The organism is Pseudomonas sp. PVC-5-1 (assembly GCF_057444345.1).
On the sequence record NZ_CM172024.1, the window covers coordinates 2,984,674 to 3,042,344 of the forward strand.

The following is a 57,671-nucleotide window of genomic DNA, read 5'->3' on the forward strand; positions in this document are numbered from 1 at the left end:
TACTTGACCCCGACCGCGGGGCTGTAGCTGTTGGACGCCGTCGCCGTCTGGTCCTCCTCGGGCTCATAACGCCGGGCACCAAAGCGGCTGTACAGATCAGCCCGCTCGCTCCAGGCGTAGGTCCAGGTGAACACGTTGCCCAGTTCTTCGTAACCCGTCAGCGTACTGATGTCATAACGGGCACGGTTGTACGTGGTTTCGTTGCTCAAGGTGCTACGCTCGGTAACCGCCTGGCTCCAGTTGCCGGTCAGCGTATACAGCTTTTGCGTGCCATCGGTGGTGACCACGCCGGTATCCAGCACCGTTCCCGACAGCGTCGAACTTTCGTTGTAACGCGCCAGCAGGCCAAACCGCCCGCGCTCGGTCTGACGCTGCCAGCCCAGGCTCACATCAGGGTCCTCACGGTTGTCGACCACCGCCGTGTCGGACGAGCGCAATACATTCATGCCCAGCCCCAACCTCAGTTCGTCACGGTCGAAGGTACCGATCAGGGTGTAATCCGGCGCGATGATCGTGCGCGTTATGCCCTTTTCACCCGACGACAGCAGCAAGGGGTTGCTGTCATGTTCGACGGATGTCGGTACCACTACCGTAGACTGCCAATTTGCTGCCAAGACCGTGTTCGTAAACGGCAACACCAAGATTGCCGTTGCAATACTAGTTGTTCTGAGAAGAGGCATTAAGTGTTCTTATTAAAGGCAAGATCAAGGAACGACCAGCGTATCGCCAGCCTGAAGTTGGATGTTGGTGGACATATCCCGGCCAGACACCAGGTCTCTATATCGCACGGGCAGGATTTTTTGGGAAGCGCCAGTGCCGCGCACCACTTTGATTTCGCTTTCATCTGCAAACTTGTCCAGGCCGCCAGACATGCTCAGGGCCTGCAACACTGCGGTAGGGCCAGCCATCTGTACCGGCCCGGGCTTTATCACTTTGCCTTGTACATAGACCAGGTTGCCGGCGATGCTCTTGACGACAACGCTGACGTTCGGGTCGGGGAGGAATCTCTCGAGTTTGGCAGCCACTTGTTTTTCAACGGTCGTCACATCCAGCCCGGCAACATCGATGCGACCTGCCAGGGGGAACGTGATACTGCCATCGGGAAGTACGGTGGCTTCCTGGCGCAGGCTATCTTCCTGCCACACCGAAACCATCACCACATCGCCAGGGCTGAGCAGGTAGGTAGCACTGCTCGGGTCGGCCTTACCGGCACCAGACCACACCATCAGCATGCAGAACGCGGCAAACATTGAACGCACCATGAGGGTCCCTCCGGCCGAAAAGGCCCGACAAAGAGCACTGAATGAGAACAGCACACCAACTCTCGCTCCGCTTCGCGGCATACGCCAACCGCGATGACCTCGATCTTTACGAGGCCTTGCCTTGACGCTGTGCAGCCTGGGCTTTGCTGCCTGCAACCGTGGACCTGCACGGGCTACTGGCAATATAGCAACGGCTGGGGAATTGACAAGCGAGGCCCCGGGCCGCTGGCGTCAAGGGTAGAACCCAGGCTGGCGGATTCAGATCTTTCTCCTGTTGGCGACAGCTACAAAGCCAACGACAGCAAATGCAAAGAACCACCCTGCCGTTGAAACAGGGACGATACTGTTCTGATTGATATACATATCCGCCGCACGCGCTGCGCCACTTAACAGCGCCAGCAAAGACATCGATTTGATAATCAGAGCCGTGCGCATACGCCCCTCCTGAAGAGGAAAATCAACTGTTTGTTGGCGAGGTGTTCGGGAGTTGTTTCACCGTTGAGATGAGCTTATGAACACAATGACATTGCGTCAACGATTCGACACTATAATAAAATTCAATGGGCGCCGGACTATATAGTCAAAATATCGACGCGCAAATTGAGCATAGGGCGCTGCATGGGTGGCGCCATAGTTTCATCGCTGAGAAAGGCAAGGCCGTGGGGCGGTTTGGCGCCCCAGCATGTTATTCGTCTGCGTGATGCACCACGACCAGCAACTGCGCCGGCAGCGGCCCCACCGACCTTAGCCTGTGTGGTGTCTGGGCATTGAAATGCAAGGCATCGCCTTGCTCCAGCAGTACCCGCTCGCTCATGAAGTCCACTTCCACCTGGCCGGCGTGGACGAACAGGAATTCTTCGCCCAGGTGCTCCTTGAACGTAGGGTCGCTGAACTCGGTCGGCGGCTGGATCAGGAACGGCAGCAGGCTGCGCTGCCCGACCTGGCTGGTGAGGGCCGAGTACCCCGGCCCTGCCCCGTCACCCACCAATGCCTGGCGCTCGCCATGGCGTACCAGGCTGTAGCGGTTCTGGCCGGTCTGCTCTTCGGCGAACAGTTCTTCGACATTGACATTCAGTGCCCGCGCCAGCTTCAGCGCGGCGGCGATCGAGGGGGTGTTCAGGCCACGTTCGACCTTGGACAGGTAGCTCTTGGTCATGCCGGTCTTGTCGGCCAGCAGCTCCAGGGTCATCCCCAGTTTCTTTCGCAGCAGTTTCAATCGGATAGACATGTGACGCGGATTTCCCAGGCGAAGGCAGCCTGGCCATCATACGTGGACTGCCAGGGAAATGCTGGGGCTGCTGTGCTGAGTCTTGTAGGAGCGGCCTTGTGTCGCGATAGGGCTGCAGAGCAGCCCCGGCAATTTGTGCACTATTGCTGAAACCCTGGGGCCGCTTTGCGGCCCTATCGCGACACAAGGCCGCTCCTACAAAAAGCCAGCGCAGGCCCAGGGTTACGGCATCACCGGCGGCAGGTACTGCAACGTCGTACCCAATGCCCACAGCAACACCAGCACCAGCGGCACGTGCACCAGCAACTGCACGAACGAGAAGCCGATCAGGTCGCGTGCCTTGAGCCCCAGTACCCCCAGCAGCGGCAGCATGTAGAACGGGTTGATCAGGTTCGGCAAGGCTTCTGCGGCGTTGTAGATCTGCACTGCCCAGCCCAGGTGGTACTGCAGGTCATTGGCCACCAGCATCACGTACGGGGCCTCGATGATCCACTTGCCACCACCCGATGGGATGAAGAAGCCCAGCACCGCCGAATACACGCCCATCAGCACGGCATAGGTGTCATGCGTGGCGATCTGGGTGAAGAACAGTGAAATGTGGTGGGCCAAAGTCTGCTCGTCGACGCCCTTCACCTGGGTGAGAATGGCAGCGATCGAACCATACAGCGGGAACTGGATCAGCACCCCGGTGGTGGTCGGCACCGCGCGCGCCACCGCATCGAGGAAGCTGCGCGGGCGCCAGTGCAGCAAGGCACCGAGCATGATGAACAACAGGTTGTAGGTGTTCAGCCCGGAAATGGCGGTAATCGCCGGTTTGGTGGCGAACTCCTGGTACAGCCAGCCGGCGGCCAGGGCCACCAGCAACAGGATCAGGATGGGGCTGTGCTCAAGCCATTCGCCCGGGCGGGTGCGCTGGGGTGCCGGTGGCGCGGTGAAGCTGGGGTCGACCCCACAGTCCTGGGCGCTGCGCGCACTGTTCGGGCCCGGGGCTGTGGCGTAGGCGATCACCAGCGAGACCACCACCAATGCCGCCAGCATCACGCCGGACTGCCAGAGGAAGATGGTCTCGGTGAACGGGATCACCCCGGTAATCGACAGGATCGACGGTGGCAGGCTGGCCGGGTTGGCCTGCAATTGCGCCGCCGACGAAGACAGGCCCAGCGCCCACACGGCGCCCAGGCCCAGGTAGGCGGCGGCGCCGGCGGCGCGGTAGTCCATCTTCAGTTCGGTGCGTCGGGCCAGGGCGCGCACCAGCAGGCCGCCGAACACCAGCGACAGGCCCCAGTTGAGCAGCGATGCCAGCATCGAGATCAGCGCCACCCAGCACACTGCCGAACGGCCATTGCCGGGGATGCGCGCCAGGCGGTCGATCAGGCGCGCAGCGGGCGGCGAGCTGGCCACCACATAGCCGCCGATGACCACGAAGGCCATCTGCATGGTGAAGGGGATCAGGCTCCAGAAGCCATCGCCAAAGGCCTTGGCGGTGTCGGTCGGCTTGGCGCCCATGGCCAGGGCGCCGATGCACACCAGCAGCACTGCCAGGGCGGCAAACACCCAGGAATCGGGGAACCAGCGTTCGGCCCAGTTGGAGCAGCGCAAGGCAAAGCGCGCGGAACGGCTGTCTTGGATTTCAGCGGCCACAGTTCAATTCCTTTTATTGGTTTTATGAGGTAAAGCAGTATTGCCAGACAACGCAAAAACCCTGTGGGAGCGCGCGTGCCCGCGAATGCGTCGGTAAATTCACCGCAGCATTCGCGGGCACGCCCGCTCCCACAGGGTAGGATCACATGATGCGTTAGAAGGTCATTTCCTTCACATCATCCGGCACGATCAGCTTGCCGGCGGTTTTCTCGATGATTTCCTCGATGCTCACCCCAGGCGCGGTCTCGCGCAGGATGAAGGCGCCGTTTTCGATTTCCAGGTAGGCCAGGTCGGTCAGCACCTTGCGGATGCAGCCAGCACCGGTCAATGGCAGGCTGCACTGCGGCAGCAGCTTGGACTCGCCGTCCTTGGACGCGTGGGTCATGGTGACGATGATGTTCTCGGCACCGGCCACCAGGTCCATGGCGCCGCCCATGCCCTTCACCAGCTTGCCCGGGATCATCCACGAGGCGATGTTGCCTTGCACATCCACTTCGAAAGCGCCGAGCACCGTCAGGTCGACATGGCCGCCACGGATCATGGCGAACGACTGCGCCGAATCGAAGATCGAGGCACCGCGGCGGGCGGTGACGGTCTGCTTGCCGGCGTTGATCATGTCGGCATCGATGGTGCCTTCGGTGGGGAATTCGCCCATGCCGAGCAGGCCGTTTTCCGATTGCAGCATCACATCCATGTCGGCGGGTACGTAGTTGGCCACCAGGGTCGGAATGCCGATGCCCAGGTTTACGTAGTAGCCGTCCTTCAGTTCACGGGCGACGCGTTGCGCCATCTGTTCGCGGGTCAGTGCCATGGTCAGGATCTCTTTGTTGTTCTGGTGGATGGCGCTCAGGCCTTGACGGTGCGCTTTTCGATACGCTTTTCGAAGGTGCCGACGATGACGCGGTCCACGTAGATGCCCGGGGTGTGGATCTCGCTGGGCAGCAGCACGCCAGGTTCGACGATCTCTTCCACTTCGACCACGGTGATCTTGCCGGCGGTGGCCGCCAGCGGGTTGAAGTTTTGCGCGGTGTTGCGGTACACCACGTTGCCGTAGTGGTCGGCCTTCCAGCCCTTGACGATGGCGAAGTCGCCGGTGATGGATTCTTCGAGGATGTACTTGCGGCCGTTGAATTCGCGCACTTCCTTGCCGTCGGCAACCGGGGTGCCGTAGCCGGTGGCCGTGTAGAAGGCCGGGATGCCGGCGCCACCGGCGCGCATTTTCTCGGCGAGGGTGCCTTGCGGGGTCAGCTCCACTTCCAGCTCGCCGCTCAGCAGCTGGCGTTCGAACTCGGCGTTCTCGCCCACGTAGGAAGCGACCATCTTGCGGATCTGCCGGTCTTCCAGCAGCACGCCCAGGCCAAAGCCGTCGACACCGCAGTTGTTGGAGACCACGGTCAGGCCCTTGACGCCACGGCGCTTGATTTCGCTGATAAGGTTTTCCGGGATACCGCACAGGCCGAAACCACCAGCCAGTACCGTCATGTTGTCGGTCAGGCCTTCGAGGGCCTGTTCATAGGTTGCAACGCGCTTGTCCAGTCCGGCCATGCTGATCCGCCTTTTGTAGTTGTTGAACCGACGAGGCTGTCGGTGAGCGTGTTGGGACATCTTCACCGCAAGCGACTGATTTGTTAATTTTGTTTTCATCATCGATTGATAACTTTTGCAAAACAACCAACAGGCCTGTCATGAACGTCAAGCAACTGCGCGCCTTTGTCGCTGTGGCCAAATACCAGAGCTTCGCCCAGGCCGGTGAACACCTGCATGTCTCGCAACCGGCACTGAGCCTGACCATCAAGGCCCTGGAAGAAAACCTTGGCGGCGCCCTGCTCAGCCGCACCACGCGCAGCGTCAGCCTGACTGCCGAGGGCGAGGTGCTGCTGCCGCTGGCACGGCGCCTGCTGGCCGACTGGGACGACACCGAAGAAATGCTGCGCCAGCGTTTCACCCTGCAACTGGGCCGGGTTTCGGTGGCGGCCATGCCGGCCTTTGCCGGCAACCTGCTGCCCCACTCGCTGAAGGTATTTCGCCAGCGTTACCCGAAGGTCAACGTCACGGTGCACGATGTGATCAACGAACAGGTGCAGGAACTGGTGCGCCATCGCCGCGTCGAACTGGGCATCGGCTTCGAACCCGACAACAACGATGGCCTGGATTTCCACCCGTTGTACATGGACCGTTTCGTCGCCGTGGTGCCCGCCGATTCGCCCTTGGCGCAGCTGCCTCAGGTCAGCTGGGCACAGTTGCTTGCCGAAGACTTCGTGGCCCTGCAACGCCCTTCGGCGGTGCGCCTGCTGATGGAGCAGAACGTGGCCGCCCGCCACGGCAAACTGGCGGTGGCTTTCGAGAGCCATCAGTTGTCTACCGTCGGGCGCATGGTCGCCAGTGGGCTGGGGGTCAGTGCCGTGCCGGCACTTTGCATCAATCAGATGCAGGAGCTTGGCGCCCGCTGCGTGCCCTTGGTCGAGCCCACGGTCGAACGCCGCATCGGTGTGATTGCTCTTAGCGAACACAAGCTTTCCACGGCAGCGCAAGCGCTGCTCGAGGTACTGCTTTCCAATACCCGCATCCCGGAGGTGACATGCGTTACGTGAAACTGGCAGGTTCGAGCGTTCCGGCCATCGGCCAGGGCACCTGGTACATGGGTGAAGATCCGGCTCGCAAGGCGGCCGAGGTGGCGGCCCTGCAACAGGGTATCGAACTTGGGCTGAGCCTGATCGATACCGCCGAGATGTATGCCGAAGGTGGCGCGGAAGAAGTGGTTGGCCAGGCCATTGCCGGGCGCCGCGACCAGGTGTTCCTGGTCAGCAAGGTGTATCCGCACAATGCCAGCCTGCGCGCCATGGCCGCCGCCTGCGAGCGCAGCCTCACCCGCCTGGGCACCGACTGCATCGACCTGTACCTGCTGCACTGGCGCGGCCAGCACCCACTGGAAGAAACCGTCGAGGCGTTCGAGCGCTTGCGCGAGCAAGGCAAGATCAAGCGCTGGGGTGTTTCCAATTTCGATGTCGACGACCTGCGCGAACTGCACAACCCCGATTGCGCCACCAACCAGGTGCTGTACAACCCGGCCCAGCGTGGCATCGAGTTCGACCTGTTGCCTTGGTGCGAAAAGCGTGCGCTGCCGATCATGGCCTACTGCCCGCTGGCCCAGGCCGGGCGCCTGCTGCAGCACCCGGTGCTGGCGGAAATCGCCGAGCGCCATGGGGCCACGGTGGCCCAGGTCAGCCTGGCGTGGGTGACACGCAATGACGGGGTGATAGCCATCCCCAAGGCCGTGACGCCCGAGCATGTGCGGCTGAATGCCGCTGCGGGTGCGCTGACCCTGACCGGCGAAGACCTGCGGGCGATCGACCGGGCGTTCCCGGCACCGACGCGCAAGCAGCGGTTGGCGATGGTGTAGCGACTGACACGAAATCGTTTTTTGTGGGAGCGGGCGTGCCCGCGAACACCGGCAAAGCCGGTGCCATCCACCGCGGGGGCTGCTTCGCGGGCTTGCCCGCTCCCACAAGTACCCGCGCAAAGATGGGGCTTCAGTGAAAGTCCCGGCTGCGTACATCCAGCCCTTGCAACAGCGGGCTCACATCCTCCAACCGCCGTGCTATCAGGTGGCGCACGCCATTCTCCTGCTCCAGCCGCCCGCTGACCTTGAGCAACTGCGCCCCCACCAGTGCCCGCCGCTGCCGCTCGGCAAGATCCCGCCACACCACCACATTGACCATGCCGTGCTCGTCCTCCAGGGTGACGAAGGTCACGCCGCTGGCGGTCTGTGGCCGCTGGCGGCCCACCACCAGCCCTGCCACGGCAATGTTGTCACCATGCCCGACATCTTGCAGCTCGCGCGAACTGCGACAGCCCAGGGCCCGCAGGCGTGAGCGCAACAAGGTCAGGGGATGCGGCCCAAGCGTGGTACCCAGGGTCTGGTAATCGGCCATCAGGTCCTCTGCCACACTGGGGACGGGCAGTTCGACGGTACTTTCCGGCAAGGCTTCGATATCGGCGAACAAAGGCAGCTGCGGCTGCACCGCCGCCACCTGCCAGCGCGCCTGGTGCCGGTCCCTGGCCAAGGCGCGCAGCGCACCGGCATCGGCCAATTGGGCCCGGGCTCGCGAATCGAGCCCGGCACGCAGGCACAGGTCTTCGACATCGCGCCATGGCCGCTGCGCCCTCGCCTGCTCCAGGCGCCTGGCGTCGGCCTCGGCAAAGCCGCGTACCAGGCGCAAGCCCATGCGAATGGCCAGCACCTCGCCAGGCTCAGGCTCGAGCGTGCAGTCCCAGTCACTGTGGCACACATCGACCGGCCTGACCTCGATACCCTGGCGCCGGGCCTCTTGCAGCAACTGGTCGGGGCTGTAGAAACCCATGGGCCAGCTGTTGACCAGCGCGCAGGTGAAAATCGCCGGTTCATGGCACTTGAGCCAGCTGCTGGCATAGCACAACAAGGCAAAACTGGCCGCGTGCGATTCCGGAAAGCCATAGCTGCCAAAGCCCTTGATCTGCTCGAAGATGCGTTCGGCAAACGCCAGGTCATAACCATTGCGCAACATGCCCTGCACCAGCCGCTCGCGGTGCGGTTCCAGGCCGCCGTGACGCTTCCAGGCGGCCATGCTGCGGCGCAACTGGTCGGCCTCGCCCGGGGTGTAGTCGGCCGCGACCATCGCCAGCTCCATCACCTGCTCCTGGAACAGCGGCACACCCAGGGTGCGCTCGAACACTGCCTTCAGTTGCGGCGAGGGATAGGTCACCGGTTCCTGCTTCAGGCGCCGGCGCAGGTAAGGGTGGACCATGTCGCCCTGGATCGGCCCGGGGCGGACGATGGCCACCTCGATGACCAGGTCGTAGAACTTTTCCGGCCGAAGCCGCGGCAACATGGCCATTTGCGCGCGCGACTCGATCTGGAATACGCCCATGGTCTCGGCACGGCTGATCATCGCGTAGGTGGCCGGGTCTTCGGCGGGGATGGACGCCAGGGTCAGGTGCCGGCCACGGTGGCGTTGCAGCAGGTCGAAGCAACGGCGCAAGGCGCTGAGCATGCCCAGCGCCAGCACATCGACCTTGAGCAGGCCGACCATGTCCAGGTCGTCCTTGTCCCACTGGATCACCGTGCGCTCCGGCATCGCGGCATTCTCCACCGGCACCAGCTCGTCCAAGGGTTGCTGCGAGATGACGAAGCCGCCCGGGTGCTGTGACAGGTGCCGAGGGAAGCCGATCAGTTCGCCGGCCAGCACCAGTACCCGGCGCAGCGAAGGGCTGCCCGCCTCGAAGCCGGCCTCGGCCAGGCGCTGGTCGTCGGGTATGCGATCGCTCCAGCGGCCACAGCATTTGGCCAGGGCGTCCACCTGGTCGGCGGGCAGCCCCAGCACCCGCGCCACATCCCGCACCGCACCGGCGGCATGGTAGGTGTTGACCACCGCAGTGAGCGCCGCCCGGTGCCGGCCGTAGCGACGGAAAACATACTGGATCACCTCCTCGCGCCGGTCGTGCTCGAAGTCCACGTCGATGTCCGGCGGTTCGTTGCGCTCGCGCGACAGGAAGCGCTCGAACAACAGGTGGTGTTGCATGGGGTCGAGCTCGGTGATGCCCAGCACGAAGCACACCACCGAGTTGGCTGCCGAGCCCCGCCCCTGGCACAGAATGCGCTGGCTGCGGGCGAAGGCGACGATGTCGTGCACAGTCAGGAAGTAGCTTTCGTAGCCCAGCTCCTCGATCAGCGCCAGCTCCTTGGCCAGCACATCCCGCACCTTGCTGCTCGGCCCGTTTGGCCAGCGCGACGGCAACCCCTGCTGGCACAATTCGCGCAACCAGCTCGCCGGGCTATGCCCCTGGGGCACCAGTTCGCGTGGGTACTGGTATTTCAATTCGCTCAGTTCGAACTGGCAGCGCGCAGCGATCGCCAGGGTCTCGGCCAGCAGGTCGGCGGGATAGAGTTCGCCCAGTTGCGCCTGGCTGCGCAGGTGCCGCTCGCCATTGGCAAACAGGAAGCGCCCGGCCTCGGCCACCAGGCAATGTTGGCGAATGGCGGTCATGCAATCTTGCAGGGCGCGGCGACCGCGCACGTGCATGTGCACGTCGCCACAGGCCACGGCGCGGATGCCGACCCTGGCCGCCAGGCCGCGCAAGCGTTCAAGGCGCAAGGTATCGTCACTGCCGCGGTGCAGGTGCACGGCCAGCCACAGGCGCTCGCCGAACACGCCGTGCAGCCACTGCCCGGGGGTGGCATCGCCGCTGTCATCGGCTACCCACAATGCCAGCAGGCCCTGATGGTGCTGCTGCAGGTCATCGCGAAACAGTTGGTACTCGCCCTTCTGCGCCCGCCGCCGGGCCCGGGTGATCAGCGCGCACAGGTTCTGGTAGCCGGCCAGGTCCTGCACCAGCAGCACCAGCCTGGGGCCGTCCTGCAACTGCACTTCACTGCCCACGATTAGCCGCAGCTGGTGTTCCTTGGCCGCCTGCCAGGCACGGACGATGCCGGCCAGGGTGCATTCGTCGGTGATCGCCAGCGCCTGGTAGCCCTGTTCACGCGCGCGCCGGAACAGCTCGTCGGCGCTCGACGCGCCGCGCTGGAAGCTGAAGTTGGACAGGCAGTGCAGCTCGGCATAACCCGGGGTGTTCATGCGAACCAGCCCTGCAGCCACAACGGGCCGGCCTTGCCCAGGTCGCGGTAGGCCCAGCCGCGCAGGCCGTCGCGGGTTTCGATACGGTAATAGTCGCGGCGCACATCGCCGCCATCCCACCAGCCCGATTCGATGCGCTCGGCATGGCCTTGCAGGCGATAGCCGCCTTCGTCCAGCGCCATGGGGGCCGACAGCAGCCAGCCAGGGCGGCTGCCAGGAACGACCGGCATGTTGCCCTGGGCACCCTGCTCTACCGCTTGCCAGGCACACTCGGGGCGATGATCGGCTGCCGCGCTCAGGCCCTTGACCGCCTCATCCCCCAGGCGGGCGCGTAGCCGTTCGCGCAATTGTTCCCAAGGTTGCGCCTGCTGCGCACGCGGGTCGAACAATGCCTGGTGTTGCGGCACGAAGGGTGGCAGGTCCTCGGCAACCAGCCGCAGGTTGCGCACAGGTGCGGGAATGCGTAGCGGCTCCAGGCGCCCGCGCGCCAGTTCGAACAGCATCGCAGCATCGCGTTCGGCGGCCAGCAGGCCTACCTTCAGCAAGGTATCCGGTCCTTCGGCATGCTCCAGGTGCAGGCAGAAACGCTGCACGCCACAGTCACGCCCGGCGAGGAACGCGGCAAGGTCGTTGAGCATGCGCCGCAGCGGAAACAGCAGGGCCTGGTGCGATTCGACGTCGAAGTTCAGCTCCAGCCGGGTCTCGAAACGGTCCGGGGGCTGGTAGAAGCCCAGCCCCAGATTGCGCAGGCCGAGCAACTGGTCAAGGTGCAGCTGCACCTGGGCCGGAAAGCGCCTGGCCAGGCTGTCGCGGGGCAAGGCCAGCACCTGGCTCAACTGGCGCAGGCCCATGCGGGCAAAGGCCTCGGCAGCCTGCGCAGGCAGGCCGATACGCTCGATGGGCATGCCCAGCAGCGCCGCACGGGTGGCATCGGCATCCATCACGGCCAGGCCATCGTGAGCATTGGCGAGCATGCGCGCCGCCACCGGGTTGCTGGCCAGGACGATGCGTTGGCGCAAGCCCAGCTCCGCCAGCTCCTGGCGCAGGCGGGCCTCGAACAGCGGCCAGGGGCCGAACAGCTGCAGGCTGGAGCCCACCTCCAGCAACAGCGCCCGTGGGTAGTGCAGGCTGACCTGGGCACTGAAGCGGTAGGCCCAGGCTGCCAGCAACTGCTGCACCTGGTCGATGCGCTTGGGGTCGGCCTCGACGCAGCTGAAGCCATCGGCCAGCGCACGCGCCGCCGTCAGGGTTTGCCCGGCCCGCAGGCCGAGCGCCGCCGCCGCCGGGTTGACCGCCTGCAGCACACGTCGCTGGGTCGGCCCGCCAAGCAGCACCAGGGGGGTATCGGGGTCGTCACGCTCACGCAGGACCGTGTCCAGCGCCAGCTGCGGGAGCAGGATGCAGGCCCATAGCATGTTGCATCAGCCCCGCCCCGGGCAGGCGATGGGCAGCGCCGGTGGCATGCCGCCACGGCTTTTCAGCACGCGCCATTGTGCTGGACGGGTGTCGACGGCAATGCGCAGCGCCGCGGGTGAAGGGTTGTGCGCCGCCTGTTGCGGCCGGCAGGCGAAGGCCAGCGCCTGCCCGGTTTCGGCAGCCACCTGCAAGCGCCGCAGGGCGCGGTCATCGGCACGTTCCGGCCAGCACAGCACCGCCGCGCAACTGCCGGAGCGCAGGCACTGCTCGGCGGCCCACAGGGCATCGGCAGGTGCGGCGTCCACCTGTACCAGCCAGCGCAGGTCCACCCCCGCGGCCTGCCAGGCCGGGGCGTAAGGAATGAATGGCGGTGCCACCAGCACGATTCGGCTGGCTTCAGCGCTCAAGCGGGCCAGGGTTGGCCACAGCAGCTGCAATTCGCCACAGCCGGGGCTGGCCAGCAACAGTTCGCTGAGCGCAGCCGCCGGCCAGCCACCTTCCGGCAGGCATTGGTCAAGGGCGGCATGGCCCGTGGGCTGCAGGCCGAGCGGCCGCGCCTGGGCCTGCCGGCCGCGCCATACCCGGCGCTGGTCGAGCAACCTGTCGAGGTCGACCACCGCGCCCATCAGTCACGCCTCAGCAAGCCGCAGAACACGCCTTCGATGAAGAACTCCTGTTCAGGCCGCACATCGATGGGCGCATAGGCCGGGTTGCGTGGCAACAGCCGGTAATTGCCACCCTGGCGCTGCAGGCGCTTGATGGTCACCTCGCCGTCCAGGCGCGCGACCACGATCTGGCCATCGCGGGCGTCGGCCTGCTGGAGGATGCCGACCAGGTCGCCGTCGAAAATGCCGTCGTCGATCATCGAATCGCCACGCACCTTCAGCAGGTAGTCGGGGGTACGGCGGAACAGGCTGGGGTCGAGCAGCAGTTGCTCGTGAATGTCGAGGTCCGGGCCGATGGGGGCGCCTGCCGCCACCTGGCCCAGCACCGGCACTTCGAGGATTTCCGGGCGGCGCAGCCGTTCGGCCAGGCGTATGCCCCGCGCCTGGTTCGGCGTGACGTCGATGTAGCCGGCCTGGCACAGGGCGGTGATGTGCTTGCGCGCCACGCTGCGCGAGGCAAAACCGAAGCGCGTGGCGATATCGGCCAGGCTCGGCGGCTGGCCGTGGTCGGCGATGCGCTCACGGATGAACTCGAAGATGGCGCGGCGTTTTGGGGTAAGATTGTCCATGGAGCACATTTGTACTCTTTTCGGAGCACGCTGAACAGCCCCCTTCGTCGACGGCTTGGCGGCTGCGATCCGCGAAACTACCGCAATGATGCTGAAGGCTATATGGCTGGTCCCAAACCTGACTGCACATGGCGAATTGAATCAGCAGGGACACTGTGGGAGCCGCGCTTGCCGGCGATGGGGCGCGAAGCGGCCCCGGTTACAGATGCCCGCTGTGGGTCGGTAACAGCCAGTCGGAGCAGACCGTTCCCGCCCCATCGCTGCGTCGTTACATAGACCAACGACCAAAATGCTGCTCCAGGAACTCAGTCACCAGCGAGGCGATCTGCAACTGGATCGCCCCCCGCGACCGGGCGTTATCGCCGTCCCGGCAAATGACACCATCCCCTGGAGCATCGTCTTCGAGCAACGCCATCGCGCCTGGTTTGCACGTCGACAAGAAGCTGAAATGGCTGGCGTCCTCGATCTCGACATAACGACTCGTCGCCGAAGGCAGACGCTTGGCAAGGTCAGCAGATTCCAGCTGCGCGGGAAGGTCTTCAGAAGGCGCGCCGGCCGCAATCACCAACGTCGGCACTGGCAAAGCCGCAAGGCTTTCATCGGTCAGGCCACGTGACAGACCAAGATCCAGGGTAACGATGTTGGCCCTTCGCCACCCGCCCGAACTGATCCGCCTGGGCCATGACCGCATTGATGGCCCGCTGCAAGTCAATGGGACGCCGCCACAACTGTGCCGCGGCTTCAGGGTTGCGATCGCGGGTAGTAGTGCCGGGGTGGTTGACCGCCGCCACGATGTAGCCTTGGTGAGCCAGTGCACTGGCCAGCCACGACTGGTTTCCCCAATTGCCGCGAAAGCCGTGGGAAAACACCACCAATGGATACGTGCCTGCAGTTGGAGGTGCATCGCGCACAGCGAGGTCACCGCTGAAAACCGGGCTATCAGCGATCAACTGTGGTGGCGCAATGGTCGTACTCGGGTACCAGACGACCAGCTCCAGCGGACGGTCAGTTTGCCTGTCCGATAATGTCGAGGTCTTGAAGCCAATGGGCTTGTAGCCAGCGAATGCAGGTATGTCCAGCCAGATAAAAAGCAACAAGCCGAGCACTGTTTTCATTGTTTTTCTTCCTTGATAGGTCAGCGTCGATCAGATGCAAACCGGTACGCGGGAAACATATCTGCCCTCGCCGCGCCCCACACAATCTTTCCGGCGATGCAGCGCTCCAATAGACCAGATAGTGGAAATATATTTTGCGCACTAAATATTATCGCGCAATATTCAGCCCAGGCAGCAAGCAGTCGCTGATCCCACTACCCAAGCTAACGGAGCATGATCATGACCTTCATCAAAGCAATCGCCATCACCACCCTGACCTTCGGCAGCAGCGTCGGCGCCTTCGCCCAGACCGCCTCCCCGTACCAGTACGGCATGAACCTGGACATCGCCCAAGTGATCGCGGTGGAGGCCTCGGGCCACGCCACCGACCACGCCGACACCGCCACCCTCACCTACCGTGACAGCGACGGCAAGGTGCAGAAGATCAGCTACCTGCGCCCAGCCACCTCCGCCAACCAGAACTGATGACAAAGCTTCGAAAGCCGGAGCGTGCCAACGGCCGGTTTCTCGGTTGGCTTTCCAGCTTTGGCAGTTGCTGACTCGACGCGCAGGCGTCAACCTCGCGTTCGAGCACAGCTCTGCCAAGGCTGCCGTACTCCAGTACACTCAGGAAGTCGCGTAGTTGACGTGACTCCAAAGGCAAAGAATCTCCCTTCTGGCCCGCCCATGATTTTGGACCTGGATACCCAATGCTGACTGCCCTGCTGTTCGACCTCGACGGAACCCTCACCGACACTGACACCTTGCATCTGCAGGCCTTTCGCCAACTGCTGCGCGAGCATGACGGCCGCGAACTGAGCCAGGCGCAGTTCGATGCCCAGGTCAGCGGCCGCGCCAACGGCGAGCTGTTCGCCGAGCTGTTTGCCGGCGCCAGTGCCGAGCAGTGCCAGGTGCTGGCCGACCGCAAGGAGGCGCTGTTCCGCGACATGTCGCCGGCTCTTGAGCCGATGCCGGGCCTAGTGCGCCTGCTGGAACATGCCCAGGCTCGTGACATCGGCATGTGCGTGGTGACCAATGCACCGCGGCTGAACGCCGAACACATGTTGAACGCCATGGGCCTGGGCCAGCGTTTCGCGCACGTGCTGGTGGCCGAGGAACTGGCACGGCCCAAGCCGGACCCGCTGCCCTACCTGACCGGGTTGCAGCGGCTGGGTGCCGAGGCCGGGCAGGCACTGGCCTTCGAGGATTCGCTGCCGGGGGTGGCGGCAGCGAGTGGCGCGGGGATCTTTACCGTGGGCGTAGCCACTACACAGACGCCGGAGCGGTTGCTGGCGGCGGGGGCGAAGCTGGTTGTCCGTGACTTCAACGACCCGGCGTTGTGGTCCTTGATCGGATCCATGCAATGAGCATACGGGGCCGCTTCGCGCCCCATCGCCGGCAAGCCAGCTCCCACCTCGACCGCATCGGCCTCAAGCCATGCGCCATCCCTGTGGGAGCTGGCTTGCCGGCGATGGGCTGCGAAGCGGCCCCAGAATTTCAAGGCAATATGCATGCCCCAGCCATTGTGCACACCCAGGTCCACCCATGCTGATCGACGAAGAACTGACCCTCAAGAAGCTGGAAACCTTCCTCGCCTTCATGCGCACCGGCAACCTCGGCCGCGCCGCCGTCGAGCTGGCCACCAGCGCCGTCAGCGTGCACCGTGCCATCCACTCGCTGGAAAGCGCACTGCGCTGCCCGCTGTTCAAGCATGAAGGCCGCCAGCTGATCCCGCTGGAAAGCGCCTACGTGCTGGAAAAGAAAGCCCGCCAGCTGATCCAGGACGCCGAGCAGATGGTCCGCCAGACCCGCGAGGCCGCCGGCTTCTACGCCGAACGCTTCCGCTTGGGCGCGCTCTACTCGCTGACGGTGAAAACCGTGCCCAAGCTGGTCATGGGCCTCAAGCTGCGCCGCAGCGAACTCAACATCGACCTGACCCTGGGCTCCAACGTCGACCTGCTGCAGCGCCTGAAGAACCACGAGCTGGAGGCCATCCTCGTGTCGCTCGACGAAAGCGTCAGCGACCCGGCCTGCGAGCAGCTGCCGCTGTTTTCCGACGATATCTTCCTTGCCGTGCCCATCGATTCACCCTTCGCCGAGCAGGCCGAGGTGGACCTGGCCGACCTGGCCGACTCCACCTTCATCACCCTGACCCAGGGCTTTGCCACCCACCGCGATGGCGCCCGGGTGTTCCAGCAGGCCGGCTTCGAACCCAAGGTGGCCATGCAGGTGAACGATATCTTCACCCTGCTGAGCATGGTCAGCTCGGGCGTGGGCTTTGCCCTGCTGCCCGGGCGTATCGCGGCGGTGTACGAAAACCGGGTCAGGCTGATTGCCCTGAAGCCGCAATATCGCTTGCAGCAGCATATTGGCGTGGTGTTCCTCAAGGCGCGGGAGCGGGAGCCGAACCTGCTGGCGTTACTGGCGGAGTGCCGGATGTACAGCCTGGAACGTTGAAGGGCTGCGGACACAGCTTCTTTTGTTGTTTGCTGCACTGCCTCTTCGCGGGCTCGCCCGCTCCCACAGGGATGGTGCATTGCCTGAGACCTGCTCGGTACCTGTGGGAGCGGGCAAGCCCGCGAAGAGGCCAGTACAAGTCCCCGCTAAACCACCAAGGCCCGCTGCACCTCCCCCACCGTTGTAGCCAGGCTGTTCAGGTGCAGGTTCAACACCCGCTCCACCGGCGCCTGGTCCAGCGGCCAGTGCAAGGCAATGCTCCCGGCCAGGCGCCCTTCGGCATGCACCGGCAGGGCAATGGCGCGGATCAGGAACGGCAAGCGCACCGGGTACTCCCAGTGCCCTTCGGTGCGCTGGCCGAACCCCTTGTTCGCTTCCTCCTCGATGTCGCGCAGCACCGTCTCGTCGCCCACCCGCTCATGGGCCGCCAGGCGCTGCACTTCATCGACCGCCAACTCACCCAGGCATGCCCGCCCCATCGCCGAGTGAAACAGGCTGGCATGATGGCCGACGATCTGGCAGGTGTGCGGGTAACGCTTGCGCAATACCTGGGGCACAGCGCTTTCCATCACCTCCAGCCGCTCGCCGTCGAAACACGACAGGTCGGCCACCAGCCCGGTGCGCTCGCTCAATTCCAGCAGCATGGGCGCGGCGTGTTCCACCAGGCGCCGCTTGAAACGCAGCTGGCGGTCACCGAACAGGCGCCGCGCGCACAGCCGGTAACGCCTGTCGCTGAGGCCGCGGTAAACCCAGCCTTGCTCCTGCAAGGTGGCGAGCATGCGCGATACCGTGGCCTTGGGCAGCGCCGTCAGGTAATGCAGTTCTTCCAGGCCCAGCGCCTGGTGTTCGCCAAGCAGGTCGACGATGGCCAGCGCCCGCTCCACCGAACGCACGCCGCCACTGTCTGCCGTGATGCCCATGAGTGTGACCTCCCTGTAACTGGATGGTCAGGATAGCCAGCAAGATCCGCGCCTGCCCAGTGGTTTCATGGCGCTTGCAGGCTCCGGGGTGGGCGCCGCGCTACCCAACGGGTGAGCTGTTCATGGGCATGGGCCAGCTGCAACACCGCATGGTCGGCGTGGGCCGGGCCGATGATCTGCAGGCCCATGGGCAACCCGGCAGCGTTGAAACCGACCGGTACGCTGATGCTCGGCAAGCCGGCCAGGGTCGGCCCAATCACCACTTCCATCCAGCGGTGATAGGTGTCCATCGCCCGCCCTCCGACCACCGTTGGCCACGGTTGCCGTGCATCGAATGGGAACACCTGGGCCGATGGCAACAGCAGGTAATCGTAACGCTCGAACAGCTGGCCCAGCGCGCGGTACCAGTGGCTGCGGGCCACCGAAGCCTGGTACACCGCCGCCGCGCTCAGTTGCAGGCCACCCTCCACCTCCCACTGCGCCTCGGGCTTGAGCAGCGCGCGCTTGCCCGGGTCGGCATAGGCCGCAGCGAGGTTGCCGTGCACCAGGAAGTGGCGATGGGTCAGCCAGCATTGCCACAAACGCGCCAGGTCGAACGCCGGCTGGCAGGCCTCGACCCGGCAGCCCAGTTCGGCGAAGTCTGCCAGGGCCGCTTCGCACAGGCTCAGCACCCCGTCATCCATCGCCAGGTAGCCGTCGTAGTCGCCCAGCCAGCCGACCCGCACACCGCGGAAATCGCGCTGCAACCCGGCGGCAAAATCGCGCCGGCCATCACTCAGCGACAACGGCGCCCGCGCATCGAAGCCCGCCTGGGTCGACAACAGCCGCGCCACATCCACCACGCTGCGGCCCATCGGCCCCTCGGTGGCCAGCTGCTGCACGAACAGTTCCGGCGCCGGCCCGTGGGGTACGCGGCCCTGCGACGGGCGCAGGCCATACACGTTGTTGAACGCCGCCGGGTTGCGCAGCGAGCCCATCATGTCGCTGCCGTCGGCGACCGGCAGCAGGCGCATGGCCAGCGCCGCCGCCGCCCCACCGCTGCTGCCCCCGGCCACCTTGCCCGGGTCGTAGGCGTTGGTGGTGGTGCCGAACAGGGTGTTGTAGGTCTGCGAACCAAGGCCGAATTCCGGCACATTGCTCTTGCCCACGATCAGCGCACCACTGGCCCGCACCCGCGCCACGCTGATCGCGTCCTGCTCGGGCACCTGCTCGGCGAACAGCGGCGAGCCCAACGTGGTGCGCAGCCCGGCAGTGGCGGCCAGGTCCTTGATCGCCTGGGGCATGCCATGCATCCAGCCGCGCGAATGGCCACGGGCCAGCTCGCGGTCACGCTCATCGGCCTCGGCCAGCAGTGCCTCGGCCGGGCGCAGCGACACCAGCGCGTTGACCTGCGGGTTGAAGCGTTCGATGTGCGCCAGATAAGCCTGCATCACCTCCCGACACGATATCTGGCGGGCATGGATGGCCCGGGACAATGCCTCGGCATCGAGGGCAACGATGGGGTCGATGGCTAGCGGCATCACGGTTTCACTCCAAGGTTGAAAGCGGCAGGCTTGCCCGCGCGTGGGGCTTCTTTCAGGCAATAGGTGCCCAGCAGTGTCAGCAGGCAGGCGAACAGCACGTAGAACGACGGCGCCACCGGGGTACCGAGCACCTTGCTCAGCCAGGTGACGATCAACGGGGCGAAGCCGCCGAACACCATCACCGCCACGTTATAGGCCACCGACACACCGGTAGAACGCACCTCGACCGGGAACTGCTCGGCCAGGGCCGTGGGCGCCGGCCCGAAGAAGCCACCGATGGCGGTGCACAGCAGCAGTTGCATCACCAGCAGGCGCTCCAGCGACGGCGCGGCAGCCACCCACACATACAACGGGTAGACCATGACGAAGAACGCCAGGGTGAAGGCCATCAGCACCGGGCGCCGCCCCAGCCGGTCAGACAACGCCCCGGACAGCGGGATCACCACGGTCATCAGGCCAACCGCAAGCATCTGCACCAGCAGCACCTGGTCCAGCGGCAGGCCGAGGTTCTTGTGGGCGAAGGTCGGCATGTTCACCAGCACCACGTAGAACGACACCGTCGCGCCACAGGCCAGGCCCATCGATACCAACAGGCTGCGCCGATGCTCACGCAGCACCTGCCACAGGCTGGGCGACTGGCCCTTGGCCTGGCGGCGCGCCTCAATGAATTCCTCGGGCTCCTCCATGTGCTTGCGAATCCACAGCCCCACCGGGCCGATCAGCAGGCCAAGCACGAACGGGATACGCCAGCCCCAGCTGTCCAGCGCCGCTGGCGTGCACAGGTGGGTGACCAAGGCCACCATCGCCGCCCCGGAGAACACCGCCAGGCACTGCCCCACCAGCTGCCAAGAGCCATACAGGCCCTTGCGGTGGGCCGGCGCACTCTCCACCAGGAAGGCCGTGGCGCTGGCGTACTCGCCGCCGGTGGCAAAACCTTGCAGCATGCGCGCCACCACGATAAGCAGCGGCGCGGCCATGCCGATGGCCAGGTAGTCGGGGGCAAAGGCGATCATGGCAATGGACACGGTCATCAGCCGGATGATCATCTGCATCGCCGCCTTGCGGCCCTTGCGGTCGGAATACATGCCCAGCAGCACACCGCCCACCGGGCGCATGAAAAAGCCGACGCCGAAGGTGGCCAGGGCCATCAGCAGCGAGGCGTATTCGTCGTCGGAGGGGAAGAACTGCCGGGCGATGATGCTGGCCAGAAAGCCGTACACGATAAAGTCATACCACTCCAGGGCGTTGCCGATGACGGCGGCGACCACTTGCCGGGTACGCGACACGCCGGTGCTCGAAGTCTGCATAGGAAACACTCCACACAATGATTGGGTGAACGCCCAGGCGCGGTCGCGCCCGGGTTCCAGCGGCAGTCGTCAAAAGGAAAGGTCAGGCGGGCGCGAGCCAGCGCTCTGCCAGCGCGCCCCAATAGGCGGCACCGGTCAGCAGGATCTCGTCGTTGAAGTCGTAGGCCGGGTTGTGCACCATCGGCCGCGATACGCCATTGCCGATGAACAGGTAGGCGCCCGGGCAGCGTTGCAGCATCCAGGCGAAGTCTTCGCTGCCCATCAGCTTGCGGGTGTTGCCATCCACAGCCTCGGCACCGAGCAGTTCTACCCCCACCTGCCGGGCGAAGGCGTTTTCCGCGGCGTGGTTGACCAACACCGGGTAGGCCGGGCGGTGTTCGATGGTGGCGCGGCAGCCGAAGCTCTCGGCCTGGCTGACAATTATCGCCCGCACCCGCTCCAGGGTCTGCGCCCGCACCTCGGCGTTCAGCGCGCGCAGGCTCAGGCGCAGCAGTGCCTGCTGCGGGATCACGTTGGCCGCTTCGCCGGCCTGCAAGGCGCCGACGGTAACCACGGCCGCCTCCTGCGCATCGATATTGCGCGCCACCACGGTTTGCAGGGCCATCACCACACTGGCCGCCGCCACCAGCGGGTCGACGGTCAGGTGCGGCATCGAGCCATGGCCGCCAACCCCGTCGAGGGTCACCGTGAGCAGGTCTTGCGAGGCCATCATCGGCCCCTCGCGAAAGCCCAGGTGCCCGGCCGGCAGCCCGGGCATGTTGTGCATGCCGAACAGTGCATCGCAAGGGAAGCGCTCCAGCAGGCCGTCGGCCAGCATCGCCTCGGCACCACCCTGGCCCTCTTCGGCCGGCTGGAAGATCAGCGTCAGCGTCCCGTCGAACTGCCGGGTCGCCGCCAGGTAGCGCGCGGCGCCAAGCAGCATGGTGGTATGCCCGTCATGGCCGCAGGCATGCATGCAGCCCTGGTGCTGGCTGCTGTACGCGGCGCCGGTGGCCTCGTGGATGGGCAACGCGTCCATGTCGGCGCGCAGGCCCAGGCGGCGTGAGCTGCTGCCATTGCGCAGTACGCCGACCACGCCGGTCTTGCCGATACCGGTGTGCACTTCATAGCCCCATTCTTCGAGCAGTTGGGCGACCAGCGCCGAAGTGCGGCTTTCTTCGAAACCCAGTTCCGGGTGAGCGTGGATATCGTGACGGATTGCGTGCAGGTCGCTGGCCACATCGTTCAGCCAGGCCAGGATGTGCTGATGTCGGGACATGTAGAGTCTCCTCGCGCGGGTGGTTTCCCGTTCTTGTTGTTCGCCTTGAGGTCACGACGGGTAAGGCAGGTCGTGCTTGGCTGACAGATAAGCGCGAGGAGCGATGAAGCACAATCGAATCTGGTTTCGCACGGTGGAACCGAAACGTGGCTTGCCGGGGAGGCAGTCACTTTGGCGGCCCTACCTGCTGGCCGTAACCATCTCATCCAGACGCACGAGAAGGCCGCCAGTGTTCCAGCTGAAGCGCCGCGCCACTTTTGAACCCCCAAGGCATGGGCAATCCAGGGTGTTCCACCACAGGTACTTGGACTTGTAAGTCGCATCGATGATGGTATGCGGCAGGCCGTCATCGCTGTTCAGGTACTCGGTCATCTGGCCGAGGGCATCGAATTCGGCGAGCAGGTTGCCCTTGTCATCGTAGCGCGCTCGCCAGGTGCTGCCGTCCGGATAGCTGACCTGGGTCACCAGCGTGGTCAGGTGGTGATATTCGTAGGTGGTCTTGCGGCCCAGCGGGTCGGTTTCTTCCAACAGGCGGGCGTATTCATCGTACTTGAAGGCGAGCCGGTTGCCGTCCGGCAAATCCAGGCCAACCATGTTGCCCTGCTCGTCCAGCTCGATGGCGTAGCGTTCGCCACCGTAGTCACGGCTGGCGAGCACGCGATGATCGGCGTTGTACTGCACTTCCAGCTCGCGGCCGAGCACGTCGGTGGCCCAGCTGGTGCGGGCGTCGAGGTCGTAGCGGAAATGGTAGTGCTCGCCATCGCTGGTCCAATGCTCGACCACCCGTGGTTTGCCACCCTGGGTTTCCCAACGGTAGTGGCAGCCCAGGCCCAGCGCGTTGCTGTGGGTCACCATCAGGCCTTCGGCGTAGCTGAAGCTGCGCACCGTGTCGCCGTTGCGGTTGATCACCGCGCTCAGTTGGCCGTGTTCGTCGTAGCGGTACTGGGTGAGCGTTTCCACCGCTTCGTTGTTCACCACGCGCTTGATGTCGGTCAGGCGACCCAGCGGGTGGTCGTAGTGCAGGTGCACGCGGGTACCGCCGGTGGCGCTGATGTCGGTCAGCGTACCATCGGGCGTGCGGGTGAAATGCAGGAAGTGGCCGAGGGCGTTTTCGATGCGTTGCAGTGGCACTTCGCTGTTGGTGTCTGGCACTTCGCCGAAATAGAAGAACAGGTTGTCGAGGGTTTGCAGGATGTAGTGGCCGCCCTCGGTGCATACAGGTACACCTGTTCGTGCGGGTTGTAGATGCGCCCGGCGGCACATGCAGTGAAAGAATATCGGCTCTACCTATACTTTGGCAGAGCCAAATAAACTATTAGTTATTAAAGATCGAATCCTTATTACCCTAGTACTCACAACAAAAAATTTAAATTAAAAACAACACATAACCGCACATCGAAAATCAGATCCAAACACTAAAAATGTTGACGCAGAGCGCCAATTCCAGGTTCTTCTGGACCTTCGTCGAGCTTATTCGCCCTCATATAACCCAACATACTTCAAACCATTATAATTCGACTTTAGCGGCTTGGAAATTTCCGTGCCACCATCAGAGTACCAGAAAATTGCATTAGCCTTAGTAATTCCAAGTCTCAAACACTCCGCCTTTAGATCCTCAATGCAACTGGAATCAACCGCAGATTCAAGCAAGATCTCCTCTAAATTCACCTCCTCCGCTTTTCTTGGTATAATCCCTATGAAATCCTCGTCATACCATCTCACACCAATATCTTTGCAAAACCCACAAACCTTATATGCTGGATCATCCAAATCCACAGAATAGTCCAATTCAAAATACTTTAGATATTCATCCTCCGAAGAGAAATTTGTACCTACCCAAACATGAACTTTTTCATACCGATCAATATCATAAGAATCCATTTAGCATGCTCCTAGCTTCATGTGTTTGCTGTGATGTGAATCGATCACGCTAAGCGCTTGAGCTTTGCTTTGCGCACCATTCAGGTCTTTAATTAAATTATTATGGAACAGCCTTCCAGCCCTACTACCATGGTGCGGACCGTCCGGCACAGGATTACCATGTTTGTCTGTCACACCCACAAAAGTAATATCTTTGGTTGGCACTGTCATTTCTTTAAGCTCTTGAGCGGTAAAGCCAAGTTCTTTTGCCTTCGACGCTATAGAGACAGGGAACATCTCATGTTTACCTCCCGGATTTCTAAGGGCGGCTTCTACAGCTTTTTTATTATCAACAATATCTTGAACTGAGGCGCTATTAAACCAGCTATCAAACCCGTTTTTCTCCCAAGGCACCCAACCCAAAGGGTCAACCCAAGTAGTCGGCGCCGGCACATAAACATATAAATTAGCACCGCCTCTGACACCTATTGGATCCTGAGTGACAAATCGCCCAATTTCTGGATCGTAGAACCGAAAAGTATTGTAATTCAGGCTCGATTCGCAATCAAAATACTGACCTTGGAACCGTAGGTTTTGCTCGACATCCTTGACCGGCAGACTATCTATTGCACCCCAAGAACGATACGTCGCCTGCCAAACGATCTTGCCATCACTGTCCGTCAGCTCCAGCGGCGTGCCAATCTGGTCAGTATGGAAGTAATAAACCTGCTGCTCCTCTCCTTCCGCCTGATCGACCCGCGCCAACGGCGCATAGCTACCCGGCTCATACAGGTACAGGATGCTCTGCCCGGGCGTCTCCTCCCGCAGCATTCTCAGCCCTTGCCAGAGGAAGCGCTTCTGTTCGACTTCGCCGTTGATTTCCGCTTGCTTGGCAACCCGCCGCCCCAGGCTGTCGTAACGGTAGTGCCCGGTACTCTCCAGCTTGCCATTGACCAACGTTTCCGCCCGCACCAGCCGGTTCTCGCAGTCATAGCTAAAGCTCTGCAGCTTGCTGTGCCCCGAGCGCTTCTCGATCAGGTTACCCCACGGGTCGTAACGGTACTCCTGCCCAATTCATATACGAATTCGGGAGTGATCTTTTCGATGCCGTAAATTGCCATCGCATTGGCCGCACACATATCATCGCACCTATATACTATCAATTAAGTTGTCTAGAACACTTTTTATCTTTGAAATATTATAAGGATGATTCAACACAATAATGTTTCCTTGGCCGGAACTCGGCAGACTACCCATCGCAGTCTGATTCCGCACCGTCAATGAAGGTAACTTTTCCCCATGTCAGTCTTAGAGGCCAGTTCGATTGCATGAACTTTTCCAGACTTATCAATAGCCATAATATCTGGGCGCCGCCCTGTTACCCCTTTTACCATTAGCGAAACTGTACGACCTATTCAAATATATCTCTTTGAACTTACCGCTCATTGCCAGCTTATTAGCAATGGCCTCGGAGAACTGATCATGCCCCCGAGTCCCATCTTTTTGACCTTTGCCGAATATTTTTGCTCCATTAACCTCTCGCATAGGGCATGCAGCGAGTCCAAGGGGGTGAACCCATGTGATCGGGCTGGCGAGCACGCGGTGGTCGGCGTTGTACTGCACTTCCAGCTCGCGACCGAGCACGTCGGTGGCCTAGCTGCTGCGGGCGTCGAAGTTGTAACGGAGATGGTAGTGTAGGAAGTGGCTGACGGTGTTCTGGAAGCGCTGTAGCTGAACCTCAGGATTAATGTGCGGGACTTAGCGCCCATGATTAGATGTCGTAACCTACTGTGCTGCCGATCACAATTATAGCTACAAAGATCAAAGACATCACAGTGAAGCTTAAGCATACCTTATGACTGATCGAACCTGGAGAAAACACTGAAAGCGAAGTGACCGAAACAAAGTTGGCAGCCACTTCGAAAGTGTGTATTGTTAAAGAACCTAAGTAAACCTCACCCCGCCCCAATCTCGCCGACCTCAGAACAACTCTTTTACATCTTCATCCCCCATCTGCTCGTAAGGGAACAACCCCATTGCCTCTTGCTCCGAGATCTTTTTCTCATTCTCATTAACATCAATGCTTTTCAAATCATAAGGAGGTGTACCAAACACAAACCTCAACCCTTCAACCCTGTCATCTTCACCCAATTCCAGATGTCCAACCACTTCCCACTCACCCTCGCCCATCTCCAGCAAGGAAAATGTATCGAGAATGACCGGAAACTGCTTAATGGTTTGTAACTTACCCAACTCTTCTCTCGGCGAGGAAGATGTTTCGGCAAAAATTTCAGAAACATAGCCCAGCTCTATTTGCTTAATTAGCCTTGCAAAGCCGTATAAGCCGTCAGCGATTTTAAACGAAAGAACATCGCCAGCCGTATATTTTTTAGTTTTGCCTTTGCCCATTCCAACATCCTCCGAATGACTTTTCAAATCCTCCCCACAAAACAAGCTGGGGCCATTTACCTTAATTGACAACTCAATCAAATACCTTATTTCTTCGAGCTTAGGCCTTCTGCCCAGAGACTCAATATAGAGCACCTGCAGTTCCTCTAGAAGTTTGCCAACTAGGTCTAGAGGTATATCTCCGACAACGATCTCATCATGTCCCGGCGCGCTCCACCACCCCATAACTAAACTCCTCAACAGGCCGTTGCATTAGGTGTTGATTTCCGCCCGTTAAGACTAGCAGATTTTTCATTAAAACTATTTTCAAAGTACTGCTGTCGCCCTGCAGCTCTCGTCTTGCTTTGATGGTCATAGGAATTGATTTTATTACCCCTGTTTGTATCCGAAATCTGCTCCCCTACGATGCCGGTTTTAGTTCCGTGGTGCTCAATATAAGCTTGCTCATAGCCTCGGGCCTGACCGTAAGTAACATTACGATCGAGTACTTTCATTTTTCCTCCATTGAGTCGCCCGCTCGCCACATGCTCACCACGGCGCCTAGTAACATTATCCGTTATGCCAATATAATATGGATCTTTTACACCCTTGTCATACAGTGCATAAACAAAATAACCAGGAGCAGTCTCAGCCACCCACCCCAACGGATCAACCCATGAGACAGGATTATCGGCATAAAAATAAAGATTAAAACCGCCATCAACCCCAATTGGATCCTGACTGATATACCTTCCCGCCTCAGAATCGTAATACCGGAAGGTATTGTAGTGAAGTCCAACTTCACTATCGAAGTACTGCCCCTGAAACCTCAGATTCTGTTCAATCTCATTGACACTTAAAGTTTCTATTTCGCCCCATGAACGATAAGTCGCCTGCCAAACAATCTGCCCGTCGCTATCCGTCAGTTCCAGCGGCGTACCAATCTGGTCAGTATGGAAGTAGTAAACCTGCAGCTCTTCCCCTTCTGCCTGATCAACCCGCGCCAACGGCGCATAGCTACCCGGCTCATACAGGTACAGAATGCTCTGCCCCGGCGTCTCCTCCCGCAGCATTCTCAGCCCTTGCCAGAGGAAGCGCTTCTGTTCGACTTCGCCGTTGATTTCCGCTTGCTTGGCAACCCGCCGCCCCAGGCTGTCGTAACGGTAGTGCCCGGTACTCTCCAGCTTGCCATTGACCAACGTTTCCGCCCGCACCAGCCGGTTCTCGCAGTCATAGCTAAAGCTCTGCAGCTTGCTGTGCCCCGAGCGCTTCTCGATCAGGTTACCCCACGGGTCGTAACGGTACTCCTGATCCCGCCACTGTTTGATCCGGTTGTCCTTGACCTTGTCGAACTGCCGCGCATTGAAGTCCAGGCGGTTGGCTGCCGGGTCGTAACGGAATTCCTCGCTGCCCACCAGCGAGCCGGTATCGCGGCTGCGCAACTGCCCGTTGGCTTCGTACTCGTATTTGATCTCACCCCGCAGCTTGTCCAGCGTGCGCACCAGTTCACCCGCCGGGTCGTACTGATAGCGACGGTGGATCGGGTTATACGCATGCTCCACCAGCAACGAGGTATTGATCCCGGTGTTGTGCACCTGCGAAAGCTTGTCGGCCGGCAAGTTCGAGGCAAACTGCCAGGCCTTGCGCCCCATCGCGTCATAACCGAAGCAGCTGGTGAGCTTGCCCTGAGTCCGGTACACCTCGCGGTGCAGGTCATCACGCTCCATATCGCTGATAACCTGGCCATCCAGGTTCAGCTGGTGCAGATGCCCACTGCCGTAGTACAGGTGATTGACCTTGCGGCCATCCGGCAGGGTCAATGTGGTCAGGTTGCCGAGCGGATCGTACTCGTAGCCGAGCGTGCCGTCGGGGATGATTTCTTTAGTCAGCCGCCCCAGCAGATCGTAGGCGTACTCCAGCTTCTCTTCCGTGATCCCAAGCTGCTTGCCGATCCCGGTCGGTTGCCGCTCGATGCTCAGCAACCGGTCGCCGTCATCGTACGCATAGTCTTGACGCGCATCGCGGTTGATCTTGGCGACCAATCGGCCAATGGTGTCACGCTCAAACAGCGTATGCCGCTCCGGCCGCTCGGCATTTTCGCCATAGCCAATCTCATCCAGCCGCGTGAGATGGCCTCCGACGTTGTAGCTGAAACGCCGGGTCAGGTTATCCACCCGCACTTCTTCGCTCAGCCGGTCCGAAGCGTCATAGGCAAAGCTGTACGTGGCGTTGTTCTCATTGACCAGCGCGATCAGGCGCACGGCCTTGTCGTACTCGTAGCGTACCCGCTGGCCCTTGGCATCCTGGCGGCTGCTCGGCAGGCCACGCGCCGTACGCATCAGGCGTGTGGTCTGGCCCTTGCCGTCGGTGTGGCTGATTACCTGGCCGTAGACGTTGTAGGTGAAGGTTTCCGCGGTACCGTCCGGGTGACTGATGCGCAGCACTTCGCCGTCGGGCTTGCGCTCCAGGGTGGTGGTCTGGTTCAGCGCATCGGTCACCGCGACGAGGTGCTGGCGTTCGTCGTAGCGGTACCAGGTGCTCTTGCCCGAGCAGTCCTGATAACGCTCGACCTGGGCCAGGGTGTTCCACCACAGGTACTTGGACTTGTAAGTCGCATCGATGATGGTATGCGGCAGGCCGTCATCGCTGTTCAGGTACTCGGTCATCTGGCCGAGGGCATCGAATTCGGCGAGCAGGTTGCCCTTGTCATCGTAGCGCGCTCGCCAGGTGCTGCCGTCCGGATAGCTGACCTGGGTCACCAGCGTGGTCAGGTGGTGATATTCGTAGGTGGTCTTGCGGCCCAGCGGGTCGGTTTCTTCCAACAGGCGGGCGTATTCATCGTACTTGAAGGCGAGCCGGTTGCCGTCCGGCAAATCCAGGCCAACCATGTTGCCCTGCTCGTCCAGCTCGATGGCGTAGCGTTCGCCACCGTAGTCACGGCTGGCGAGCACGCGGTGGTCGGCGTTGTACTGCACTTCCAGCTCGCGGCCGAGCACGTCGGTGGCCCAGCTGGTGCGGGCGTCGAGGTCGTAGCGGAAGTGGTAGTGCTCGCCATCGCTGGTCCAGTGCTCGACCACGCGCGGCTTGTCGCCGAGGGTTTCCCAACGGTAGTGGCAGCCCAGGCCCAGCGCGTTGCTGTGGGTTACCATCAGGCCTTCGGCGTAGCTGAAGCTGCGCACCGTGTCGCCGTTGCGGTTGATCACCGCGCTCAGTTGGCCGTGTTCGTCGTAGCGGTACTGGGTGAGCGTTTCCACCGCTTCGTTGTTCACCACGCGCTTGATGTCGGTCAGGCGACCCAGCGGGTTGTCGTAGTGCAGGTGCACGCGGGTGCCGCCGGTGGCGCTGATGTCGGTCAGCGTACCGTCGGGCGTGCGGGTGAAATGCAGGAAGTGGCCGAGGGCGTTTTCGATGCGTTGCAGCGGCACTTCGCTGTTGGTGTCTGGCACTTCGCCGAAATAGAAGAACAGGTTGTCGAGGGTTTGCAGGATGTAGTGGCCGCCCTCGGTGCACACCAGGTACACCTGCTCGTGCGGGTTGTAGATGCGCTGGCCCGGTTGCAGGGTCACGAACGGCACTTCGCGGCCCTGCCGCCAACAAATATACACCCACAAGTTAAAATAAGACTACAGCTTCAGATTTTAAAGAGCTCACAAAATACCAAACAAACCAATCTAAACAACCAATTCAACCGCACTACTACTGAAGAACATTTATAAAACCGTTCGCAAGGAAGATGCTTTACCCTCGCCCCTAAAAACCACTATCAAATCTAGCAAAAAAAACAATTGAAGCACCAAAACACTCAACTAAGTTAGGCTTGACTTCAAGCCTAAGACCACCCGCCCTAACACTATTTTTTATTGTACCCGCCATTTCATAGCTCGCCTCAGAAGTTTGCAAATAAATTAAACTATCAATACTTGAATTATCTTCATCATCCAAACGAACAATGAACACATAATTTACAAGACCAGCACTACCATCACCAAGCGCAACTATTAACACATCAACCTCTTCATAGCACTCGGTGCTTGAGGCGGAAAAATCACTCATAGATATGTTCGTTATCAGCCACCTCCAAAAAAATACTTTTTGTTATCTTATTTTAAATTATAAACACATTCCGCTAGACCCAACTGGTGCAAGTGCCCGCTGCCGTTATACAAGTAGTTGAGCTTGCGCCCATCCATCGGGCCGCACTGGTGACAGCGGTAGATCGGATCATGAGTGTAGTCTAACAGCAGTGACGTAATCGTCTAGGTGGCGAGGAAATCCACCTCCGTTAGATCCAAGCGAACAACCAGGCTGCCCTGGTTGTTTGCTACCATTCATCCGAGAAAAACTATTAGAAAGGACAAGCTCACATATCACTCCGACCTTCAACAAAACAAATACCAATCACAGATTTATTCTGAAGCGACTCAGCTGCCCGATCTGACACCACAATGCGCGACATGCTTTCCAGTGCACGGAAAATCGAATGAGTTGGTTCGATATCCTGAAGAACGATTTTACTGAATCTTTTTGGTCCATCGGGTAATGATTTTATTAAGGGCTTATAAACGCACCTTTCCATATCAAAAGCGCTTTCCGACATCAAATAATTTACTGCATAATAATCATTATATAAATCCCCATTAATCGCAACGCACGCAGGAATAAACTGGATTTCGCTTTCAAGCCCCATCGCAACAAAAATATCAACAAGCCTTGACGTTACGATGTCAGGTCCATCACTAAAAAGATAATCGAACTTCCTAAACGCACTCAAACCAACTTTTTTATTGAGTGAAAGTCGAACAGACAAATCAGAACCTGAAATCAACTTACATTCTTGAAAGCTCAGGTGATCTATGCTGGACCCATGATCATAGGAAAGCCAATATTTTTCAGGATAACTATCCACAGGCTCGAGCAACCTCATTAACACGCTCCCCCTCTAATTGAATTTTTATTAAGCTTTATTTGACCCTTGCGCAACCCCTGACGATTCTCACTAATAATATCATCAACAGCTGCCTTGTATTGGGCTTGCGTCCATTTTTCCTGGCGCCCGACTTTTTCCACCTCATTTAAACTTGCTTTTACATCGCGACTATACCCTGGATGGGATCCTCTATGAATAGTTCGTGTAGGATGAAACTCCTCATGCGTAGGGAGATATATTATATTATTCAACGCGTGTATATTCATACCTGACGCTTTTAAAACAGGATGATTCACTAGCTGCTGTGGGATAATATGGTGTTTTTGAAACCCTTCGATGCCCGGCATCGTGTTGTACGTTGCCAGCCCCATTGGGTCGATCCAGAGAATAGGGCTAGGAGCATATAAATAGAGATTAAACCCTCCTTCCAACCCAATTGGATCTTGCGTAGAGAACCTTCCGCACTCCGGATCATAGTACCGAAACGTGTTGTAATACAGTCCGGTTTCATCATCAAAGTGCTGTCCTTGGAAGCGCAGGTTCTGCTCGATCTCACTTATCGGCAGACTCTCTATTACACCCCATGAGCGATACGTCGCCTGCCAAACGATCTTGCCATCACTGTCCGTCAGCTCCAGCGGCGTGCCAATCTGGTCAGTATGGAAGTAGTAAACCTGCTGCTCTTCCCCTTCTGCCTGATCAACCCGCGCCAACGGCGCATAGCTACCCGGCTCATACAGGTACAGGATGCTCTGCCCCGGCGTCTCCTCTCGCAACATCCTCAACCCTTGCCAGAGGAAGCGCTTCTGTTCGACTTCGCCGTTGATTTCCGCCTGCTTGGCTATTCGCCGCCCCAGGCTGTCGTAACGGTAGTGCCCGGTACTCTCCAGCTTGCCATTGACCAACGTTTCCGCCCGCACCAGCCGGTTCTCGCAGTCATAGCTAAAGCTCTGCAGCTTGCTGTGCCCCGAGCGCTTCTCGATCAGGTTACCCCACGGGTCGTAACGGTACTCCTGATCCCGCCACTGTTTGATCCGGTTGTCCTTGACCTTGTCGAACTGCCGCGCATTGAAGTCCAGGCGGTTGGCTGCCGGGTCGTAACGGAACTCTTCGCTGCCCACCAGCGAGCCCGTATCGCGGCCACGCAACTGCCCGTTGGCTTCGTACTCGTATTTGATCTCACCCCGCAGCTTGTCCAGCGTGCGCACCAGTTCACCCGCCGGGTCGTACTGATAGCGACGGTGGATCGGGTTATACGCATGCTCCACCAGCAACGAGGTATTGATCCCGGTGTTGTGCACCTGCGAGAGCTTGTCGGCCGGCAAAGTCGAGGCAAACTGCCAGGCCTTGCGCCCCATCGCGTCATAGCCAAAGCAGCTGGTGAGCTTGCCCTGGGTCCGGTACACCTCACGGTGTAGGTCGTCACGCTCCATGTCGCTGATCACCTGACCGTCCAGGTTCAGTTGGTGCAGATGCCCACTGCCGTAGTACAGGTGGTTGACCTTGCGACCATCCGGCAGGGTCAATGTGGTCAGGTTGCCGAGCGGATCGTACTCGTAGCCGAGCGTGCCGTCGGGGGTAATTTCTTTGGTCAACCGCCCCAGCAGATCGTAGGCGTACTCCAGCTTTTCTTCGCCGATCCCAAGCTGCTTGCCGATCCCGGTCGGTTGCCGCTCGATGCTCAGCAACCGGTCGCCGTCGTCGTACGCATAGTCTTGACGCGCATCGCGGTTGATCTTGGCGACCAGCCGGCCAATGGTGTCACGCTCGAACAGCGTATGACGTTCCGGCCGCTCGGCATTTTCGCCATAGCCAATCTCATCCAGTCGCGTGAGATGGCCTCCGACGTTGTAGCTGAAACGCCGGGTCAGGTTATCCACCCGCACTTCTTCAGTCAGCCGGTCCGAAGCGTCGTAGGCAAAGCTGTGCGTGGCGTTGTTCTCGTTGACCAGCGCGATCAGGCGCAGGGCCTTGTCGTACTCGTAACGGACCCACTCGCCCTTGGCGTCCTGGCGGCTGCTCGGCAAGCCGCGCGAGGTGCGCTGCAGGCAGGTGGTCAGGCCTTTGCCATCGGTATGCGTCAGCACCTGGCCGAGGGTGTTGTAGGTGAAGCGTTCGGCAGTGCCATCCGGGTGATGGATGCGCAGCACTTCACCGTCGGGTTTGCGTTCCAGCGAAGTGGTCTGGTTCAGTGCATCGGTCACCGCGATCAGGTGCTGGCGCTCGTCGTAGCGGTAGTGGGTGCTCTTGCCCGAGCAGTCCTGATAACGCTCGACCTGTGCCAGGGTGCTCCACCGTAGGTACTTGGACTGGTAGGTCGCGTCGATGATGGTATGCGGCAGGCCGTCATCGCTGTTATGGCTCGGTCAATAGATCGGACAAACCCAATGCCCCAGGTCATTTGCCTTTATAACTAAAAAGAAATGGGGCTAAATCAGCCCCACTGAATCGATCATGTTTTTAAAGATCTATGCCCTCGAAGCATTAAATCATCAGGAAAAATAACGACCACAGCCCAGCTCAAGCAGCTCAATCACATTTTAAAACTCAACGAGCAACCAGTTCAAAATCAAGATGACTCACATCGGAACCATCAGCAACTACTGGCAGAACTGGGACAGAGATAAACTCGAGTCCATATCCGTATTCCGAACCATATTCACGAAGCCCTGCATATCCCTTGATGGACAAACTATAAATACCAGGCTCAACATCAATATAATCATTACTCGGAAGTCGAGAAGCATACTCGGCTTTGTAATTTAGGAAAAAATCTTCATCCCAGTCAAATAGCGCATTGAGATCCGAAACAATCAGGACACCAGAAACTATTACCAAAGGAAGTCCTGAATACACGAATACCGGCTCAGGCAAATAATCCACCCCCACATTTTGACACTCTATAAAAACAGAGTATTCTTGCTCCGAAATTTGGTATATAGGAAAAACCACCCCCTGTTCAATCGCCTGCCGCCCAAGCGCTTCGTCTTTCAAAAAAGCATTAAAGATATTTGTATCTGTTAACCCTTTGCTTTTTATGAAAGCCGCAAATTGTACCGGATCAAACAATACTATTCCTGGAGCATACAGCTCTATCAACGCACTCCGTTTCATTACCCGCATCCTCCTGCAGAATTGTTACCACTGCCTTTGCCAAGCGACTTAGTTAGGGCCTCACCAATAGTTACATCTTTCGCAAGCACTTGTCCGGTACGAGGAATTTTTAACGTGCCCTTTTGAGGGAACCCCTCGTAAGCCTTGTTTAGCTTCTTAACCAATTCTTCAGACGTCCCTTCAAACTTCTTGTTAAACGGTACACCTTCTTTCTTTATTGCGTCATGGAATTGCTGATGTAGCTTATCAGAACCTTCAATCTCATTGGGGAACCATGATGGCGAGTCGAGCTTGGTACCTAGCTCTGGGAACCCATGGGTGTTTGCATGAGCACGGGGGAACGGATGGTGCCCCATACCGTCAGGTTTCAAGGGCTTCCAAAATGGCATCCACCCCCAAGGATCGATCCAGGATAGTGGATTGGGGACATATTGATATAAATTCAGACCACCATTGAGGCCAATAGGATCCTGAGTGCAAAACCTACCTATTTGCGAATCATAATAACGAAAAGTATTATAATAAATTCCCGTTTCAACATCATAGTATTGACCTTGAAAACGTAGGTTCTGCTCAACTCTATTGACGGTTATCTGCTCTATCTCACCCCATGAGCGATACGTCGCCTGCCAGACGATCTTGCCGTCACTGTTCGTAAGCTCCAACGGCGTACCAATCTGGTCAGTATGGAAGTAATAGAGCTTCTGCTCTTCCCCCTCCACCTGATCGATCCGCGCCAACGGCGCATAGCTGCCCGGCTCATACAGGTACAGGATGCTCTGCCCCGGCGTCTCCTCCCGCAGCATCCGCAAGCCTTGCCAGAGGAAGCGCTTCTGTTCGACTTCGCCGTTGATTTCCGCCTGCTTGGCTATTCGCCGCCCCAGGCTGTCATAGCGATACTCGCCTCGGCTCTCCAGCTTGCCATTGACCAACGTTTCCGCCCGCACCAGCCGGTTCTCGCAGTCATAGCTAAAGCTCTGCAGCTTGCTGTGCCCCGAGCGCTTCTCGATCAGGTTGCCCCACGGATCGTAACGGTACTCCTGATCCCGCCACTGTCTGATCCGGTTGTCCTTGACCTTGTCGAACTGCCGCGCGTTGAAGTCCAGACGGTTGGATGCTGGGTCGTAGCGAAACTCTTCGCTACCGATCAGCGAGCCGGTATCGCGGCTGCGCAACTGGCCGTTAGCTTCGTACTCGTACTTGATCTCGCCACGCAGCTTGTCCAGCGTGCGCACCAGTTCACCCGCCGGGTCGTACTGATAGCGACGGTGGATCGGGTTGTAGGCATGCTCCACCAGCAGCGAGGTATTGATCCCGGTGTTGTGCACCTGCGAGAGCTTGTCGGCCGGCAAGTTCGAGGCAAACTGCCAGGCCTTGCGCCCCATGGCGTCATAGCCAAAGCAGCTGGTGAGCTTGCCCTGAGTCCGATACACCTCGCGGTGCAGGTCGTCGCGCTCCATGTCGCTGATCACCTGGCCATCCAGGTTCAGCTGGTGCAAATGCCCGCTGCCGTAATACAGGTAATTGAGCTTTCGTCCATCCGGTAGGGTCAGCGTGGTTAGGTTGCTGAGCGGGTCATAATCATAGGTGACTGCGCCGTCTACCGTGATTTCTTTGATCAGCCGGCCGAGCAGATCGTAGGCGTACTCCAGCTTCTCTTCCGTGATCCCAAGCTGCTTGCCGATCCCGGTCGGTTGCCGCTCGATGCTCAGCAACCGGTCGCCGTCGTCGTACGCATAGTCTTGACGCGCATCGCGGTTGATCTTGGCGACCAACCGGCCAATGCTGTCACGCTCGAACAGCGTATGCCGCTCCGGCCGCTCGGCATTTTCGCCATAGCCAATCTCATCCAGTCGCGTGAGATGGCCTCCGACGTTGTAGCTGAAACGCCGGGTCAGGTTATCCACCCGCACTTCTTCAGTCAGCCGGTCCGAAGCGTCGTAGGCAAAGCTGTACGTGGCGTTGTTCTCATTGACCAGCGCGATCAGGCGCACGGCCTTGTCGTACTCGTAGCGTACCCGCTGGCCCTTGGCATCCTGGCGGTTGCTCGGCAGGCCACGCGCCGTACGCATCAGGCGTGTGGTCTGGCCCTTGCCGTCGGTGTGGCTGATTACCTGGCCGTAGACGTTGTAGGTGAAGGTTTCCGCGGTACCGTCCGGGTGACTGATGCGCAGCACTTCGCCGTCGGGCTTGCGCTCCAGGGTGGTGGTCTGGTTCAGCGCATCGGTCACCGCGACGAGGTGCTGGCGTTCGTCGTAGCGGTACCAGGTGCTCTTGCCCGAGCAGTCCTGATAACGCTCGACCTGGGCCAGGGTGTTCCACCACAGGTACTTGGACTTGTAAGTCGCATCGATGATGGTATGCGGCAGGCCGTCATCGCTGTTCAGGTACTCGGTCATCTGGCCGAGGGCATCGAATTCGGCGAGCAGGTTGCCCTTGTCATCGTAGCGCGCTCGCCAGGTGCTGCCGTCCGGATAGCTGACCTGGGTCACCAGCGTGGTCAGGTGGTGATATTCGTAGGTGGTCTTGCGGCCCAGCGGGTCGGTTTCTTCCAACAGGCGGGCGTATTCATCGTACTTGAAGGCGAGCCGGTTGCCGTCCGGCAAATCCAGGCCAACCATGTTGCCCTGCTCGTCCAGCTCGATGGCGTAGCGTTCGCCACCGTAGTCACGGCTGGCGAGCACGCGATGATCGGCGTTGTACTGCACTTCCAGCTCGCGGCCGAGCACGTCGGTGGCCCAGCTGGTGCGGGCGTCGAGGTCGTAGCGGAAATGGTAGTGCTCGCCATCGCTGGTCCAATGCTCGACCACCCGTGGTTTGCCACCCTGGGTTTCCCAACGGTAGTGGCAGCCCAGGCCCAGCGCGTTGCTGTGGGTCACCATCAGGCCTTCGGCGTAGCTGAAGCTGCGCACCGTGTCGCCGTTGCGGTTGATCACCGCGCTCAGTTGGCCGTGTTCGTCGTAGCGGTACTGGGTGAGCGTTTCCACCGCTTCGTTGTTCACCACGCGCTTGATGTCGGTCAGGCGACCCAGCGGGTGGTCGTAGTGCAGGTGCACGCGGGTACCGCCGGTGGCGCTGATGTCGGTCAGCGTACCATCGGGCGTGCGGGTGAAATGCAGGAAGTGGCCGAGGGCGTTTTCGATGCGTTGCAGTGGCACTTCGCTGTTGGTGTCTGGCACTTCGCCGAAATAGAAGAACAGGTTGTCGAGGGTTTGCAGGATGTAGTGGCCGCCCTCGGTGCATACCAGGTACACCTGTTCGTGCGGGTTGTAGATGCGCTGGCCCGGTTGCAGGGTCACGAACGGGATTTCGCGGCCCTGGTTGTCGGTGAGGTAGATGAACGAGCCCTGGCGGCGCAGGCTCTGCTCCCAAGGCAGCACCCAGCCGCGACCGAGCACGCTATCGACAGTCAGGTCGCTGGCGTAGAAGCGTGACCACTCGATCGGCATCAGGCCAGGCAGGCTGAAGTCGATTTCGTCGGGGATCAGTTTGCGGCCGGTGGTGAGGTCGACCGGGTTGCCGACCAGGCCGCCGATGGCCCTGCGGGCGACGGGTTCGACCACGTAGCGGCTGGCCACCTCGCCGGCGACGAAGCCGGCGGTGAACTTCAGGGCGCAAGGCATGACGGCTTTCATGCCGGCCTGGGTACCCGCCTTGATCAACTGCGCGATACCACCCGCGGCACCGGCGATGGCCATCAGCACATCCACGGTGGTGCGCAGCCACTCCGGGATCTCGTCATCCACTGGCAGATAGCGGTAGGTGCCACCGCCGATGATGACGTTGTCCGACCCACCGGAAATGGTCGCGCCGCAGGTCAGCTTGTCGCCCTTGCGTGCAGCCGCGACGCTGTTGATGAAGACATTGGTCGAGCCTTCGGCGATCTGCACCGGGCCAGGGTGCTTGTCGCAGGCACCGATGCTTTTTTCGACGCGGGCGGCCTTGCGGCTGTTGATGAATACGTTGGGTGAGGCAGTGGTTATCGTCCCTGAGGGGGACGAGAACATACTGCCTATCGCCTCTCCGGCGGCGGTCAGCAAGCTGCCTCCGATGCCGGCTGCGAGGCCGGCCAGCAAGGCCACGCCGAACCCGCAGGTGAAGGTGGCGATGGCCACCGTGGCCACCAGCGCGATGCCCAGGGCTGCCCCGATCAGGAAGCCCCCCAGCGCGCTGGTGTGCGATATCTCGTCGCCGAACCTGGCCGCTTCGAACATGAGGGATTACTCCTGTTCGCCGGACTCGGCGCTGGTTACGGACGGGGCTCGTGGGGTGAAGCTGGCCAGCAAGTTGTCCCAGTCCTGGTTCTGCTGGGCACTGAAGTCGGCCTGTGCGGTGGTGGAAAAGATCAGGGCACGCCCGGGGCTGATGATGAAGGCGGCCTGGCGCTGATACAGCGGGCGGCCCTGGTTCATGTAGTAGGCGTCGATCTGGATGCCGGCAATGGGTGCGGTAGCCGAGAGCGAGACGGCTTTGTTGCCCATGCGGGTGTAACCACGCAGCTTGGAGGTGAGCATCTTCACCTGGCGATCGACATAGGCCTGCAGCGCTTCGTCCGGCAGCAAGGTGTCACGCGAGATGGTGATGCTCAACGGTGCTGGAACACTGGCACCCAAGACGAACATGTTGACCGTGCGGTCCTCGAAACCTGCCGGCAGCGCGATGCCGCCTTCCTGCAACTCGTAATCCATGCGATGAAAATTCCTGATAGCGAAAAAATCGGGTGTCAGCCCTGCGCGAAGCCATCGAGCATGCGGTCGAACTCGGCCAGCCACTGGCTCAGGCCCGGCTTGCTTGGGTCGATCACGCTGGAAATATCCAGCCATTGCAGCGACTCGCTGCCGGTGATGGGCACCAGCGCGCCGATCAGGCGACCGTGCCGGGGCTCGTGGCCAGCATTGAAGTGGAAATCCAGGACCTTGGCCGGGTTGCCAGCCAGAAGGCAGTCACGTTGACGAATCACGCGCAGTTGCGGGTTCAATTCGCGCAAGGCCTGGATCGCGCCCTCGAACAATTGCTCCAGCGGTTGCCTGGCGCGTACATCACGGCGGCGGATGCTGAGGCTGATCGGCTCGCCTTCATGCTCGATGGTGGTCTGGATGTCGCGAAAGCGAAAGCCGATCGGAAACTGCAAAGTGAAACCTGCGAAGGTGAAACCGCTGCCCACATCCTGCAACGCGGCTGGCACCGGTTCCGGCTCGGGCACAGGCTCAGGCACATGAGCGGCCTCCGCCAACCTGGCCAGCCGCGCAGCCTCCTCTTGCGCTTCGCGCCTGGCAGAGATGCGGTCGTAGATCGAGGGCTTGTACATGAACCTTGCCTCAGTCGTTGATCCGCACCGCGGCGCCAGTGATCTGGGTGGTGTCGGTGCTGGTGGTCACGATGACCTTGCCTTTGATCTCGATACCTTCCGGGGTCAGCGTGATGCTGCTGTCGCCCACCTGCAGAATGATGTGCTGCTTGGCGGCCACCTGTATGAACTGGTTGTCGACCTGCAGGGTGTAGGAACCTTCGGTCACTTGCACCACGGTGTCTTTCTTGACCGTTTCGGTGTGCGTGCCACCTACTGTAATCGTGCGGTTGTTCCCCACATCATGGGTCTCATCCAGCTCGATCTCGGTATCCATGTTGCGCTCGGCATGCATGATGATCTGCTCGGCGCCGGCCTTGTCCTCGAAGCGGAAGAAGTTGGCGGTACCGCCGTCGCCCTTCATCGACCGGGTCAGGAAGCCACTCTGGGTCTTGTTCGCCGGCAGCGACCATGGCGGGGTGTTGGTGCTGTTGTACAGGCTGCCCATGATCAGCGGCCGGTCGGGGTTGCCGTCGAGGAACACCACCACCACTTCGTCGCCTACACGTGGGATCTGGATGCTGCCGAAGCCGCCGCTGGCACCGGACTGGGCGACGCGTACCCAGCACGAGCTGTGGTCGTTGTACTTGCCATTGCGGTCCCAGTGGAACTGGATCTTCACCCGGCCCAGCTCGTCGGTGAAGATCTCCTCACCCGGTGGGCCGACGATGATCGCGGTCTGCGGGCCGACGATGGTCGGCTTGGGCGTGCTCAGCTGCGGGCGGAACGGGATCTTCTTGCGCACGCAACTGAAGGTGTTGAAGTAGCTGGCCTGCTGGCCGGTAAGGTAGTTGTTGTGGCCTTCGCTTTCCACGCTCATCAGCAGGAACTGGCGGTCTTCTACCGGGCCCTGGTCGTGGATGTAGTGCTGCAGCAGCTCGAAGGTGTAGCCCGGCTTCATGGCCCGACAGTTACTGGCACCTTCGAACTTCTTGCCGCGCAGCTCCAGCGCCTCGATGCGCAGGCGCAGCAGGGTTTCGCCCTCGTCGTAGGTGCCGTGGGTGTACTGGCCGGGGAAGTCGTAGATCTCGAAGTTCTCGACATCGCCCTGCTTGTTCACGCTGTTCAGCGCCACCGGCAGGCGGTTGTTGGGCTGGCGGTAGTCGAAGGTCTGCGTGGCCATCTTGCCGGACTGCAACTGGCGGTTGCCGCTCCACTGGGTGATGGAGTCGGCAGTCTCGGTGACCGAGGCGCTGTGGAAGCGGATTTGCGGTTGCTCGGGGATGTCCACCAGCGTGCTGGAGTCATCGCAGATGATCATGGTGTGGCCTTCGGCGGTGTGCTCGAAGTAGTAGAACATCCCCTCTTCCTCCAGCAGGCGCTGGACGAAGTTGAAGTCGGTTTCACGGTACTGGGTGATGTAGGTGTAGCGCTTCTGCGGACGGGTCAGGCGGAACTCGTGACGAGAGAACGCCGGGCACAGGGCGAACACTTCGGTAACCACTTCCTCGACCGTGTTGCCCTGGAAGATCCGCGTGTCGAAGCGGTTCTTCAGCATCGAGAACCACGGGTTGAGGGTTGCGGTATAACGCGCCATGCCGCCGTCGCTGCCAATGCTGGCAAAGCGTGTGAGGTAGCCGGTTATGTAGCGCGGGCCGCCTTCGGCCAGTTCGATCTCGATGCTGACATGCTGGCCCATCATGGATTTGAGCGGCACGCCGGAGTCTTCGCAGACCAGCAGCAGTTCGTAGTTGAACGCCCGCGACAGGGCTTCGGTGCCCTTGAAGGTTTCCAGCAGCAGTTCCTGCTCGGGGTTGGCCAGGTTGTGAAACTTGAACAGGCGGCGGTTCTGCGGCGACAACAGCGCGGAGGCCAGGTCCATGATCATGCGAAATCTCCTTGAAAACACGGCCAGCACGCGCTTGCGATGCTCAGCTGCAACCCTGATCTTGCGGGCGTATTCTGCATGCGCGCATAACGCGCGTGCTCTGCGGAATCATGCGACTGCCTGCAGAAAGGAAAGTGCCATCATGCATTGAAATTAATGCGACATGGTTCACATTCCCGAATGCCAGGCAGGCAGAAAGGCCCAAAGGAAACACCGGCAAAAGCTGCCCTGTCAACTCACTACAGGCCTTGAAAAACCGGGCAATACCGCCCTGCAAGGCAATGTCATATCGCCATCTTTGATATTCCTCACTGGCGCCCGGAAGCGCCCCGGCTATCGCCGAACGGCCCGTCGCAGAAGGTCCTTGAGATGTCGATCAGAGCCCATGCCTGACAGCTCCAACTCGAACTGTCTCGCTACCTGACGCATCAGCTCCACTGGCGGAGAAAAATGTTTCATAACGTGGATTGGTTCAAATTTTTCGCCACTGGCCAATTCCGGCAAATGGCCATCGCGAACGCGGCCGTAATGGCACTTGCGGGATGCGGCCAGCCACGAAACCGTGCGGCGATGCTCAATTGCCATCATTGCCGCGCACGCCTGTCATGAGAACAATGGACTCTCCGCCGGACTTCGCCCCCATCCTGAGGTCTGACGCGACATGCTGCGCTCGCCGCCGAGCGCCGCCACTTCCATGGACAGTGAAGCGAAAATGGATCTTTTAGCCAACATCCCCAGTTGGGGAGACATCGAACGCAATCTCGAGCAGAAATTCAGCGAGCTCAACCAGAGCGTCGACAGCGGCCTGAACAGCGCCCATGAAGCCTGGGACGGTTTCAGCCGGCGAGTGAGCAATGGCGCCAACCAGGCCTATGGCTACCTCGGTGGCCAGCGTATCGACAACGTGCGCCAGGCCATGGCCCTGTCCTACCCGATCATTCAGGACAACCTCAAGCGCAAGTGGTCCTCGATAGGTATCGAGCAAATCCTGCCGGTGCTGCTGCAACTGGTCAAAGAGGTTTCGATGATCCTTGGTGGCAGCGTGGCGGTCGGTACACTGGCCGGCGGCGTGGCCGGGGCGTTCGCGTTCGGTGTTGGCGCGGCACCTGGGGCCGTGGCCGGCGCCGGCATTGGCCTGCAGGTCGGCAACCTGATCCTCATGGGCCTGGGGCTGTCCGCCATCGCCGAGTATTTTTATCAGGGCCTGCCGGCCTGCCTGTCGACCCTTCAGCAAGGCATGGCCACGGCCTGGTTCGCCGAGGATGGCCTCAAGCCTGCTGGCCTGGACCCGAGCGGCGGTTCCGCAGCGCAGGCCCAGGAGCGTATCGAGCGTGCGGCGCGCCAACTGGCCCGCGGCCAGGAGCAACTGGTGTTGCTGCTGCTGACGGCCATTGTCACCTACCTGACCCGCGGGCAGATAAAGGCGGGCATTCTGAGGAATATGGAAACGCCTGCCATACGCAGTGCCCGGCTGCAGGCGGAAATGTCCAACAAGCAACTGGCCGCCTGGCTGGCAAAAAACGAGCAAAAGCTGCTGGCACATACTGAACTTCAAGCACGTGACGCCACACCATTCAAGCGTGCAGAAACTGAACCACTACCTGCCAACGAACGCTCTCGCGAGCTATCGCAGAAGGCTGTTGAGCCGCCAAAACCCAAATACAAACCTGGATTCACCGAAGAAGATATTCTTGCAATCGCCAAAGGCGAAAGGCCCGACCCCACCACTTATCTAGACCCAGATTATGTCGCGCAACACTTGGCCCAATTCGAAAATGGCGCCTCACGCTTCATGACCCAGACCAACCTTGAGAAATACGGCATCGCACAGAGAGATGGTACGTCGTTCATCATGCCAGGCCACGAAGCAACCGAACTACTTGCCAAGACAGCAGGTGACAAGCGCGCGTTGGAGCAAGCCCTTGGCTTGCCTGAGAATTTTCTTGATACCAATGCACTGGTCCGGGTAGACATCCCTGATCCGAAGCAGTTGAATCTACGGATTCCATCAGGAAATGAAGCCGGTGCTAACGAATTCTGGATCCCTGGTGGCAAGCTACCTGACGGCAACAGTGAAGCCGTCATAGACGCGGCGGGTATTGCCGCCAAGATGTTCAATACCGCTCCCCTTTTTTGAAGGCCCCCTATGAAATTCAAAGATCTTTTCATCAGTCGTCAGCACATGTACTCAATCGGCATCGAAGAAGACGCTGGTCAGTATTACGTTTCGTTCCCCGTCAGCAACGGCATGGTTGACTACGAAGAATATTACGCCATCGCTCCAGCTACATTTGATGCCTTCATGGATGACCCTGATTCGGCGCTGGCTTTCGTGATAAAATGCCGCAAAAGACAACTCGATGAATTACTAATCATCAAGCCGGGAAAAAATCGGGGCACGGCCATCTAGTGCCACATAGATAAATGCTGACGAAATACGACATTGCATGAACGTTTGACCCTACCAACAAATGAGTGGCGCCCTCTTACGCTGCGGTGAAGTGGTGCAGTACCTTACCCCAATCAGGACTGACCATGAACACCGAAACACTCAAGCAGAAATTACTCAAGCTTCGCTTGATCATCGACAGCCTGAAGGCGCAAGACCCTGCCGCGATGAAGCTGAGCGTCGAACTGGAGCCACTGCTGAAAGCCGCAGACCAATAGCCCCATGCCTCCAAGTGAACACGGCCAAGAATCAAACACATATCGATACAACTCATGCACATCACGTGGACCGAAATCCATTCCGTGGAACGACGCAAATAACCTGTACCGGAAATAACCTTTTCAAACTAATATGAGCAGGTGAGAAATGAAACCAGCCACACCACTGGAGTATGTAGATAAAGCAATTGCGCTGGCGATTGACCGAAAAAAGCGCATTCCTGGCTTTACGATTTACGCGAGTATAGTCGACCAGTTAAAGTACATCAGGGCAGTTTTCGACGATACCGAAAAAGATAAATCCAAGCTGCACAGGCTAACGATTGGAGCTATTGCATCGAAGGAATTCGAGGAAAATGACCCGGAGTTGGCCAAGGTATTGAAGGACGCTTACTACGTGGCCATTCAGTCGGCCCGCGGCTTGACGATTCAACTACCTGATTGAACTCGGCCACTAGCGAGTTCATACCTTGGTTGATTACGAAGAGTATTATTGGATCGAACAGGCACCGTTCGATGCCTAGCTGCAGCGGCCGAGCACCACCCCTGCGATGGTCAGCAAGAGCCGGAAACGCCAGATGGACCATGAGTTGATCTACCCGCCAAGCGCCAATCGAGGTCGAGCGCGCAAGACCCTCAATGCGCCACGCTATGGCATCCAAAAACATCGCGGGTAGAATTGCCGACGAGCTTTACGATGAAGCCAAGTGGTGGGTCATCGGCAAGCTGCGCCCCGACGGGATAGACTTGCCTACCTGGCCAAGCGCCCTCAGGCTGCCATCGATGCCCTCATTGCCATCGCCCCCACGTTCAACCTGCCCAAGCTCTGCGAATGAATACACGCTCCTCACAAATGTCACCCGGGCTTACGCCTCTCAAGATGAGGCTGCTGGCCGTCGCCATGTTCATCGCATTGCTCCTGGTAGGGGCCGTCTCGCTTTATGCCTATACCAACTACCTGTTCCCGCTGTTCGGCAGGCTGCTTCGTGGCGCTCCGGTCGTGGAAACACCGTACCTCGCGTTCGGCCTGCTCATGGCTCCACCGGCACTCGCCATCCTGCTCGTTGGCAGTGCGATCTGCGCCTGGACCGGCAAGAAGTTCGACCCGCCCCCTGCATCCTGGCTGCACCGCTTCCAGACGTTGATGTTCGGGATATCGATTAAAACACTGATCTATGTAGTACCTGCAGTGATGGTTCTGACTACGGGGGCTTTGCTGGCCAGGGGTTACACGCCCTGCTCGAAGCTGCTGATATCGGGTTCTGCCTGGCAGTTGTTCTGGGTCAATGATGACCGGGTGTGCTTCAAGCCGGATCACTACATCAACGACAACTGGCCATGCAAGGTTATCGACGGCAAGGACGTTTGCGTCCAGGTCGATGGGCGGTAAGTTGCCTACCTTGGTCAGGCTCAAAGCGAGTACGGCGGAAAACCGAAAAGGTAACAGTTGATAAGCAGCAGCGATTTGGAGACGGGGCGTACAGCGGCGCCCTCCGGTCTACGCACACTCAGGCATTAAATGGACAAAGACACACTGAAAATTACAGCCAGAGCGCTTCGCGAAAAACTTGAAATTCTCAAGGACCAGAATCCTGACGCCATGACCATGCTCAACCTACTTCGCGACCTTCTGTTGAAATCTGAGAACGGTGAAATCCACGCACCTTTAGAGGCGCGAGACATCTCCTGGTATCGTTCTCTACAGGAAACAAACTTACAAGACGACCATGAACTTAGCGAGGCTTTTGCCAAATTCTATATGGCGTTAATCAATGGACAAGAATGGAGTTCATTTAAAAAATTCCAGGCTAAAAGTAACACACGCGAAAGGCACGGCACCCAGCGCTGCGCCCCACACTAGAGCGGCCGATCGCCAACGCCTGAACAAAAGGTGCTATCACTCACTGCCAGATAGCAGCTCGTCCATTTCATCCCCCTGAGGCGCGAGTTCAAACAACCGGCTTGCCAGTTCACAAATGTGCCGCGACCAGGCAACCTTGGCCACCCACTCCGGCGGCATGCCCGACACCCCATACAAGGCGCCGGCGATCTGCCCTGCCGTCGCCGCCACGCTGTCGGCATCATCGGCAAGGTTGGCAGCCAACAGAATCGCATCCCTGAAATTGTCCGTATTCCACACAGCCCAGAGCGCTGCTTCCAAGGTATCGACCACATACCCTGACGAGCGAATTTGCTCACGGGTTTTGTGCTTGTACTCCCCGGCATTGATGATCAAGGCCCGGGGCTGCAAGGGGCGCACCTTCGGCGACAACGCCTCTTCCTTGTCCGCGCCATTGAGCGCCAGATGCAGCTGTGCCCCGAACAACTTGCAGCACTCCGAGACCTCGATCGCGCGATGGGTCACGCTGCTCTGCGTCACACTCTCCCACCAGGTTGCCGACAGCGAGTGGCGCCTGAAAATGGCCGTAGGCGCGAGCCGTATCAACGAACCATTGCCCGCTGTCGAGGCTTCGAGATTGCCCATCCACGCAAGCCCTTGGGCCTCCCACCCTTCCAGGGCTCGGCGGGTGACATTGCCGATGTCGAAGCAGCGGCCATTGGCGCTATTTTCACCCTGCCGGTACCAGCGCACCATGGCATCGGCAAAGGTCGCGAAATCGAACTTGCCTTGGCTTGCGTAGGTGCCTGCCAGGCACAGGGCCATGCTGGTATCGTCGGTCCACTCACCCGGCGCGAGGCGGAACGGCCCACCGCCGACCATGTCGCTGACCTGCCCCTGATCGCGGCGCTGGAACTCCAGAGTGGTGCCTACCGCATCGCCAATCGCCAGTCCCAACAGTGCCCCCTGCGCGCGGTCTAGCGCCTGGCCTGGTGTCAAGGTGCAGGATCGGTCGTTCAGCCAGGCGGGCTTTGTCCGCAGCAGCCTTGGTGCGTCGGGCTCCGGCATGTAGGCCATGCGCTGTTGCAATTGCGGCGATAGTTCGGGGAGCAAATCGGCGTAACGCTTTGCGTAGTCGCTCAGGATTGCATCCGGGCTTCTCAGGTCGATCATGCTGATTCCTTGCAGTAGGTTGCTCTCGTCCATGCGCTCATTTTGCTTGAGCTGCACTACCCCGGCAATGACCCGAGCAAGCCGCCGACCATGAGGATGGCACCGGCTACGCCGGTGTTCGCGGGTGAACCCGCTCCCACAGGGGCCGTGCAGGCTTCACGGTTTTGGCTGAGGCAATTGTTGCTGCAGGCAGGGCACAAACCCTGGGGCCGGCGCTGTTCCTGTGGGAGCGGGCGCGCCCGCGAACACCGGCGCAGCCGGTGCCATCCACCGCGTCGCCTGCTTCGCGGGCGTGCCCGCTCCCACAGTGATCGCGCACGTTTTCAAGGTTTTTAGCGAGACCGTTGCCTCTGCTGGTGCGGCATTGGCCCGGGGGCCGACGCTATTTCCGAGGGGGCGCGCGAGCTTTCAAAAGTCACTATCCAAACGGATGGATCGCGCTTGATAACACCCTTTCCACGCGGCACATTCCGTCGCATTGCCATCATCCTGAGGCGTCTCGCCAATACCTCCGCGAGAAAGCGGTCAGCGCAAAAAATGAGACCGGATTCACTTTTTGCAAAAAACTTTTGCCAAGGATTTTTATCGCATTCCCGCCCCTCGCACACCCACGTTTTCGGGCCTGAACCCTTATTTCCCGCGTCCGAAACCCCCAGTCAATATCACGACGCTATCATTGCGTCACATCACAAAACAGGGAAAAAATCGCCCCCCTCGCGGGAACTTCTTCAGCAGCGAGGTGCCCTACTCGGCATTGCTGGCAACACGATATTCATGTGCCAGCACTCAAGTTTGCCGCCGTCGAGAGGCGCAATTTCAGGTCCACGCCATTGGCGTTTCAGGACGATCAAGCAGGCACATGGACGATGCACCGATGACACAGACATTCGATGTCGAAGCACTGATCAAGCTGCGTAGCCAGACGCGGGCGATCTCCGATGCGCTGAAGGCGCAGGCGGCGGATTACCTCGCCACCGTGGCACCGCTGATCCGTCCGCAAACCCTGTTTGGCGAATACCTGCAAGGCGCCCAGCGCAGCAGCGGGCGCGAAACCCAGGGCCACTTCCAGGCCCTGGTCGAACTCTACGAACGTATCGGCTCGGCCGCGCCGTTCCAGTTGGTCACCGAGCTGGAAGTACCGCTGAACCTGATCAGCACCACCCCCGAACTGTTCCCGCTGGAATACGACAAGGCCCTGGAGCACAGCGGCCAGGTCATCCGCATCACCAGCCCGACCCGCTGGGTGGTGGGCTTCCACGCCTTCGACCTGGCGCGGTTTCGCAACGTCATCAAAGACCCCAACCGCAGCAGCGCCGAGCTGTACCGCTTCGTGGTGCACTACCTGGTGCTGTTCTACTGCCTGAGCAAGTCGCCTGGCCTTGGCCGGCTGTTCGAGGGCCTGCGCTACAGCCTGAGCTTCGAGCGCCTGAAGGGCTTTGGCGACCTGCCGTTCTGCGTCATCAGCTCGCCGGTGCGCTCTGAACTGCCCGACGATTCGGTCATCCGCAGCAGCACGCAGATTGCCGGCAACACCAGCTTCGAAGAACTGGTGGGCCGCGACAACATCCTGGAAATGAACGACGAAATCCGTCAGCGCCTGCTGCTGACGATCGAAGGACTGTAACGCGCTGCGCCCGGTCACGGGCCGCGCATTGTTTCGCAGCGAATTGCTCGCACTGGAGAACACGATGGCGAAGAAGGAAAGCACTCAGCACAAACTCGACCGCGTTCGCGCGCCTCGGGTCCATATCACCTACGACGTGGACATCGGCGATGCCATCGAGAAAAAGGAGCTGCCCTTCGTCGTCGGCGTACTGGGCGACTTTTCCGGCAACCCGCTGGAGCCGCTGCCCAAACTCAAGGACCGCAAGTTCGTCTACATCGACCGCGACAACTTCAACGGCGTGCTCAAGGGCATCAAGCCGCGCCTGACCTACCGCGTCGACAACACCCTGGCCAAGAACGGCACCCAGCTGGGCGTGGAGCTGAACTTCAACAGCCTCGAAGACTTCGAGCCACAGAACGTGGTCAAGCAGGTCGAACCGCTGCGCAAACTGCTGGAAGTGCGCAACAAGCTGGCCGACCTGCGTAACAAGATGGGCGGCAACGACAAGCTCGAAGAGCTGCTGATGGACGTGCTGCAGAACACCGAGAAGCTCAAGACCCTGGGCAAGGAATTCGGCCGTGAAGCCGAAGTGAAAGACCCATCCAGCAGCGATCGCGCCTGAGCAGGAGCCCGAACATGACCGACAAGCAAACCGCACCGCAACAGGCCGGCGACCTGGTCGAAGTGGAAAACTTCGCGCCACAGGCATCGTTGCTCGACAGCATCATTTCGCAAAGCCGCGTGGCCCGCTCCGACACCGAGCGCAACCGCACCCGCGACCTGATTGGCGAACTGGTGAACCAGGTGCTCGAGGGCGAGATGACCCCGAGCAAGGACCTGATCGCCGTGCTCGATTCGCGTATCGCCGAGATCGATTCGATGCTTTCCGAGCAGATGAACGAAATCATGCACGCCCGTGAGTTCCAGCAGCTGGAAGCCTCCTGGCGCGGCCTGAAATACCAGGTAGACCAGACCGAGACCAGCACCACGCTGAAGATCCACCTGCTCAATGCCTCGAAGAAAGACCTGGTACGCGACCTGAAGGCCGCCAGCGAATTCGACCAGAGCGCGCTGTTCAAGAAGGTCTACGAAGAAGAGTACGGCACCTTCGGCGGCGCGCCTTTCGGCATGCTGATCGGTGATTACGAGTTCAACCGCAACCCCGAAGACATGTACCTGCTGGAGGAGATCTCGCACGTCGCCGCAGCAGCCCATGCCCCGTTCATTTCGGCCGCCTCCCCCGAGCTGTTCGGCTGGGACTCCTTCACCGAGATGTCCGGCCCGCGTGACCTGGCGAAGATCTTCGACACCGTGGAATACGCCAAGTGGAAGTCGTTCCGCGCTTCGGAAGACTCGCGCTACGTCGGCCTTACCCTGCCGCACGTGCTCGGTCGCCTGCCGTATGGCCCGGACACCACCCCGGTGGAGGAATTCAACTTCGTCGAAAGCGTCGATGGCCGCGACCACAACAAGTACCTGTGGATGAACGCTGCCTATGCCCTCGGCACCCGCGTTACCGATGCCTTCGCCCGCTACGGCTGGTGCGTGGCCATCCGCGGCGTGGAAGGTGGCGGCCTGGTCGAAGGTTTGCCAACCCACACCTTCAAGACCGACGACGGCGAAATCGCCCTCAAGTGCCCGACCGAAATCGCCATCACCGACCGCCGCGAAAAAGAGCTGTCGGACCTGGGCTTCATTCCCCTGGTGCACTGCAAGGGCACCGACTATGCCGCGTTCTTCGGCACCCAGTCGGCGCAGAAGCAGAAGCAGTACAACACCGACATCGCCAACGCCAACGCGCGCCTGTCGGCCCAACTGCAGTACATCTTCGCCACTTCGCGCATCGCCCACTACATGAAGGCCATCATGCGCGACAAGATCGGTAGCTTCGCCTCGCGCATGGATGTCGAGCGCTTCCTCAACCAGTGGCTGGCCAGCTACGTGCTGCTCGACGACACCGCCAGCCAGGAAGCCAAGGCCAAGTTCCCGCTGCGCGAAGCCCGCGCCGAGGTGTTCGAAGTGCCGGGCAAGCCAGGTGTGTACAAGGCCGTGACCTACCTGCGCCCGCACTACCAACTGGATGAGCTGACCGCTTCGCTGCGCCTGGTTGCCGAGCTACCACAGGGCGCGCGCGGCTGACAGGCCGGTGTGTACAGGGATGACACATGAGTAACCAGGCCCGCCTGCTGCCCTCGCTGCTCGACCGACTGCTGGACGACCGTCCGTACCAGTCGGCCGAGCCAGCCGTGCAACGCACCTGCTCGTTGAGCGAGTACAAGGCCAGCATCGTCCGTGACCTGGAGGTACTGGTGAACACTCGCCAGAGCCTGGTCGCCGAAGAGCTGGAGGGCTACAGCCAGCTCGGTGGCTCCATCCTCGAATACGGCATGCCCGACTTCATCAGCCGCAGCGTGCTCGACCCGCATGATCGGCGCCTGATCCAGCAGCAACTGGAGCGGGCGATCAGCACAGGGGACCGGCGATTTCGCCGTGTCCGCGTGCAGCTGCTGGCCCAGCAGAACGGCCACCGCATGTTGACCTTCCGCGTGGACGCCGTGTTGCGTCTGCAGGACATCAGCCGCCAGGTGTCATTCGACGCCGTGCTGCAGGTCAACACCCAGGAATACAAAGTGCAGAACCTCAACTGATGCTCGACGAACTGCTGCCCTACTACGAAAAGGAACTGTCGCACCTGCGCTTCCTCGGCCAGGAGTTTGCCGCGCAGTACCCGAAAATCGCTTCGCGGCTGTTGATCGAGGGCGACAACTGCGAAGACCCGCACACCGAGCGCTTGATCGAAGCGTTCTCGTTCCTGTCTGCGCGGGTGCACAAGAAGCTCGATGACGAGTTTCCGGAAATCGTCGAATCCTTCCTCGAGGTGCTGTACCCACACTACCTGCGCCCTACCCCATCGATGTCGATTGCCGAGCTGAGCCTGGGCAAGCACGAGAAAGTCACCGAAGCCTACCGGGTGGCGCGCCATACCGAGATGCATGCCAATGCCGTGGAAGGTGTGGTGTGCAAGTTCCGCACCTGCTACCCGGTAGAGCTGTGGCCGATTGCCGTGCAGCAGGCCTCGTTCGCCGAACTGGAGCGTTCGGCCTTCAACGGCCACAGCGCCGACCTGGTCGCACGCCTGCGCATCCGCCTGGCAGCCACCGGCGATGCCCTGTTCGGGCAGATGGAACTGGACCGCCTGCGGTTCTTCCTCGACGGCGAGGCGACCCTGATGCTGCAGCTGTACGAGCTGCTGTTCAACAACCTGGCCAAGGCCACCCTGAGCTTCCAGGACCAGGGCCGCAGCCGCGAAGTGGCCTTGCCGGCCGATGCCCTGAAAGCCGTGGGCTACGCCCGTGACGAAGGCCTGGTGGACTACTCCGAGCGCTCGTTCCTGGGCTACCGCCTGCTGCACGAGTACTTCACCTTCCCCGACAAGTTCATGTTCTTCGACCTGAACGGCTTTGCCCGCATTCTGCAGGGCAAGGCCATCGAGCAGGTCGAGATCAACTTCTATTTCTCCGACTACGACCTCAGCGAGCGCCTGGCGCGGCTGACACAGAACATCGGGCGCAACAACTTCAAGCTCAACTGCACACCGATCATCAACCTGTTCCGCCAGCAAGCCGAGCCGATCAAGCTGACCCACACCCAGCACGAATACCCGGTCACACCCGATACACGGCTGCACAACGCTGCCGAAGTCGTCTCGATCGACCGCGTACGGCGGGTGCGCAAACTCGGCGGCATCGACCAGGTCGCCACCTGCCACCCGTTTTTCGAACCCCGTGGCGAGCAGGACCCGCACAGCAGCTTCTGGGTGGCGCGCCGGCGCATCCAGGGTGACGCCACCGCCATGAGCATCCGCGTGGTCGACCGCGACCTGGAGCTGATCGACGCCAGCAGCGACACCCTCAGCATCGGCCTTACCTGCAGCAACCGCGATGTACCGCTGATGCTGCCGTTCGGGGGCGAACGTGGTGACTTCAACATTCCCGCCAACTCGGTGATCAAGGATATCCGCTGCCTGCGCAAGCCCACCGCCACGGTGCGTGTGCCCCTGGGCAAGGGCCTGACCTGGCGGTTGATCGCCCACCTGTCGCTGAACCATATGTCGCTGGTCAGCCAGGGCCGCGAAGTGCTGCTGGAGCTGTTGTCGCTGTACAACTACCGCAATGTTTCCGCCATTCGCAAACAGATCAACGGCATCAAGGCGATCAGCAGCGAGCCGGTGGTCGCACGCATCGGCCACCCGCGGCCGAACTTCGTACGTGGCGTCGGCATCACGCTGACCCTGGATGAAAGCCAGTTCATCGGCAGTGGCGTGTACCTGTTCGGCATGGTGCTGGACCACTTCTTCGGCCAGTACTGCTCAATGAACAGCTTCACCCAACTGACCCTGCGCACCCAACAACGAGAAAAGAGAGTCGTCCAATGGCCAGCACGCACCGGCGATCAGCCCCTGGTCTGATCGATCAGGCCCGAGCCGAGCCGCACCGATTCGAATTCTTTCAATTGGTGCGCCTGCTCCGCCTGCACTACAGCCGTACCGGGCGCATGGACCTGGCAACCCGGCCGCACGAAGACCCGCTGCGTTTTCGTACCCAGCTTTCGCTGGCGTTCCCGGCCAGCGAGGTCAGCGACCTGCACTTCGAGCGCGAAGGCAAGGTGTCGCCGGCCGGCTTGCCGCTGTCGGAAGTGCAGGTCACCTTCATGGGCCTGGTCGGGCCGTCAGGCGTACTGCCGCGCCCGTATACCGAGCTGCTGCTGGAGCGCCACGTGCAGTATCGCGACGATGCCGCCCACGCGTTTCTCGACATCTTCTCGCACCGCATGACCACGCTGTTCTACGAGGCCTGGCAGAAGTACAAATTTCATATCGAGCACGAGCGCAATGGCACTTCGGGCTTCGATGGCTACCTGCTCAACCTGGTCGGCCTCGGCCCGCGCGCGCAGCAACTCAAGTTCGAGCAGCAACCAACCGCGCTGCGCCGCGAGCTGTTCAGCTACTTTGCCGGCCTGCTCAGCCAGAAGCCGCGCAACGCGCTGAACCTCGAACGCATGCTCGGCTTCTATTTCTCGCTGCCGATCAAGGTCCGCCAGTTCGCCGGGCGCTGGCTGCACCTGCAGCCCGAACAATGCACCCAGCTCGGCCGCCGCAATGCCCAGCTCGGCCACAGCGCCGTAGCCGGCAACCGGGTCTGGGACTACCAGTCGTGCATCCGCATCGAGCTGGGCCCGCTAAGCCTGACCGATTACCAGCGCTTCCAGCCGGGCACCGCGTGCTACCGCAAGCTGGTCGAACTGGTGCGCTTCTATATAGGCGCCGAACTGGATTTCGAAATTGCCCCGCGCCTCAAGCGCGAGGCGGTGCCACACGCCCAGCTGGGCCGCAGTGGCAATGTCGCCCTGGGCTGGCTGGGCTGGCTCAAACGCCCTGGTCGTGACGCGGAGCCTTCGCGTTGCGCCGTCTTCCACATTCCTTACGATGGGGTCGCCTTGTGAACCTGAAGTCTCTGTTCGCCAAGCTCAACGAAACCAGCCGCACGGCCACGGAAAGCGCGGCGGCCCTGTGCCTGTCGGAGCACCATTACGACGTGGAGGTGGAGCACCTGCTGCTGCAGTTGCTCGATAACAGCGACAGCGACCTGGCGCCGATCCTGCGCCACTACGAAGTAGTCGCCGAGCGCCTGCAGGCGCAACTGGTCACGGCCCTGGGCACCTTCAAGAAAGGTAATACCCGCACCCCGGCGCTGTCGCCGCACATCACCCGCATGATCGAACAGGCCTGGTTGCTGGCGTCGATCGAATACGGCGTCGGCCAGGTGCGCAGCGCTCACCTGCTGCAGGCCCTGCTCGATGATGCCGAACTGCGTCGCGTGGTGATCGCCTCGGCGCCGGAGCTGGAGAAAATCAACGCCGATGACCTGCGCCTGAACCTTGCGGCGCTGGTGGAAGGCAGCGCCGAGTCCCGGCAGGCCAGCCCGCTGGCCAGCCCTGCGGCGCCAGTGAACAGTGCGAGCAAGGCCGGCGGCAAGACCCCGGCGCTGGACCAGTACACGGTCAACCTCACCCAGAGCGCCCGCGAAGGCCGCATCGACCCGGTGCTGGGCCGCGAGTTCGAAGTACGGCAGATGGTCGACATCCTCACCCGTCGCCGCCAGAACAACCCGATCCTCACCGGCGAAGCCGGGGTCGGCAAAACCGCCGTGGTCGAAGGCCTGGCCCTGCGCATCGCCCAAGGTGACGTGCCGGCGGTGCTCAAGGATGTGGCCCTGCACACCCTCGACCTGGGCCTGCTGCAGGCCGGCGCCGGGGTCAAGGGCGAGTTCGAGAACCGCCTCAAGGCAGTGATCGAAGAGGTCAAACGCAGCCTGCACCCGATCATCCTGTTCATCGACGAAGCCCACACCCTGATCGGTTCCGGTGGCCAGGCCGGGCAGAACGATGCCGCCAACCTGCTCAAACCGGCCCTTGCCCGTGGCGAGCTGCGCACCATCGCCGCCACTACCTGGGCCGAATACAAGAAGTACTTCGAGAAGGACGCCGCCCTCGCCCGCCGCTTCCAGGTGGTCAAGGTGGAAGAACCCGACGAAGACAAGGCCATCCACATGCTGCGCGGCCTGCTCGGCAAGATGCGCGAACACCATAAGGTAGCGGTGATGGACGAAGCGCTGGTGCAGGCCGTGCGCCTGTCCAACCGCTACATCACCGGCCGCCAGCTGCCCGACAAGGCGGTCAGCGTGCTCGACACCGCCTGCGCGCGCATTGCCCTGGCGCAATCGTCGCAACCTGGCGCCCTGGAAGACTGCCGCCGCCAGATTGACAACCTGCAGGCCGAAATCGCCGTGCTCGGCCACGAAGCCGGCAAAGGCCACGACCACACTCGCCGCCTGGGCGAGCTGCAGGCTGCCCTGCAGGCCGAGCAGCAGCGGGAGCAGCAGCTGAACACGCAGTGGCAACATGAGCTGGAACTGGTCGAACAGCTCAAGGCGCTGGACGCCGCCAGCGAGGCCGATGCCAAGCAGCTCAACGCCCTGCGTGCCGAACTGGCCCGCGTGCAAGGCGACCAGCCCCTGGTCCATGCCCTGGTCGACAGCGGCGCCATCGCCCAGGTCATCAGCGGCTGGACCGGTATCCCGCTGGGCAAGATGCTGCGTGACGAGATCGACACCGTGCAGCGCCTGCCGGCCCTGCTTGGTGAGCGCGTGCTGGGCCAGGACCACGCCCTGCACGAGATCGGCAAGCGCATCAAGATTTCCCGCGCACGCATGGAAGACCCGAACAAACCGATCGGTGTGTTCCTGCTGCTCGGCCCCAGCGGCGTCGGCAAGACCGAAACCGCGCTGGCCCTGGCCGATACCCTGTACGGCGGTGAACGCAACCTCATCACCATCAACATGTCCGAGTACCAGGAAGCCCACACCGTTTCGAGCCTCAAGGGCTCGCCACCCGGCTATGTCGGCTATGGCGAAGGCGGCGTGCTGACCGAGGCGGTGCGCCGCAAGCCGTACAGCGTGGTGTTGCTCGACGAGGTGGAAAAAGCCCACCCCGACGTGCTCGAACTGTTCTTCCAGGTATTCGACAAGGGCGTGCTGGACGATGGCGAAGGCCGCGAGATCAATTTCCGCAACACGGTGATCATCCTCACTTCCAATACCGGTACCGAGCGCATCATGCAGACCTGCCTGAACGCCACCGAGCTGCCGACGCCCGCAGCGATCGTCGAAGACCTGCGTGACCAGCTCAACCATGTGTTCAAGCCGGCCTTCCTCGGCCGCCTGAGCATCGTGCCGTTCTACCCGGTGCAGGACCAGATCCTCGAGCGCATCGTCGCCCTCAAGCTCGAACGCATCGCCAAGCGCTTCGCCCGCAACCACCAGGCCGAGCTCAGCTACGACCAGGCGTTGGTCAAGGCCATCGCCGCGCGCTGCACCGAGGTCGACAGCGGTGCCCGCAACATCGACAACATCCTGTCCCAGACCCTGATGCCCGAGCTCGCCCAGCGCGTGCTCGAGCGCATGGCCCAGGACACGCCGATCCAGCGTCTTGCGATCGAGCTGGGCAGCGATGGCGATTTCGCCTATCGCGTGGCCTGACCAGTACACGGAGGTTTTGCCGTCATGCAACACAAGCACACCGCCCTCAAACGCCTGACCACAGCTGCCTTGCTGGTGGCGCTGGCCGGCTGCGGGGTCACCGACCGTATCGGCAAGCGCATGGAAGACAGCTGGGCGGCCGACATGCTGGCCGACAGCGAAAAGGTCATCCTGACCTCCGACGGCGGCAACCAGCTCAACCCCGATGCCGAGGGCAAGCCGCTGTCGGTGGTGATGCGCGTGTACCAGCTGACCGACCTCGAACGCTTCGCCGCGACCGATGCCGAGACCCTGTGGGACACCCCGGAAAAGGCCTTGGGCAACACCCTGGTGGAAGCCCGCGAGATCACCCTGCTGCCGGGCATCGGCCAGATCGACCAGTGGCCACTGGCCAAGAGCGCTCGCTACGTCGGCGTGGCAGCGTTCTTCCGCAACGAACAGGACGCACGCTGGAAGGTCGCCTTCGACGCCAACTCGCTGCGCAAGGACGGTATCTGGTTCTCCTCCGACGGCCTGCGGGTGCTGGTGGACAACACCGAAATCAGCGCCATGCGTGGCGTCGACGTACTGAACAAACCGCCGACCGCCGACCAGCTGGCAGCCGCGCAGAAGGCCCGGGGCAACGCACCGACGCTCACCGACAAGGTGCAGGACGCCGTGCTCGACAAGGCCAGCGATGCCGCCGGCAAATCGGCACAGAACACCATGGATTCAACCTTCAACTCTTTAGTGGATAGCGTCAAATGAGCAAGCAGAGCCGGGTGATGTGGTCGGAAGGCATGTTCCTGCTGCCCCAGCACTTCCAGTACCAGGATGAGTTCCACCAGCACCAGCTGGCCGAGGCGACCTTGCGCACCACCCCATTCCATTGGGG

The 57,671-nt window shown here is 60.7% G+C and carries 46 protein-coding genes and 5 pseudogenes (2 of these 51 only partly in view); 20 read left to right on the plus strand and 31 right to left on the minus strand.

All coding sequences use genetic code 11. The features are described from left to right. From AC2T3R_RS13625 to AC2T3R_RS13655, 7 genes are all read right to left on the minus strand, one after another. Positions 1-680, minus strand: the 5' portion of a protein-coding gene (locus tag AC2T3R_RS13625) for a hypothetical protein (protein WP_410953068.1). It extends 436 nt beyond the left edge of the window; 680 of the gene's 1,116 nt are visible here — the first part of the coding sequence; its start codon is at positions 678-680; its stop codon lies beyond the left edge, outside the window. Between the two features lie 24 nt (positions 681-704). Next, positions 705-1,262 carry a polysaccharide biosynthesis/export family protein gene (locus AC2T3R_RS13630; RefSeq protein ID WP_486743779.1) on the minus strand — a complete coding sequence of 186 codons (558 nt, stop codon included), beginning with the start codon at positions 1,260-1,262 and terminating at the stop codon, positions 705-707. Positions 1,263-1,520: 258 nt separating this feature from the next. Further along, complete coding sequence (gene eppA, locus AC2T3R_RS13635; RefSeq protein WP_013972718.1) at positions 1,521-1,697, minus strand: EPS-associated small membrane protein EppA; 177 nt, start codon at positions 1,695-1,697, stop codon at positions 1,521-1,523. Positions 1,698-1,947: 250 nt separating this feature from the next. After that, entirely contained in the window at positions 1,948-2,490 is a 543-nt protein-coding gene (locus AC2T3R_RS13640) for a helix-turn-helix domain-containing protein (protein ID WP_039613642.1), read from the minus strand. A 222-nt stretch (positions 2,491-2,712) separates the two neighbouring features. Continuing rightward, positions 2,713-4,131, minus strand: a complete 1,419-nt coding sequence (locus AC2T3R_RS13645; protein ID WP_013972720.1) for a short-chain fatty acid transporter — start codon at positions 4,129-4,131, stop codon at positions 2,713-2,715. A gap of 154 nt (positions 4,132-4,285) precedes the next feature. Beyond that, positions 4,286-4,942, minus strand: coding sequence for a CoA transferase subunit B (locus AC2T3R_RS13650; RefSeq protein ID WP_015270420.1), 657 nt, complete (start codon positions 4,940-4,942; stop codon positions 4,286-4,288). Positions 4,943-4,977: 35 nt separating this feature from the next. Further along, on the minus strand, positions 4,978-5,676 hold the full coding sequence (locus AC2T3R_RS13655; protein WP_015270421.1) for a CoA transferase subunit A: 699 nt from the start codon (positions 5,674-5,676) through the stop codon (positions 4,978-4,980). 140 nt (positions 5,677-5,816) lie between these two features. On the opposite strand from AC2T3R_RS13655, the gene AC2T3R_RS13660 reads away from it, so the two are divergent. Beyond that, complete coding sequence (locus AC2T3R_RS13660) at positions 5,817-6,722, plus strand: LysR family transcriptional regulator (protein WP_013972722.1); 906 nt, start codon at positions 5,817-5,819, stop codon at positions 6,720-6,722. After that, positions 6,710-7,531, plus strand: a complete 822-nt coding sequence (locus AC2T3R_RS13665) for an aldo/keto reductase (RefSeq protein WP_137137501.1) — start codon at positions 6,710-6,712, stop codon at positions 7,529-7,531. Before AC2T3R_RS13660 ends, AC2T3R_RS13665 begins: the two co-directional genes overlap by 13 nt. Before the next feature lie 130 nt (positions 7,532-7,661). Here AC2T3R_RS13665 and AC2T3R_RS13670 read toward each other — a convergent pair whose 3' ends face one another. The 5 genes and pseudogenes from AC2T3R_RS13670 to AC2T3R_RS13690 all read right to left on the minus strand — a co-directional run bounded on the left by AC2T3R_RS13670 (position 7,662) and on the right by AC2T3R_RS13690 (position 14,507). Next, entirely contained in the window at positions 7,662-10,742 is a 3,081-nt protein-coding gene (locus AC2T3R_RS13670; RefSeq protein ID WP_486743780.1) for an error-prone DNA polymerase, read from the minus strand. Next, positions 10,739-12,157 carry a Y-family DNA polymerase gene (locus tag AC2T3R_RS13675; protein WP_486743781.1) on the minus strand — a complete coding sequence of 473 codons (1,419 nt, stop codon included), beginning with the start codon at positions 12,155-12,157 and terminating at the stop codon, positions 10,739-10,741. Before AC2T3R_RS13675 ends, AC2T3R_RS13670 begins: the two co-directional genes overlap by 4 nt. A gap of 6 nt (positions 12,158-12,163) precedes the next feature. Beyond that, a complete protein-coding gene (imuA, locus tag AC2T3R_RS13680; protein ID WP_025339259.1) occupies positions 12,164-12,784 on the minus strand; it encodes a translesion DNA synthesis-associated protein ImuA in 621 nt (206 codons plus the stop codon). Continuing rightward, positions 12,784-13,392, minus strand: a complete 609-nt coding sequence (gene lexA / locus AC2T3R_RS13685; protein ID WP_013972727.1) for a transcriptional repressor LexA — start codon at positions 13,390-13,392, stop codon at positions 12,784-12,786. Before lexA ends, imuA begins: the two co-directional genes overlap by 1 nt. Before the next feature lie 268 nt (positions 13,393-13,660). Further along, positions 13,661-14,507, minus strand: a pseudogene (locus AC2T3R_RS13690) (alpha/beta hydrolase family protein). Between the two features lie 219 nt (positions 14,508-14,726). Between AC2T3R_RS13690 and AC2T3R_RS13695 the strand changes: the two are divergent. From AC2T3R_RS13695 to AC2T3R_RS13705, 3 genes are all read left to right on the plus strand, one after another. Next, positions 14,727-14,972: a DUF2790 domain-containing protein gene (locus AC2T3R_RS13695; RefSeq protein ID WP_015270475.1), complete on the plus strand. Its 246-nt coding sequence runs from the start codon at positions 14,727-14,729 to the stop codon at positions 14,970-14,972. Between the two features lie 224 nt (positions 14,973-15,196). Beyond that, positions 15,197-15,853: an HAD family hydrolase gene (locus tag AC2T3R_RS13700; protein ID WP_013972730.1), complete on the plus strand. Its 657-nt coding sequence runs from the start codon at positions 15,197-15,199 to the stop codon at positions 15,851-15,853. A gap of 178 nt (positions 15,854-16,031) precedes the next feature. Next, the gene (locus AC2T3R_RS13705; RefSeq protein ID WP_013972731.1) at positions 16,032-16,943 is read left to right on the plus strand and encodes a LysR family transcriptional regulator; all 912 of its coding nucleotides are present in this window, start codon (positions 16,032-16,034) and stop codon (positions 16,941-16,943) included. A gap of 146 nt (positions 16,944-17,089) precedes the next feature. On the opposite strand, the gene AC2T3R_RS13710 is transcribed toward AC2T3R_RS13705, so the two are convergent. The 18 genes and pseudogenes from AC2T3R_RS13710 to AC2T3R_RS13795 all read right to left on the minus strand — a co-directional run bounded on the left by AC2T3R_RS13710 (position 17,090) and on the right by AC2T3R_RS13795 (position 41,415). Beyond that, positions 17,090-17,863 (minus strand): IclR family transcriptional regulator, encoded by a 774-nt coding sequence (locus AC2T3R_RS13710; RefSeq protein WP_015270476.1) that lies wholly within the window; start codon positions 17,861-17,863, stop codon positions 17,090-17,092. 65 nt (positions 17,864-17,928) lie between these two features. Then, positions 17,929-19,383: an amidase gene (locus tag AC2T3R_RS13715; RefSeq protein WP_486745289.1), complete on the minus strand. Its 1,455-nt coding sequence runs from the start codon at positions 19,381-19,383 to the stop codon at positions 17,929-17,931. Beyond that, entirely contained in the window at positions 19,383-20,693 is a 1,311-nt protein-coding gene (locus AC2T3R_RS13720; RefSeq protein ID WP_039613655.1) for a citrate-proton symporter, read from the minus strand. Before AC2T3R_RS13720 ends, AC2T3R_RS13715 begins: the two co-directional genes overlap by 1 nt. A gap of 82 nt (positions 20,694-20,775) precedes the next feature. Further along, positions 20,776-21,951 carry a M20 aminoacylase family protein gene (locus tag AC2T3R_RS13725; protein WP_486743782.1) on the minus strand — a complete coding sequence of 392 codons (1,176 nt, stop codon included), beginning with the start codon at positions 21,949-21,951 and terminating at the stop codon, positions 20,776-20,778. A 282-nt stretch (positions 21,952-22,233) separates the two neighbouring features. Then, positions 22,234-23,201 (minus strand): annotated as a pseudogene (locus AC2T3R_RS13730) (type IV secretion protein Rhs); the annotation flags it as partial. A gap of 220 nt (positions 23,202-23,421) precedes the next feature. Beyond that, a complete protein-coding gene (locus AC2T3R_RS13735) occupies positions 23,422-23,832 on the minus strand; it encodes an immunity 22 family protein (RefSeq protein ID WP_060480624.1) in 411 nt (136 codons plus the stop codon). 396 nt (positions 23,833-24,228) lie between these two features. Continuing rightward, a pseudogene (locus tag AC2T3R_RS13740) lies at positions 24,229-24,879 on the minus strand (RHS repeat domain-containing protein); the annotation flags it as partial. 912 nt (positions 24,880-25,791) lie between these two features. Then, a complete protein-coding gene (locus tag AC2T3R_RS13745) occupies positions 25,792-26,445 on the minus strand; it encodes an Imm26 family immunity protein (RefSeq protein WP_061552516.1) in 654 nt (217 codons plus the stop codon). 413 nt (positions 26,446-26,858) lie between these two features. Further along, a pseudogene (locus AC2T3R_RS13750) lies at positions 26,859-29,792 on the minus strand (RHS repeat-associated core domain-containing protein); the annotation flags it as partial. Between the two features lie 157 nt (positions 29,793-29,949). Continuing rightward, positions 29,950-30,252: a hypothetical protein gene (locus AC2T3R_RS13755; RefSeq protein ID WP_486743783.1), complete on the minus strand. Its 303-nt coding sequence runs from the start codon at positions 30,250-30,252 to the stop codon at positions 29,950-29,952. A 307-nt stretch (positions 30,253-30,559) separates the two neighbouring features. Next, positions 30,560-31,123, minus strand: a complete 564-nt coding sequence (locus AC2T3R_RS13760; protein ID WP_367245716.1) for a hypothetical protein — start codon at positions 31,121-31,123, stop codon at positions 30,560-30,562. Further along, positions 31,123-31,497 (minus strand): AHH domain-containing protein, encoded by a 375-nt coding sequence (locus tag AC2T3R_RS13765; protein ID WP_486745290.1) that lies wholly within the window; start codon positions 31,495-31,497, stop codon positions 31,123-31,125. Before AC2T3R_RS13765 ends, AC2T3R_RS13760 begins: the two co-directional genes overlap by 1 nt. Further along, a pseudogene (locus AC2T3R_RS13770) lies at positions 31,486-33,483 on the minus strand (RHS repeat-associated core domain-containing protein); the annotation flags it as partial. The gene AC2T3R_RS13765 and the pseudogene AC2T3R_RS13770, both read right to left, overlap by 12 nt. Before the next feature lie 190 nt (positions 33,484-33,673). Next, the gene (locus AC2T3R_RS13775; RefSeq protein ID WP_486743784.1) at positions 33,674-34,240 is read right to left on the minus strand and encodes a hypothetical protein; all 567 of its coding nucleotides are present in this window, start codon (positions 34,238-34,240) and stop codon (positions 33,674-33,676) included. Continuing rightward, positions 34,240-38,454 (minus strand): RHS repeat-associated core domain-containing protein, encoded by a 4,215-nt coding sequence (locus AC2T3R_RS13780; protein ID WP_486743785.1) that lies wholly within the window; start codon positions 38,452-38,454, stop codon positions 34,240-34,242. Before AC2T3R_RS13780 ends, AC2T3R_RS13775 begins: the two co-directional genes overlap by 1 nt. Before the next feature lie 6 nt (positions 38,455-38,460). Continuing rightward, positions 38,461-38,928 (minus strand): DcrB-related protein, encoded by a 468-nt coding sequence (locus AC2T3R_RS13785; RefSeq protein ID WP_003260502.1) that lies wholly within the window; start codon positions 38,926-38,928, stop codon positions 38,461-38,463. 35 nt (positions 38,929-38,963) lie between these two features. Continuing rightward, positions 38,964-39,548: a hypothetical protein gene (locus tag AC2T3R_RS13790; protein WP_486743786.1), complete on the minus strand. Its 585-nt coding sequence runs from the start codon at positions 39,546-39,548 to the stop codon at positions 38,964-38,966. Positions 39,549-39,558: 10 nt separating this feature from the next. Further along, a complete protein-coding gene (locus AC2T3R_RS13795) occupies positions 39,559-41,415 on the minus strand; it encodes a type VI secretion system Vgr family protein (RefSeq protein ID WP_486743787.1) in 1,857 nt (618 codons plus the stop codon). Between the two features lie 712 nt (positions 41,416-42,127). Here AC2T3R_RS13795 and AC2T3R_RS13800 point away from each other — a divergent pair. The 6 genes from AC2T3R_RS13800 (at position 42,128) to AC2T3R_RS13825 (ending at position 45,943) form a co-directional block, all read left to right on the plus strand. Beyond that, complete coding sequence (locus AC2T3R_RS13800) at positions 42,128-43,552, plus strand: DUF6861 domain-containing protein (RefSeq protein ID WP_410952432.1); 1,425 nt, start codon at positions 42,128-42,130, stop codon at positions 43,550-43,552. Between the two features lie 9 nt (positions 43,553-43,561). After that, entirely contained in the window at positions 43,562-43,825 is a 264-nt protein-coding gene (locus tag AC2T3R_RS13805; protein WP_020190029.1) for a hypothetical protein, read from the plus strand. A gap of 125 nt (positions 43,826-43,950) precedes the next feature. Next, complete coding sequence (locus AC2T3R_RS13810) at positions 43,951-44,082, plus strand: hypothetical protein (protein WP_410952426.1); 132 nt, start codon at positions 43,951-43,953, stop codon at positions 44,080-44,082. A 148-nt stretch (positions 44,083-44,230) separates the two neighbouring features. After that, positions 44,231-44,527: an immunity protein Tsi6 family protein gene (locus AC2T3R_RS13815; RefSeq protein ID WP_410952425.1), complete on the plus strand. Its 297-nt coding sequence runs from the start codon at positions 44,231-44,233 to the stop codon at positions 44,525-44,527. A 435-nt stretch (positions 44,528-44,962) separates the two neighbouring features. Beyond that, positions 44,963-45,472 (plus strand): hypothetical protein, encoded by a 510-nt coding sequence (locus AC2T3R_RS13820; protein WP_410952431.1) that lies wholly within the window; start codon positions 44,963-44,965, stop codon positions 45,470-45,472. A gap of 129 nt (positions 45,473-45,601) precedes the next feature. Beyond that, positions 45,602-45,943, plus strand: a complete 342-nt coding sequence (locus tag AC2T3R_RS13825) for a hypothetical protein (protein ID WP_410952424.1) — start codon at positions 45,602-45,604, stop codon at positions 45,941-45,943. Positions 45,944-45,979: 36 nt separating this feature from the next. Here the strand turns inward: AC2T3R_RS13825 and tri1 are convergent, their stop codons facing one another. Beyond that, positions 45,980-47,095, minus strand: a complete 1,116-nt coding sequence (tri1, locus tag AC2T3R_RS13830; RefSeq protein WP_486743788.1) for an ADP-ribosylarginine hydrolase Tri1 — start codon at positions 47,093-47,095, stop codon at positions 45,980-45,982. Positions 47,096-47,969: 874 nt separating this feature from the next. Here tri1 and AC2T3R_RS13835 point away from each other — a divergent pair. From AC2T3R_RS13835 to tssK, 9 genes are all read left to right on the plus strand, one after another. Next, complete coding sequence (locus AC2T3R_RS13835) at positions 47,970-48,719, plus strand: hypothetical protein (RefSeq protein ID WP_024087178.1); 750 nt, start codon at positions 47,970-47,972, stop codon at positions 48,717-48,719. Between the two features lie 64 nt (positions 48,720-48,783). Next, positions 48,784-49,323 carry a type VI secretion system contractile sheath small subunit gene (tssB, locus tag AC2T3R_RS13840; protein ID WP_024087179.1) on the plus strand — a complete coding sequence of 180 codons (540 nt, stop codon included), beginning with the start codon at positions 48,784-48,786 and terminating at the stop codon, positions 49,321-49,323. Between the two features lie 14 nt (positions 49,324-49,337). Further along, entirely contained in the window at positions 49,338-50,840 is a 1,503-nt protein-coding gene (gene tssC, locus AC2T3R_RS13845; RefSeq protein ID WP_015270492.1) for a type VI secretion system contractile sheath large subunit, read from the plus strand. Between the two features lie 26 nt (positions 50,841-50,866). Further along, positions 50,867-51,349 (plus strand): type VI secretion system baseplate subunit TssE, encoded by a 483-nt coding sequence (gene tssE / locus AC2T3R_RS13850; protein WP_013972749.1) that lies wholly within the window; start codon positions 50,867-50,869, stop codon positions 51,347-51,349. Further along, positions 51,349-53,169 carry a type VI secretion system baseplate subunit TssF gene (tssF, locus tag AC2T3R_RS13855; RefSeq protein WP_367245730.1) on the plus strand — a complete coding sequence of 607 codons (1,821 nt, stop codon included), beginning with the start codon at positions 51,349-51,351 and terminating at the stop codon, positions 53,167-53,169. The genes tssE and tssF overlap by 1 nt, the downstream gene beginning before the upstream one ends. Beyond that, positions 53,133-54,203: a type VI secretion system baseplate subunit TssG gene (gene tssG / locus AC2T3R_RS13860; protein ID WP_486743789.1), complete on the plus strand. Its 1,071-nt coding sequence runs from the start codon at positions 53,133-53,135 to the stop codon at positions 54,201-54,203. Before tssF ends, tssG begins: the two co-directional genes overlap by 37 nt. Further along, the gene (gene tssH / locus AC2T3R_RS13865; RefSeq protein ID WP_486743790.1) at positions 54,200-56,797 is read left to right on the plus strand and encodes a type VI secretion system ATPase TssH; all 2,598 of its coding nucleotides are present in this window, start codon (positions 54,200-54,202) and stop codon (positions 56,795-56,797) included. The genes tssG and tssH overlap by 4 nt, the downstream gene beginning before the upstream one ends. Positions 56,798-56,821: 24 nt before the next feature. Continuing rightward, on the plus strand, positions 56,822-57,544 hold the full coding sequence (gene tssJ / locus AC2T3R_RS13870) for a type VI secretion system lipoprotein TssJ (RefSeq protein ID WP_486743791.1): 723 nt from the start codon (positions 56,822-56,824) through the stop codon (positions 57,542-57,544). Next, positions 57,541-57,671, plus strand: partial view of a type VI secretion system baseplate subunit TssK gene (tssK, locus tag AC2T3R_RS13875; RefSeq protein WP_013972754.1) — the start only. Its footprint extends 1,213 nt past the window's final position; only the first 131 of its 1,344 coding nucleotides appear in the window; its start codon is at positions 57,541-57,543; the stop codon falls past the right edge of the window. Before tssJ ends, tssK begins: the two co-directional genes overlap by 4 nt.

Excerpts from the sequence above, each read along its gene's own strand:
- AC2T3R_RS13630 (WP_486743779.1), bottom strand. The coding sequence starts at position 1,262 with ATGGTGCGTTCAATGTTTGCCGCGTTCTGCATGCTGATGGTGTGGTCT.
- eppA (WP_013972718.1), bottom strand. The coding sequence starts at position 1,697 with ATGCGCACGGCTCTGATTATCAAATCGATGTCTTTGCTGGCGCTGTTA.
- AC2T3R_RS13640 (WP_039613642.1), bottom strand. The coding sequence starts at position 2,490 with ATGTCTATCCGATTGAAACTGCTGCGAAAGAAACTGGGGATGACCCTG.
- AC2T3R_RS13650 (WP_015270420.1), bottom strand. The coding sequence starts at position 4,942 with ATGGCACTGACCCGCGAACAGATGGCGCAACGCGTCGCCCGTGAACTG.
- AC2T3R_RS13655 (WP_015270421.1), bottom strand. The coding sequence starts at position 5,676 with ATGGCCGGACTGGACAAGCGCGTTGCAACCTATGAACAGGCCCTCGAA.
- AC2T3R_RS13660 (WP_013972722.1), top strand. The coding sequence starts at position 5,817 with ATGAACGTCAAGCAACTGCGCGCCTTTGTCGCTGTGGCCAAATACCAG.
- AC2T3R_RS13665 (WP_137137501.1), top strand. The coding sequence starts at position 6,710 with ATGCGTTACGTGAAACTGGCAGGTTCGAGCGTTCCGGCCATCGGCCAG.
- AC2T3R_RS13670 (WP_486743780.1), bottom strand. The coding sequence starts at position 10,742 with ATGAACACCCCGGGTTATGCCGAGCTGCACTGCCTGTCCAACTTCAGC.
- AC2T3R_RS13675 (WP_486743781.1), bottom strand. The coding sequence starts at position 12,157 with ATGCTATGGGCCTGCATCCTGCTCCCGCAGCTGGCGCTGGACACGGTC.
- imuA (WP_025339259.1), bottom strand. The coding sequence starts at position 12,784 with ATGGGCGCGGTGGTCGACCTCGACAGGTTGCTCGACCAGCGCCGGGTA.
- lexA (WP_013972727.1), bottom strand. The coding sequence starts at position 13,392 with ATGGACAATCTTACCCCAAAACGCCGCGCCATCTTCGAGTTCATCCGT.
- AC2T3R_RS13695 (WP_015270475.1), top strand. The coding sequence starts at position 14,727 with ATGACCTTCATCAAAGCAATCGCCATCACCACCCTGACCTTCGGCAGC.
- AC2T3R_RS13700 (WP_013972730.1), top strand. The coding sequence starts at position 15,197 with ATGCTGACTGCCCTGCTGTTCGACCTCGACGGAACCCTCACCGACACT.
- AC2T3R_RS13705 (WP_013972731.1), top strand. The coding sequence starts at position 16,032 with ATGCTGATCGACGAAGAACTGACCCTCAAGAAGCTGGAAACCTTCCTC.
- AC2T3R_RS13710 (WP_015270476.1), bottom strand. The coding sequence starts at position 17,863 with ATGGGCATCACGGCAGACAGTGGCGGCGTGCGTTCGGTGGAGCGGGCG.
- AC2T3R_RS13715 (WP_486745289.1), bottom strand. The coding sequence starts at position 19,383 with ATGCCGCTAGCCATCGACCCCATCGTTGCCCTCGATGCCGAGGCATTG.
- AC2T3R_RS13720 (WP_039613655.1), bottom strand. The coding sequence starts at position 20,693 with ATGCAGACTTCGAGCACCGGCGTGTCGCGTACCCGGCAAGTGGTCGCC.
- AC2T3R_RS13725 (WP_486743782.1), bottom strand. The coding sequence starts at position 21,951 with ATGTCCCGACATCAGCACATCCTGGCCTGGCTGAACGATGTGGCCAGC.
- AC2T3R_RS13735 (WP_060480624.1), bottom strand. The coding sequence starts at position 23,832 with ATGGATTCTTATGATATTGATCGGTATGAAAAAGTTCATGTTTGGGTA.
- AC2T3R_RS13745 (WP_061552516.1), bottom strand. The coding sequence starts at position 26,445 with ATGGGGTGGTGGAGCGCGCCGGGACATGATGAGATCGTTGTCGGAGAT.
- AC2T3R_RS13755 (WP_486743783.1), bottom strand. The coding sequence starts at position 30,252 with ATGAGTGATTTTTCCGCCTCAAGCACCGAGTGCTATGAAGAGGTTGAT.
- AC2T3R_RS13760 (WP_367245716.1), bottom strand. The coding sequence starts at position 31,123 with ATGAGGTTGCTCGAGCCTGTGGATAGTTATCCTGAAAAATATTGGCTT.
- AC2T3R_RS13765 (WP_486745290.1), bottom strand. The coding sequence starts at position 31,497 with ATGGGGCTGGCAACGTACAACACGATGCCGGGCATCGAAGGGTTTCAA.
- AC2T3R_RS13775 (WP_486743784.1), bottom strand. The coding sequence starts at position 34,240 with ATGAAACGGAGTGCGTTGATAGAGCTGTATGCTCCAGGAATAGTATTG.
- AC2T3R_RS13780 (WP_486743785.1), bottom strand. The coding sequence starts at position 38,454 with ATGTTCGAAGCGGCCAGGTTCGGCGACGAGATATCGCACACCAGCGCG.
- AC2T3R_RS13785 (WP_003260502.1), bottom strand. The coding sequence starts at position 38,928 with ATGGATTACGAGTTGCAGGAAGGCGGCATCGCGCTGCCGGCAGGTTTC.
- AC2T3R_RS13790 (WP_486743786.1), bottom strand. The coding sequence starts at position 39,548 with ATGTACAAGCCCTCGATCTACGACCGCATCTCTGCCAGGCGCGAAGCG.
- AC2T3R_RS13795 (WP_486743787.1), bottom strand. The coding sequence starts at position 41,415 with ATGATCATGGACCTGGCCTCCGCGCTGTTGTCGCCGCAGAACCGCCGC.
- AC2T3R_RS13800 (WP_410952432.1), top strand. The coding sequence starts at position 42,128 with ATGGATCTTTTAGCCAACATCCCCAGTTGGGGAGACATCGAACGCAAT.
- AC2T3R_RS13805 (WP_020190029.1), top strand. The coding sequence starts at position 43,562 with ATGAAATTCAAAGATCTTTTCATCAGTCGTCAGCACATGTACTCAATC.
- AC2T3R_RS13810 (WP_410952426.1), top strand. The coding sequence starts at position 43,951 with ATGAACACCGAAACACTCAAGCAGAAATTACTCAAGCTTCGCTTGATC.
- AC2T3R_RS13815 (WP_410952425.1), top strand. The coding sequence starts at position 44,231 with ATGAAACCAGCCACACCACTGGAGTATGTAGATAAAGCAATTGCGCTG.
- AC2T3R_RS13820 (WP_410952431.1), top strand. The coding sequence starts at position 44,963 with ATGAGGCTGCTGGCCGTCGCCATGTTCATCGCATTGCTCCTGGTAGGG.
- AC2T3R_RS13825 (WP_410952424.1), top strand. The coding sequence starts at position 45,602 with ATGGACAAAGACACACTGAAAATTACAGCCAGAGCGCTTCGCGAAAAA.
- tri1 (WP_486743788.1), bottom strand. The coding sequence starts at position 47,095 with ATGATCGACCTGAGAAGCCCGGATGCAATCCTGAGCGACTACGCAAAG.
- AC2T3R_RS13835 (WP_024087178.1), top strand. The coding sequence starts at position 47,970 with ATGACACAGACATTCGATGTCGAAGCACTGATCAAGCTGCGTAGCCAG.
- tssB (WP_024087179.1), top strand. The coding sequence starts at position 48,784 with ATGGCGAAGAAGGAAAGCACTCAGCACAAACTCGACCGCGTTCGCGCG.
- tssC (WP_015270492.1), top strand. The coding sequence starts at position 49,338 with ATGACCGACAAGCAAACCGCACCGCAACAGGCCGGCGACCTGGTCGAA.
- tssE (WP_013972749.1), top strand. The coding sequence starts at position 50,867 with ATGAGTAACCAGGCCCGCCTGCTGCCCTCGCTGCTCGACCGACTGCTG.
- tssF (WP_367245730.1), top strand. The coding sequence starts at position 51,349 with ATGCTCGACGAACTGCTGCCCTACTACGAAAAGGAACTGTCGCACCTG.
- tssG (WP_486743789.1), top strand. The coding sequence starts at position 53,133 with ATGGCCAGCACGCACCGGCGATCAGCCCCTGGTCTGATCGATCAGGCC.
- tssJ (WP_486743791.1), top strand. The coding sequence starts at position 56,822 with ATGCAACACAAGCACACCGCCCTCAAACGCCTGACCACAGCTGCCTTG.